Source organism: Streptomyces sp. NPDC029216 (assembly GCF_040648015.1).
GTDB lineage: Bacteria > Actinomycetota > Actinomycetes > Streptomycetales > Streptomycetaceae > Streptomyces.
The window spans coordinates 1-54,001 of sequence record NZ_JBEZWL010000043.1; the positions used below are offsets into that span (position 1 = coordinate 1).

Sequence of the window (54,001 nt, forward strand, 5' to 3'; positions counted from 1 at the left end):
GGCTCCACACCTACAATCACCACCGAGGACACACCGCGCTCGCAGGCAAACCACCCGCCAGCCGCGTCCCCAACCTCACTGGGCAATACACCTAGATCCAGGGTCCGACTGCCACCGGCAGGGCCGTGGCAAGGCGCCGCAGCGTCGTGCCGGTCGCGGCGTCGACTCCGCGGTGCGCGCGACTCCCCCGGAGTCCGAGAACGCCAGATCCAGCCGCCGGCAAACGTGGGGTTCGGAGCGGACGGCGACGCGGGGGTCGTCGCGTCCGCCCCGGGCTTGTGTCCCGCCGTCTACGCGGCGGGGGCGAGTTGGGTTTGGCCGAACAGCAGGGCCCAGTCGGTGGGGAGCCGGTGGAGGATGCGGGTGATCAGGTCGGGGCCGGCGTGGGCCGTGACGGCGGCGAGGACGGAGCCGGTGTCCCAGCGGGTGGTGGCCAGGGAGGCGCCGGAGCGGGCGGCGAGGTCCTTGACGAAGGCCCAGCCGGTCAGCGGCTGGGGGTCGGGGATCTGGGCGGTCATAACGCGGGCGGCTTCCAGGGGGAGGCAGGCGGCCAGGTCGACGCGTTCGTCCCCGGTCAGCTGACGCCCGAGCCCCGCGAGGACCAGGTGGACGGCTTCGTCGGCCCGCTCGCGGGTGGGGTAGACGCCCTCGTAGCGGACCTTCTCCAGCATCTGCTCGTACGCCGTCGAGTACGGCTGCCGGTGCCCAAGCGATACGCGGGGGTCGGAGATCAATGCGGTGGATGCCTTTCACGAGTCATGGGGTGCCGGGTACCGCACCCCCGTATGGGTCAGGTGGGCTGGTGGGGGCCGGCCGAAGAGGAGGTCGGGGCCGGCGGTGAGCTGGGGCAGGATCCGCCCCGGCTCCTCCTCGCCTACCGTGTCGGCGGTGGTGGGCGGCACGGTGCTGACGTACCGGGTCGCGGTCTTCCCGGTGCTGTGCCCTCTGTCCGCAGCCCTCCATCCGCACGGCGGCCGCGCGGACGAACCGCTCCGGGGGCAGTGGCTCGGCGTCTTGCGGCCGGGTCGAGCAGGATCAGGGCGAAGCCCTGCGGCAGGCGTGCCGCAGGGCCGGGTGCGGACCTCGCCGCCAGGTGGGCGCCGAGCAGCAGGGCGGGCATCACACGGGAGGCCGCGCGCCCGGTCTCGTCCCGCGGTGTCGTATCGGCCGTACTGCTTCACGTGGTCGAGGAACGCTTCGTGTCGCAAGGCCATCGGCCGCGCCCCTGTGCCTCGTCGGGCTGTCGGCGCGGGTGCGGAGGGCGGGGAGGGGGAGGGCAGGTGTCCGTCCTCCGCACCGGTCCGGGCCGGCGTCAGCCGGAGATCTCCTTGCGGCCGGAGCCGACGCCGATGGAGATCTTGCGCGGCTTGGCGCGCTCGGCGATCGGGATGCGCAGGGTGAGCACACCGGCGTCGTAGTCGGCCTGGATCCGCTCGGTGTCGAGGGTGTCGGCGAGCATGATCTGGCGGGAGAAGACGCCCAGCGGCCGCTCGGACAGCTCCACCTTCACGTCGTCGGACTTCGCCACCGGCCGCCGCTCGGCCTTGACGGTCAGCATGTTCCGTTCGACGTCGATGTCGATCGCGTCCGCGGTCACGCCGGGGATGTCGAAGGCCACCACGTACTCGCCGCCCTCGCGGTAGGCGTCCATCGGCATCACCGACGGCTTCGACCAGGTGCCCGGGCCCATCAGCTGCTGTGCCATCCGGTCCAGCTCACGGAAGGGGTCAGTGCGCATCAACATCGTGAAACACCTCCAGCGGATTCGAGCGGTTGCTGCCAATGCGCTGCACTGGCCCTGTTGTAACATGTCGTCCAATGGATGACAAACATGGTGTCGTCTACGCGATGACCGACTGAGGGAGGTAGTCGTGACCGCAGCCGATCAGCCGTCCATGACCAGTACCGACGCCCACAGCCCGGCGTCCTTCCTCGCCGCCGCGGCGGCTCTTGCCGCCATGGACGACGCCCTGCGCGACGCCCATCACGAGACCCCCGACGCCGCCGGGCCCGGTCCCGAGCAGGCGCTGGCCTCGCTGATGCCGCTGAGGCAGGTGCGCGAGCAGCTCGCCGGGTGGGAGACCGGCCTGATCGAAACCGCCCGGGACGCGGGCGCCAGCTGGGCCGACCTCGCCGGCCCCCTCGGCGTCGCCAGCCGCCAGGCCGCCGAACGCCGCTACCTGCGCGGCCGCCCCGGAGCCGTCGGCACCACCGGCGAGCAGCGCGTGACGGCCACCCGCCAGGCCAGGGCCGCCGAACGCGCCACGCCACCTGGGCCCGTGCCAACGCCGCCGACCTGCGCCGCCTCGCCGGACAGGTCACCGCGCTCGCCCACCTCGCGCCCGAAGCGCGCCCGGCCCAGGCCGCCCTGCACGCCGCCCTCGGCGCCGCCGACGCCGCCGAGCTCGTCGCCCCCCTGACCGGCATGCGTCCCTACCTCGATGCCCGCCACCCCGAGCCACCTCACGCGGGTGCGGTCCGGCTCGCCCCGGCCCGAGTCCACATCCAAGTCCAAGTCCAAGCCGTAGTCCGTTCATGACGTTCCCAGAGAAGGAGACCCGCATGGGCAGCAGTGTCGAGACGCTCGAATTCCAGGCCGAGACCCGCCAGTTGCTCCGACTGGTGATTCACTCGATCTACTCGAACAAGGACATCTTCCTGCGCGAGCTGGTCTCGAACGCCTCCGACGCCCTGGACAAGCTGCGGCTGGAATCGCTGACCGACTCAAACCTCGCCGGCATCGACGCCAGCGACCTGCACATCTGGCTTGAGGTCGACAAGGACGCCCGCACGCTGACCGTCCGTGACAACGGGATCGGCATGAGCCGGGACGATCTCGTGGAGCTGATCGGCACGATCGCCAAGTCCGGCACCGCCGGCCTGCTGGAGAAGATCAAGGAGTCCAAGGACGCAGCCACCGCCGAGAGCCTGATCGGGCAGTTCGGCGTCGGCTTCTACTCGGCGTTCATGGTTGCCGACAAGGTCACCCTGCGCACCCGGCGGGCCGGCACCGACTCCGGCACCCAGTGGGAGTCCGACGGCGAGGGCACCTACGAGCTCCAGGCCGTCGACGGCCTGCCCGTGGGCACCTCGGTCACGCTGCACCTCAAGCCCGCCGACAGCGAGGACGGGCTCGCCGACTACCTCTCCGAATCGAAGATCCGCCAGATCGTCAAGCGGTACTCGGACTTCATCCGCTGGCCGATCCGGATGGCCACCGAGCGCACCGGCGCCGAGGGCGAGACCACCAGCGACATCGACACCCTCAACTCGATGAAGGCGCTGTGGGCCCGGCCGCGCAGCGAGGTGACCGAGGAGGAGTACAACGACTTCTACCGGCAGATAAGCCACGACTGGCTGGCGCCCGCCGAGACGATCCACATGCGCGCCGAGGGCACCTTCGAGTACGAGGCGCTGCTGTTCATCCCCTCGCAGGCACCTTTCGACCTGTTCTCCCGCGAGACCAAGTCCGGCGTGCAGCTGTACGTCAAGCGGGTGTTCATCATGGACGACTGCGAAGCGCTCATGCCCGACTACCTGCGCTTCGTCAAGGGTGTCGTGGACGCCCACGACCTGTCGCTGAACGTCTCCCGCGAGATCCTCCAGCACGACCGGCAGATCCGCGGCGTACGCCGGCGCCTGGTCAAGAAGGTCCTCGGCGCCCTCAAGGACATGCAGTCCAAGGACGCCGAGCGCTACGCGAAGGTGTGGGCCCAGTTCGGCCGGGCGCTGAAGGAAGGCTTGGTCGAGGACACGGACAACACCGAGACCCTGCTGGAGCTGGTGTCGGCCGCCTCCACGCACGACCCGGAGAAGACCACCACGCTGCGCGAGTACGTCGAGCGCATGAAGGACGGCCAGGACACCATCTACTACCTGACTGGCGAGACCCGCGCGATGGTGGAGAACTCCCCGCACATGGAGGCCTTCACCGCCAAGGGGTACGAGGTCCTGATCCTCACCGACCCCATCGACGAGGTGTGGGTGGACCGGGTCCCGGCCTTCGACGGCCACCGTCTGCAGTCCATCGCCAAGGGGCAGGTCGATCTCGACGAGTCCGCCGACGGCGACCAGGAGGCCGACGCCGAGAAGGCCCAGCGCGAGCAGGACTTCGCCGCGCTGCTGCCGTGGCTGACCACCACCCTGTCCGAGCAGGTCAAGCAGGTCCGCCTGTCGTCGCGCCTGACGACCTCGGCGGCGTGCATCGTCGGCGACGCCCACGACGTGACGCCGACCCTGGAGAAGATGTACCGGGCGATGGGGCAGCAGATGCCCCCGGTCAAGCGGATCCTGGAACTCAACCCCGCGCACCCGCTCATCACGGCCCTGCGCACGGCACACGAGGCGGACGCCAACGACCCCGCCCTGGCGGAGACCGCCGAGCTGGTGTACGGCAGCGCGCTGCTCGCCGAAGGCGGCGACCTGCCCGACCCGGCCCGCTTCACCCGCCTGCTCACCGACCGCCTGACCCGCGCCCTGTAACCCCGGGCGCGGCCGGCCTGTCCCGGCACCCCCGTACGGGGTGCCGGGACGGTCTTCTCCGGCCCCGCTGCGACGATTTCGCGTCCGGCCCGGGAGGAACGATGTGAAGTGGCCCCATGCATGCGGCGGCCCCGCCCGCTCCAGATTTGATCCGGTGCGAGCGGGGCCAGTGACGTTCGGGGTTACTGGTTGGTGGTGGCGGTGAGGTCGGTCTGGCTGGTGAGAGTGCCCGGGATCTGGCGCCAGTAGGTCCAGGAGCCCGTCGTGGTGTCGAGAACGGTGTTCAGGACCTTGCCGTCCGCGCTGACTGCATAGACGTGGACGGCGTTCGCCGCAGGGGCGCTGGTGATGCGGGTCAGGCCAATACCGCCGATCTTGGTCCAGGCCGGCTTCCAGGCGCCGGCGAGGTAGTCGCCGCTCTGGGCGTGGAGGGCGCCGTCTGCGCCGATGACCTGGACGTGGACGGTGTGGTTGACGGTAGAGACGGCGAGGTCGCTGGCGCCGGTGTCCAGCTTGACGCTCTGGGTGAAGAGGGTGCTGTTGGACGCGGCGGCCAGAGTCACCTTCGAGGGGGCCACGGCCACCGCGGCGGCGACGTCAGAGGCTCCGGCAAGGCCGCCCGCAACCTCCGCGAAGGCGCTCCAGGCACCGTTCGTGGTGTTCATCGACGCGTTGCTGATCCTGCCGTTGGCGCCGACGGCGTAGAGCTCGACGGTGTTGCCGGAGGAAATGCTGCTGATGCGGGTCAGGCCAGTGCCGCCGGCTTTGGTCCACGCGTCGTTCCATGGCACTACTCGAGGCGCTTACGGGGTGCCACGTATCACCCGCGAGCTGCGGGAAACCGGTCCGGTGGTGAACCACAAGCGGGTCGCGCGGCTGATGCGCATGGCCGGGATCACCGGCCGTCATCTGCGGAAGGGGAAGCGGACGACGGTTCAGGACGCGCGGGCGCCGAAGGCTCCGGATCTACTGGAGCGGGACTTCACCGCACCCGGGACGGACGTGCGCTGGTGCGGCGACATCACCTATCTGCCTGTCGGGAAGGACTGGATGTATCTGGCGACCGTCATCGATATCCACTCGCGACGGGTCGTGGGCTGGTCGATGGCCGAGCACATGCGCACTGACCTGGTCGTCGACGCCCTGGAGGCGGCCGTGGCCACCCGTGGCAGATCCGTCGAAGGCGTCATTTTCCACTCGGATCGCGGGACGCAGTACACGTCTGCCGCGTTCGCCGCGGCCTGCCGCAACCACGGCATACGTCGATCCATGGGCCGTGTCGGATCGAGTTACGACAATGCGATGGCGGAATCGTTCTTCGCCAGCATCAAGCGGGAACTGCTGCACGGAGAACGATGGTTGACGCCTTGCTCACCGGACCCGGCTGGTCTGGTAGTTCCCTGCCGTCCCGACCGCGTCAGGGCTGCTTTCCGCCCTCCCAGGCGTTCCCCGGATCGGACTGCCCTCGGCTTCTACCTGGCCGCTGCGACGGCCTGGCGGTGGAGGTCTCTCACCTTCACTCGATTGCGTGACGCTTCGTGGCGCACCTTCTTGTCGTAGTGGGCCCGCGACGCCGGGTCGCCCAGGGTTGCGAACGCGGAGAGGACGAAGAGCCGTTTGAGCTGCTTGTTTCCCCTCCGACTCGCCGGAACACCAGCCCGCACGGCCGGTCTCCCGACATCCCAGAGCGCCCGGTGCCCTTTCGCCGGCACCATGCCCCTCCAGGCCACGGACCGCCGTACGCCCGCGCAGCAAGCGCCGTGACCAGGAGAGCAGCCCCCAGCCACCATCGGCGACCAGACGGCCGCGGCCCCAGTGGCCGCGGCCGGAGCGGGTCAGGCCAGGACGGTCTCGCCCAGCAGGCGGGCCGTGTCGGCGACGAGCTTGCTGTCGTTCGGCCCCTGCGGTGCCGACGGCCTGGTCGTCAGGACCGCCATCACCACCGGCACGCCGGCCGGGCTCCAGACCACGCCCACGTCGTTGGCGACGCCGTAGGCGTTGCCGCCGCCGGTCTTGTCGGCCAGGGTCCAGCCGGGCAGGCCCTCCTTGAACCGCTGGGTGTTGGTGGTGTTGGCGAGCAGCCAGCCGGTGAGCCGGTCCCTGTCCCCGCGGGGCAGCGCGTCGCCGAGCACCAGCCGGGCGTAGGTCTCGCCGATGGCGCGCGGGCTGGTGGTGTCCTCGGTGCGCCAAGGTTCGGCGGAGTTCAGGGCGGGTTCCCAGCGGTCGAGGCGGGTGACGCGGTCGCCGAGGGACCGGGCGAAGCGGGTGATCCCGGTCGGCCCGCCCAGCTCGCGCAGGAGCAGGTTGCCCGCGAGGTTGTCGCTCTGGCTCACCGCGGCCGCGCACAGGGCCTCGACCGTCATCCCGTCGGCCACGTGGTCCTTGGTGACCGGGGTCCATTCGGCAGCCCTGACCTCGTCCGCGGTGTAGTGGATCCGGCGGGCCAGGAACTCCCCGTCGCGGTCGAGGTCCCGCAGGACGGCCGCCGCGGCCAGCGGCTTGAACACCGAGCAGACCGGGAAGAGCTCCTGCGCCCGGTGGACCACCGTCCGGCCGGTGGCCAGGTTGCGGGCGTAGACGCCGACGCGGGCGCCGTGCTCGCGTTCCATGTCCCGCAGTCGGCGCAGGGTGCCCGGGTCCGCGCCCGGCCGGGTGTCTGCGTACGCCGGAGCGCCGGCGCCGAGGCCGAGGGCGGCCAGGCCCCCGGTGGCGAGGGTCAGGACCGTACGCCGGGACGGACGGCTTGCCACGCGCTTCACATCGTCTCCTCATCGTTGATCATCACTATGGGAGGAAACACGCGAACCACCTCAGGATGGTTGCGTCGACCCGTCCACCGGCCGGTCGCCCCAGCCGGCCGCGCCGATCAGGTCGTACCAGTCGGGCAGCGTGCCGGCCGGCAGGTGGCGGCGCAGCAGCTGGCCGGGGAAGCTCAGCGGGCCGGCCTTGGCGGGATCATCCAGCGCCTGCCGGACGATCACGTCCGTCATGGCGTAGGCGAGGTCGGCGCGGGGGAACGCGGTGTGCACGCGGTCGGCGAACCCCTCGGGCAGGAGCTCCTTTCCGCGCCCCAGCACGTCCACGGTGATGCCGGCATGGGCCAGTGCGATCTCCGGGCCCTTGCGGGAGGCGATGCCCTCCGACGTGTGCAGGGCGATGGCGTCCCACACCACCGTCACGGCCTCCTCGTCGGCGCCCTGTTCGCGAAGGAAGCGGGCCGCCAGGTCCGCGCCGTCCACCTCGAACCGCTGGTGGCCGTTGCCCTGTTCCGACAACCCCAGGTCGTGGAGGACACAGCCCAGGAACACCAGCTCGTCGTCGAAGTCCGCTCCGGCCTTCATGCCGTCGTGGTCCGCGAGCGCCCGGGCGAAGAGGTAGCTGCGCACGCTGTGGCGGAAGATGACCGCGGGCTCCGCTTCCTCGGCGTAGCGCAGGGCGCGGGTGGCCAACTCCGTCCGGGGCAGGTCGAACGCGTCATAAGCGGATGTCAGCGTGAGAGCCATCGCGGCAACTCCTCGTGTGTACGGAAGGGGAACCACTCGATCGTGCGGCCCCGCGCGCCGCCCGGCGAGTGGCCGCAATGCCGTCATGCGCTAAATTCTGGCCATGACTCTCGAAGTGGTGGCGGTGCTCGCGCTCGACGGTGTCCTCCCCTTCGAACTGGCCATCCCCGGCCAGGTCTTCGGCACGGCGAACGAGGCGGCCGACAGCGTGCACTACGAGATCCGGGTCTGTGCTCCCGGCCGCAGCGCGACGACCTCCCCCGAGCACGGTGCCTTCCGGATCGACACCCCGTACGGTCTCGAGGGCCTCGTGGGCGCCCATACCGTCGTCATCCCCGCCCATGCCGGCTTCCCGGCGCCGCCGCCCTCGGCCGTCACCGATGCGCTGGTGCGGGCGGCGGCGCAGGGAGCGCGTCTGGCCTCGGTGTGCGTCGGCGCCTTCACACTGGCCGCCACGGGCCTGCTGGACGGGTACCGCGCCACCACCCACTGGCAGTACGCCGACGAGTTCGCCCGCCGCTATCCGCGCGTCGACGTCGATCCCGCCGTCCTGTTCGTCGATCACGGCCATCTGGTCACGTCGGCCGGGGTGGCCGCAGGGCTCGACCTGTGCCTCCATCTGGTACGCCGTGACCTCGGCGCGGCGCTCGCCGCCGCCACCGCCCGCCGTATCGTCATGCCTCTCCAACGCGACGGGGGCCAGGCCCAATACATCGAACGGCCCGCGGCCCCGGCCGATCTCAGCGCCCTACAGCCCGTCATGCGCTGGATGGAAAGCCGCCTCGAGCGGCCGCTCACCCTCGCCGACATCGCCGACCACGCCAGGATCAGCGTCCGCACGCTCAACCGCCGGTTCCGTGCGCAGACCGGAACCACTCCGCTGCAGTGGCTCCTGCACGCCCGCATCCACCGGGCCCGGCAGCTGCTGGAGACCACCGACCTGCCCATCACGCTGCTCGCCGACCGGACGGGATTCGGCTCACCGGCGACCCTGCGCCACCACTTCACCCGCCACACCGGCACCTCTCCCTACGCCTACCGGGCCGCCTTCCGGCAGCAGGAGCCCGCCGACAGGCGCTGAGGGGTCCTTCCTCGGGTGGAGAGGCCTCCCCTGTCGTGGCGCCCCACCTGAACATGTCGGGGGCGGTCTCAGGGCGCGCGGCGGGGGCGGGCAGGGCCTGGCTGCCGTCGTGCTCTTGGTCCTCGGTCTGCCGGGCGAGGAACCGGGCGTAGCCGCGGTCTGCGCGGGCGAGCAGCGCCGGGGAGGGAACGCCGTACCGGGGCGCGGGACCGGTGGTGCCGGTCGTGCGTGCGCGCATGAGGTACCGCCTTGGCCGGCCATCGTGGCGGGCGTGCCGATCCGGGTGCGCAGGACCCGCTCCTCGATGAGGACGACGAAGCGGTGGTCGCCCTCGTAGAGGAAGCGGGAGCGGGCCAGCCGTGCGGCGACGGCCTCGGGGAGGTCGTCGGGGGTGCCCTGGAAGTCGGTGACGGAGCGCATCAGGGCTTCGGCGTAGTCGGCGGTCTGGAAGAAGCCAGGGATGAGGTTGGAGACGTACGCGCGGCAGGTGCGGGCGGCGGCATTGCGGGCGAGAACGTCTTCCTGGGCGCGGCGCATCCCGGCGCTGTGCTGGCGGCGCCACTCCATGTACATCGACTCCACCGCGCGAGCGGTGGCCACCAGGTCCGCCGCTTGCTCCTCGGCATTGCAGGCCGTGCACCAGGCGCGGATGTCGGCGTCGCAGGGCGCGGCCTTGGCGCCGAGGATCCGGGAGGTCTTGGCCTTGTCCCAGCCGCAGCGGCGGGAGAGCTCACGCCCGTTGATCCCGGCGTCCCGCATGAGGTGGCCCAGGCGCACCGCGAGGGCCTCGCGGGCAGCCTGGGCGCTGGACGACGGGGAGACCGGCATGGGGCGGGGGTGTCCTGTGGGCGTGGAGGGTCAGGGGGTGTACGTGGCGTGCGGGATGGCGTGCTCCCACACCTTCTCGAACGCGGTGCGGCACAGCGCGGCCGCGGCCGGGTCGGTGGTGCGCTCCCTGCCGTCCTTCGCCCAGTCGCCGGCACCGGTGAAGTGGTGGAACTGCACCACCGTGTCGTCCAGGAGCCAGAAGTCGTTCCCGGGCAGCGCGATGGTGCTCGCCTCGCGGCGGGGCAGCCAGCGGACCTGCTCGCCGGCCTCGAGGTTGAGCGGCGTGATGGCGTGCTCGTAGCGGATGTAGTCGGTGACCGGCTCGGAGACGATCCGGGCGCGGCGCATCACGACCCCGCGGCCCACCGCCTCCCGCACAAGGGGCATCCACTGCGGCCAGAACGAGCGGGCCGGGTCCAGGTTCGGGGTGCCGGTCCGCAGGAAGGCCGTGAAGTCGTCGGCTTCGTCGCCGACGGCGTAGCTGTCGCGCATCTCCAGATGGACGGCCGTGCGCTTGGTGGTGGCCAGGAGCTCAGCGAACGTCGCGCCGTGCAGCGCTAGCGCGTTCAGCGGCCGCACGCCTCCCTCAGGATCGGCATCATCCGGGCCGGGATGCGGATCACCCGCTCGTGCGCGGGGATGCCCGTTTTGTGGTCGGCCACCCACTCGGTGGAGCCGACCAGGGCGGTGAGGAACTCGTCGGCCTCCTCGCCCTGCAGGACGAGATCTGCGGACTCCTCTTCGACCCACACCGTCGGTGGGCCCTCACGTCCGGTATTCGGGTCCACCCCGACAATCCGTAACTCCATGGCGGACTCCCCTGTCGAGCTGATTGCGGATGGTTGCGCACAACGACCGTCCCGCGTGGCGGCATAGGCGGTCAAGAGCATGGCTCCGGTGTACGGGCTGGCGAGGCGACCTCGGCCGGCTCCGGACCGCCGCGTCCCAGACGGTGCGGCCACGACCTTGAAAGGCGTCCCGTCCTGCGGCCCGGACGCCGGGCAAGCCCTCCGAGCCGAGGGCTTGCCCAGCGGGGCCCGTGACCGCCCGAGATCGCCCATGCCGTCGCGGGCCTCGGCTCCTTCTCCGTCTACCCGAGTTCACCGCGACGGAGGGCGTCCCTTGTCTCGCTGAGTTTCGCGGTCGTTGCCGGGGTCCGCTCCTGTGCTTGTTCAGCGAGTCGGAGGGCGTCGTCGATCTCGCTGAGCTTCCTGGAGGACAGGACGGCCGCCCGCTCTATCAGGTCGTCCCGGGACACGGTGGTCAGCCACGTGCACGGGGTGAAGCCTGGACGCGGGAACGCGAGCCGCAGCACGCCTTCGAGCGGCAGCCCTTCACCGGCGCCGACCGTCACTTCGATGCCCAGACCGCTGATGTCGAGGCCCGCCGGAGCGACGACCTGCATCACCTGGAACCCGGACGCGTCGTCTCCTGACAGCAGTACGACCAACCTCCGCTCGTCGAACTGGACCCACCAGACTTCGCCACGTTGCACAAGCCCTCCGATACACAGGACGGCAGGCAGACGCTGCGCGACCTGACGCGGTGTGGAGACGGGTGCGGCCACCGTTGATCATCGGTGTGTGAAGACAAACGATCATGCGGTGGCCGCAGGTCACAGCGTAGACCCTGCCTGCCGGCAGGAGGCGTTCGAGGGCCTGATGAGCCGGATGGCGGGACGCTTCACACGGGTCGAATCCCGACGCCGGGCCCGGAAGTTGGTACTCGGCCTGTTGTCGGACCTGCCGCGCAAGAACTGCTGGACCATCGCCGAGTGGGCCGGGGACAGGACCCCGGACGGCATGCAGCACCTGCTCGGGAGGGCGGCTCGGTCGCTTCCAGCGGCCGGCCCTGGCCAGCCGGGTGTTCGGGGCCGATCCCGTCGACGGTGCCGTCCGGCGGATCTGCACGGTTCTGGCCGACTGGGGCTATCGCCGTGACGCCGACAAGCTGGCTGCAGGGATCTGCCAGACGCTGCTGCCGAACCGCAGTCCGCTGCTGGAGGACCTGTCCACCGAGGCCCTGGCCGCATTGCGCGTTCATCCGGCGATGAGCGGACAGTGGGGCAAGGATTTCTACGGCCTCCAGCGGGCGGTCGCGGCACTCGGCCACGCGGACCCGCCACCGTCACGGCACGAGGCTGGACCGGCCACGATGGAGGGCGTCCCGGCTGCCTGGGCGGCTTCGGTCGAGCACTGGTACGCGACATCGACGCTGACTCCGAAGATCCGCAGCGGCTATCGCAGCGTGCTCGCCGAGATCGGCCGCTGGCTGGCCGCCGAACACTCCGAGATCACCGAGCCCGGCCAGTGGACCCGACAGACGTGCGCGTCCTGGGTCGCAGCCGTGGACCGCATGACCGTCGGCGACTTCTCCCAGTGGACCCATGGCATGCGATCGCAGAACCGTCTGGGAAAACCGCTCACGCCGCAGACGAAGTCCGGCTATCTCAAAGTGCCGCGCGCCTTCTTCCGTGACCTGCACGAATGGGAACTGATCCTGCGCAGGTTCGACGCCGCCCATGCCCTGAGAACGCCACGAAGCGTCCGAGCCCTGATGGACCCGGACCCGCAGGTGATCGCCGATGGCATCTGGGCCAAGCTGCTCTGGGCGGGCCTGAACATCGAGTCCGGCGACCTGCCGACCGCGGACGGCCGCACCTGTCCCGTCGAGCTGATCCGGGCCATCACGCTGACCTGGCTCTTCGCCGGCCAACGCAGCGACGAGATCGCCCGCCTCCGGGTGGGCTGCATCCGCTGGCAGTACGACGGCCTGCCCATCCCGGAGACTCCGGAGAGGTTCTCGCTCGCGACGCCGTCTGCCTGCTGGACGTGCCGACGCACAAGACAGGTACCGCGTTCACCAAGCCCGTCGATCCCCTCCTGGGCCAGGCCATCGAAGCGTGGCAGGCCGTCAGACCCGCTCAGCCGCCGATGCTCGACCGCAAGACCAACGAGTGCGCCGACTTCTTGTTCGCCCACCGCGCTCGCCGGGTCGCCAAGCACTACATCAACACAGCGATCATCCCGATGCTCTGCCGCAAGGCCGGCGTCCCCGACGCCGATGTCCGCGGCAACATCACCAGCCACCGGGGCCGGTCCACGATCGCCAGCCAGCTCTACAACGCCAAGGAGCCCATGACCCTCTTCGAGCTGCAGGAATGGCTCGGCCACCGAACTCCTGAGGCGACCACGCACTACGCGAAGCTCACCCCGAACACCCTAGCCAGGGCCTACAACGACGTCGGCTACTTCGCCAGAAACGTACGCACCATCGAAGTCCTCGCCGACCGCGACGCGGTCACCTCCGGCGCCGCCGCCAGCGGCGAACCCTGGCAGTACTACGACCTCGGCCACGGCTGGTGCACCTACACCTTTTTCGAGCAGTGCCAGCACCGCACGGCCTGCGCACGCTGCGACTTCTACACCCCGAAGGAATCCAGCAAGGGCCAACTGCTGCTGCCGGTCATCGACCTCACCACCCGCACGCGATCTTGCCGACCCGGTGAGCCGTGCTGGGGACACCTCGAACACTATCCAGGTGTGGGCCAACACGAGAAGATGCCAGAGTCACCGTCGTGACCTTGATGAACGTGCTCGTCGACTTCGCCCGGACCGGCCGTATCGGCCCGCTTCACTGCGGCATGCCTCTGACCCCAGGCCGAGGATCTCCTCGGGCCAGGACGCCGGCACCCCGCCATCCGGATGAGACCGGACATTGACGGCTACCCCCACGCCTGGGTTGGAGGTGCTCGCGCCGGACTACCAGCGGCTGGGGGGCGTGCTGGAGGCGGAGGCGGGCGGGTCCGGGCTGCGGGCGCGGGAGTTGGCCGGGCGGCTGGGCCTCGAAGCGGTGCCGGCGAAGGTCGAGGGGGTGCGGTCGAAGGGGAAGCGGCTGGTGGAGCGGGGCTGGCTGGCCGAGGAGCGGCCCGGGGTGTTCACGCCGAGCCGGCTGCCGGGTGACGTTTCGGCTCCGGTGGTGGGCGAGGCGGCGTCCCATGAGCGTGGTCATCGACCACAGGACGGCCGCTTCGCTGCTTTCGGGCCGGGTCTCGTAGTCCCGGGCAAGGCGCAGCGAGCGCATCAGCCGGCTCAGCGTCCTCTCCCCCACCCACCTGCGTGGAAGCACCACGAACCCGCTCATGTCGTCGGTGCGATTGACGATCTGAAGGGTGAGCTGCCCTGGACGTCCCCTTGACCCGCACTTCCTTTCGTACGACCGTCTCCAATGGTGCGACGCCAGGGGAGAAGGCCGGATTCCGGGGTTATGTGGACGTCCGGGTCCGTCAGACGAGGTGGATCGTGAAGCGCCGCACGACCTTGGGGGTTGTGGCGATCGTGTCGGAGTGGACCCAGCCGCGAGCCTTCTTGTACTCCCCGGTGCCGCCAGTGATCGCGTTGTCGAAGGGACCCTGGTCGAGGTAGTTGAAGTAGATTCCCTGCACGGTGAGCTGGCCGCCCGGGAGGGTGTAGGTCACGACGCACTGCTCCGCTTCATCGGCGCCGCCCCGGGTGGTGGTGCAGGCGCCGTGGGTCTCGCCGACCTTGTTGTGCGCCTCGTCGAAGAGGTCCGAGCGGACGACGACTTGATCGCCCTGCGAGACGCTGCCGGGGGTGACGGGGAAGCGGGTCAGCTGCTGCACCTCGGCCAGGAGTGTGATGGTCCGGGCCTTGTCCCCGGCCTGGGCGGAACCGGTGTCCGTCGCGGCGGCCGCGACGGGGGTGCAGGCGAGGAGGGTGACCAGCGTGGCCGTGCCGAGGCAGGCCGCTCTGATGGGGCGCATCATGCGACTCCTGAGGTTGATGTTCGGGAATGACCGGATGGCGAACTTCCATCCGATTCCGTTCGATACCCTTCATAACCCCGACTCCGCCGCGCCGCGGAGCACCCCCGCACGAACCACCGGCACATCCAGCCGGTCGGACCAAAGTCAGGCGGCGGAGCTCGCACGAAGGCGAACGGCAGCTCCAGCACCATGGGTACGCACGGTCCCGGCAGGCTCACGCTGGCGCATTGGCTCTGTTCCCGGGTCGCCGGCGTCGAGACCGGCACTCAGGGTGCTCAAGTGCGGCGGAGGGGCTGCACATGACGCCCTGCGGCTCGGCTGGGCGGCCAATGCTGCGACGGACGGACAGGAATGGTGCACCCCGGGGCGTACGGCGAGCGCATCACCCTGCCCGGGTCAGCCGTCGGCGGTGCCGCCGGTCAGCAGCAGCTCCGCCAAGGGCGTTCGCGCGTGGTGCACCGAACGGCCTGTGCGCGTGGTTGTGAGGAGACCAGCGGCGCGTAGGGCCGAGGCGTGGGCTGAGGCCGTGGCGTTGCTGACGCCGATGCGGCGTGCCAGTCCCGTGGTCGTACGTGCTTCGTCCAGGGAGCGCAGGAGCGCGAGCCGGGTGCGCCCGAGGACTCCCGCGAGGGGCTCGCCCGCCTGGCCGCCCCTTTCCGGGACGAGCGGCAGCCCCCGGCCTGCCGGGTAGGTGAGTACCGTCGGGCGGTCCGGCAGGTGCTGAACGAGCGGGTCGCCACGCCAGTGGAATGTGGGGCGCAGGATCATTCCGCGTCCCCCGAGGTGTATCTCTCGCACACTCCCGGCGCCCGGCCTGGGCCATTCCCAGACTCCGTCGCGCAGCCGTGACCCCGGTGCCAGGCCGGTCAGGGTGGCGCCGAGGCCGTGTTCGGCGACGGCGAGGGCATGGCGGGTGAACTCCGTCCGGTGCAGGTCCTGGACCAGGGGCCAGACCGGCGCGATTACCGTCTCGTGGGCCGCCCGCTGTGCCCGGACGAGTGTCCGCCAGGCGTCGGCGGTCCCGCTGTGCAGGGCGTGGATCCACGGCGGGGCCGGCCGTCGCGCGTACACCTGCTCGATCCCGGCCCGCACGGACTCCGGGTGGGCGGCCCTGATCAGCGCGACGCCCTCGTCCAGCGTGTCGCCGAGGACGTCGAGGAAGGCGGGGGCGAGCCCCTCTGGCGCCAGGTCCGCGAGCGGTTCGACCGCGCTTGGCAGGCTCCGCAGCAGTCTGTTCCGCCAGCGCCCGAACAACAGTTCCTCGTGCGGGGCGCCCAGCATCATCAGGGCAGCGTGCAGCTCGGGTACCGGCGAGGGCCGCGGCGCGAACCGTACCCGGGCGAAATCGTCCGCCGTGAAATGGATCCGGAGCACGCACATCTCCCTGTTCCACGCAAGCCTTTCGGGCCCTGCCGCAAGCTTCGCCCCGGCACCGCGTCCTCTCCCAGGATGCCTTCCATGACCATTCCCTTCACGCCCGGCCGCCGTTTCTTCGCCAAGGGCGCTCTCGCCGGCGCCGCCGCCCTGTTCCTCGCAACGGCCGTCCCCGGCTCCGCCTCGGCTACCGGGCGTTCCGGCGCGCCCCTCCTGCGGCTGCCCGCACCCACCGGCCGTTACTCCGTCGGCGCCCGGGTCCTCCACCTCGTCGACCGCTCCCGCAACGACCCGTGGCAGCCCGAGATCGGCGTACGCGAGCTCATGGTCACCATCCTGCGGCCGGCTGTGCCCGGCCGTGGCTTCCCGCGCTTTCCGCAGCTCACGCCCGGCGCCGCAGGAGAGTTCGCCTTCCTCGCCCACCTGGTCCGTCCGCACCTGCCGGCGACGGGGGTCGACTGGGCGGCAACCCTCACCCATGCCCGGGCCGGGGCCCCGCCGTTGCCCGGCCGGCGCCCCGTGCTGCTCTACAGCCCCGGCGGCGGCGACGCCCGCACGATGGGCAGCTCCCTGGCGATCGACCTCGCCTCATGCGGCTGGACCGTCGTCACCGTTGACCACCCCGGAGACGCGAGCGAGGTGGAGTTCCCCGACGAGCGGCCGGGACGCGACCGGATCCGGACGACCGTGCTGCGCCCGGACATGGACGCGGCGACCTTCCGAACCGTGATCGACACGCGGGTCGCCGACCTCCGCTTCGTCCTCGACACCCTGGGGCTGGACCGGGTCGGGGTCTACGGGCACTCCGCGGGCGGCACCGCGGCCGCGCAGGCGCTCCACGAGGACCGGCGGATCGTCGCCGCCGTCAACCTGGAAGGGTACCTCGACCAGATGGACGGCGAACCGTTGCCGGTGGCCCGGCAAGGGACGGACCGGCCGCTGCTCCTGGCCGGCACCGACGGCTTCCGCGACGCCCGGCTGGACCGGTCCTGGGCAGCCCTCCTCGCACACGCGGGCCCCGTCACCCGGCGGCAACTCGACGACACCGCGCACTGGGTCTTCACCGACTACGCGGCCCTCGTCCCCCAGCTCCACAAGGCCGGCCTGATGACAGCTGCCGGACGCGCCGCCATGGTCGGCCGGGCAGACCCGCGCATCACCGTGCCCGCCGTTCGCGACCTCGTACGGTCGTTCTTCGCTCGTCACCTGCCCGTGTGAGCACGTCCCCTCCCGCTGAGGGTTGGCCGTTCGCCGTGGTGATGTACGCCGGACAGGGTCCGCCTCAGTCGGCACGGCCGTTTTTCCGCTGAACGAATGAGGACCGACATCCGAAGCAGATCGGCGAGGGGGTCACCGGGAAGGGGGCCTTGACCCCGGATTTTGAACACGGCTGTGCGGCTTGGTTCAGGGTAGTTGCTGCTGGTCGGAAGTCGTTCTCGTAGGCGATCGGGGACCGCTGATCAGCGCGCTCGCGGCTGCCGAGCCTGAGTACCGTGCCACCTTCGCGGCTCCAGCCTTGCAGCGGACAAGGCGTCTGGGCGCGGTCACCGTGGTGGGGTGGTCAGCCAGGACTTGATGACCTCGGCCGGCACGGTACGTAGGGGGTGAGGGCCTCGGCGATGGGGGCCGGGGCGGCTGGGTGGAGCTCGGTCCGTAGACGATCTCCCACAGGCCGTCGGAGTGCTCGAGGACGTCCGTCCGTACGTGCTGCGTGAGGGCGCGCAGCTGGCGGCGGAACTCCTCCACGCCGAGACCGGCCCGCTGGGCGAGTACGGGGATGTCTGTGTCCCACAGGTTGAGGCCGAGGATGTCGCCCTCCCCCCTGCTCTGCTCGGCCACGGCCAGGAACACACGCCGGGCCGTCTCGTCCGCGAGGTTCCTGCTGTGTACATACGCGATGGCGTGTTCACTCACGTCGGCGTTCCTTTCAGCGTTGGACGATGCGGCCGGAGGTGTCCCGGCGGCGCCCGTGGAGGGTGTCGAGGAGGTCTGCGAGCACCGACATGGTCTTGGGCTCAGCCCGGGCGATCTGGTCGGTGACGGCTAGTGTCTGAAGGGTCGGCGCCAGCTGGTTGAGCAGCTCCAACGCATCGGGGAGCGTCCGCGCGTAGAACTGCTGGGAGATCTCGCTCCCCTCCAGGTCGAACAGGTAGCAGGGCTCGTGGAGCCGCGCGAAGACGGTGAGGGTCAGCGGGACGTTGTACACCTCTCCGGCTCCGGTCCACGACTCGTAGCCAACAGCTTTGACCGCGTCGTTGAACGACCTTCCCTCTGCCTGCGTCAGCAGATCCTTGATGGTGCGACAGCTCCCTGCGCTGTAGACCCAGCTCTGACGCGGCCCCTCAATGCCGGGCGGCGTGCTGTCAGTCACGACCTTCCCCTTCCTGGTGCTTGTTGTGATCGGCTTTTGTTGTGGGCACGGACCGGGTGTGAGGCCCGGCAGGGTAGCTTCCGATGGGAGCGACCCTTCTTTGGCTCCGAGGTCAGCGGGGTGTCATCCGGGCGTGGAGGAGGGCGGCGCGTGTGAGCTCGCTGCCCTGCTTGTGCTCTTCGTTGAACAGGGTGGTAAGGCCCTTGGGGGCTTTCCAGCGCTCGCGCAGGTTCACCGTGACGCCGAGGTCGCCCAGGAGCGCGTCGACGGCGGCGGCCTCGCTGGGCCGGTCGCCCCACCCGTCGCCCCACCACAGGTGCTCGGTCGGCGTGCACGGCGCAGGATGGACGTGGCCGTCGCTGGTGAGCACCCACAGGGCCGGCCCGCGCGGGGTGTCGCGGTATCCGAGCCGGCGGCCCGGAGCTGGGTCCTTGGGCGCGGGGCGCAGCAGGACGGCGCCGCGGTGGGCGAACTCCGCAGTCTTGGCCGCCCAGGAGTAGACCGCGGTGGCGTCCCATACTTCCTCGGGCTCCGGCCTGCTGAGGTTGAACGAGTCGTACGGCCTGTCATCCGGCTTGGGGAACTTGTCGTACTTTCGCGCCAGCCGGCCGATGCCGTGCCCGGTTCCCCACCCGCATTGGCCGAGAAACCGCTGTTGACGTGCCGACGGTCAACCTCGCTGTGACGGGCCGCCAGCGATTTCCCCCGTCATCGGGCCGCTTGTCGGTACGGTTGGCCCGACCGCCGTACGCGCGAGGGCGGGTGCGGCTGCGAGGACAGGGCAGAGGAGGCCGACGTGACAGAGGTTGTGGCACGCGAGCTGGACGACCGGGTACTGGGACGCCGCTGGACAGTGCGTGTGGACGCCGCCGGCCGCGGCAGTGCCGCGGTGCGCGTCTCGTGCAGCCGCCCGGCCTGTGCCGATCAGCGTCAGCCGTCCGCAGCCGCCGGCCGCGCCGCCGCGGCAGCTCACCTCACGTCCCACCTACAGGCCACGGCCGGCCCTCGGGCCGACGCGTACTGCGCGTGCCGGGCCGACAACTGCCGCACACACCTGCGCCCCACCGGCCGGCATGAACGCGCCCAGCCCTGGCGCTGCGGCGGCGTGGTTGTCCTGGCGGTGGTCACCGATCGGGAACGGCGGGTGTGGCAGGCCATGGAGTGCTGTTCACGCTGCGCGGCCGCCACGCCCGGCGCGAAGGTCATCCTCACAGCCCCGGCTGCCACCGGCCCGGAAACTGCCGAACGCCCTGCATCCTCTCCCACGAGCACCCCGCGGATTTGCGACCCCTCCTCGCCAGTGTCCGGTCTGCGGGAGGTGCCGGCGCCCCGCTCGGCACCTGCGCGACACCGCCTGCCGCAGGCGAAGATCGCGCAACGGGTCATCCCGGACGACCTGCGGCCCGCCGCCTTGCGGGACGAACTCATCGAACTCGGCGACCTCTTCCGCGCCTACCAGCAGCGCGACCAGCCCGACTTGGCGCTGCTCGCCGACCTCCAGGAACGCAAGGCCCGCGCCTTCACCGCCTGGGCCGATGCCACCTGCGAGGGGGTCCTGCGGTGGGAAGCCCGGCGTGCCGAGCAGGCCGCTGTCGCCGCCCGCCTGCAGCACCAGCAGCGCACCGGAGGCATCACCGGCTGCGACGGGCCGACCGTGGCCCGACTGCTGACCGTCCCGACGCAGTGGGACCACGCACGTTCTGTCCTCGCCTACGTAGCCGACCACGCCCCGCTGCCCGGACCGGAAGCACGGCTGCTCGTGCTCATGCTGACCCTGCGCACCGCGCACACCGGCACCGGCAACCTCGTCGGCCAGGACCTCACCGCACTGGGCCTGACCGATCCCGAGGACCTGGTCGAGAAGCTGACCGGCTGCGGCTGGCTGGTGCTTCCGGGCACGGTCGGCGACCTGCTCGCCTCCCGGCCGGAGAACGCCACCCCGATCACCGTTCCCTCCCTGGTACCCGGCGCGGACGGGACGGGGCCGTTCACGTTCGGCAAGAAGATGCGGCCCAAGCTCTCCGGCTGGGCCCAGAGGGTCATCTCGGACAAGAAGCTCCGCAAGGCCAAGGCCACTGCCGGCACCCGGCTCCTCGCCCTGCGCCTGGCTACTCAGACCGAAGCCTCGGGATCCCTCGGCCCTGGTGGACATGGCATCGCCCTGAACGCCCTCGCCGCCTGGGTCCCGGCCGATGGTGGCGAACTGAAGGACCTGGTCGACCAGCTGACCGCAGCGGACTGGCTCACCGACGCCGCCCTCACCGACACCCACCTCACCGGGCAGCTCACCGAACGCGTCCTCCCCCTCACCTGTCCCCTGCCCCCGCCGGCCCAGGCACTCGGCACCCGGTAGGCCGACGGCCACGAGCAGGCAGGCCGGCGGGGCACGGCCAGGCGTGCCGTGGAGGCACCAGGCTGTCTCCACGGGACACGCCGCCACGGTCTCCCGGCCCGCTCGTCAGCCCCGTCGCCACGGAAGACAGGGACCCCTCGTGACGGCGCAGACTCGGCCGCTGTCCGGGGAGTGTTCCTGCGGTCTGCTCCGCCCCGGGATCCGGCCCGCCCCCGGTGTCCGCGGATCCGGAGGAGGCCGGCTCGTCCACAGCCCTCGACGGCCGGCCGTGCGCCCCGCAGCCCGGATGGATTTTCCGCCATTCGGGTGGGCTAGTGGCCGCAGGAACCCACCATCCCGGCAGCAAGCCGGACGTGATCCCGATGAGCAGAAGCTGCACCGTCCGACGGGAATCGGCAGGACACGACCGGCCGCCGTTCCCTACTGTCACATCGGAAAGGATGTGGACATGGCACTGGTCAAAAGGGGATCGCGGCTCATCAACGTGGACGGCACCACCTACCGGTGGCGACTCCGCGAACGGCCGACCTACGACCAGGGACTGGTCCGGTCACCCCTCACCTACGCGGTCGAACACGCCCACGCTGCCGGCACCACGCTGGTGGTTACCACCAACCAGCCGCACCCGAGCAACTGGTTCGGAACACAAGGCAGCCCGATCCTGCCTGCCCAGGTGGCTGACAGCATCCGCGCCGCTCTCGCCGACGGCTGGACGCCCGAGAGCCGCGGCTCACCCTTCCACCTCGACCAGTCAGCGGGCTTCGTCTCGTCCCACTGAGGTCGACTTCTTGCTTCTCGCCTTCGCGGTGTCGGTTTTGCGGGGTGTGTGGACGTCGTGGTGTGGGGTGGGCCGGGTGTTCTTTCGGCCGGGAGGGCGTCCCGGGCCGGGGCGGGTGGGTTTCGGTGCCTGGGCCGGGCAGACGGCCGCCGGGCGGATGTGCCGGAAGTCGCGGCGGACACGTGCGGGCGTGAGGCTGTCGGAGGAGGCGGGCCTCTCCCATGGGCGGCGCCGGTCAGCTGCCAGTGGCCGGGCCAGTCGCAGTTGGGTGTAGGCGGCGAGGATCAGCCAGGTCCAGCGGTCCGCCGCCTCGGGCGTGCGGATCTTCGGGCAGGTCCAGCCGAGGGTCTGCTTGAACAGGCGGAAGGTGTGCTCGATGTCGAAGCGACGCAGGTATGCCTGCCAGAGCCGGTCGGCGTCGGCTGTGGTGGCGTCGGTGCCGGACCACCACAGCCAGACCGGCTTCGGGGTGGCTGTGGTGGGCAGATGATCGATGTCCAGGCGGATGACGGTCCCCTCGACGACCGGACGGGTGCCGTCGGCCGCGGCCCAGGATGAACGGTGGGTGAGCCTGGGATGCAGCCGGTCCCACGAGCGTGCTCGGGCGGTGCCGTAGAGGCGGGTGTCGGTGACGGTTTCGGTGTCCGGGGTGCCCCAGGTGTCGGGCTGTCCGAAGACGAACTCGCCGCCGTGCCGGGCCGGCCGGCCCCGGGTGTGAGGCTGCCGCGGCGGGGCCGGCCTGCGCAGGACACGGTCCGACCGCATCCGGGCCAGGACCTGCACCGGCAAATCCTTCAGCAGGAAGGCGAGGCGGGGTGCGTCGTATCCGGCGTCCGCGATGACCAGGATGTCCGGGTCACCGGCCTGCCGTAGGTGTGACACAAGATCCGCTGTGGTGAGGTGTGGGCGTCCGGCCGCAGCCAGCACGTGATATCAACGGCCAGGACCAGCCGCCCGTCGGCCGCCCGCGGCAGCGGCACCGAGGCCAGCGCTCGTCGCATCCGGTCCGCATCGACCAGGCCCTTCGAGACGGCGGCGTAGAGACCTCCGTGACCGCGGCGGTGTTCGCCCACCAGCGACAACTCTGCCAGCGACCTCACCGGCCCGTCCCCGCACAACACCGCATCCGCAAGCTCGAACAGAGCATCCGAACGAGCGGTGAGACAGGTATAGAACTCACCCCGGAAGCGTGACAGTTCCGCCAACGCTTCCCGGCGAGCATCATGATGCAGCAGACTCATCCTCACGGCCTTCGCGCTGGACATGTGTGTTCCTTGGTCGGAGCACATGTTCAGACGAAGGCCGCTTCCACGTACGGCGGATACCGAACCGAGTGATCAAGTACGACGCACCGTTCGACGGCGTACGTTAAAGATCAAGCTAGGGCCCCCGCCCCGCCACGAGCCTCCCGCCGTGTGAGAACACCGCCCGCGCACACGTTGCGCGGGCGCCGACCGGCAAGACGCCCCGAGCCCGCCCCCATCCGGAGAACACCATGTCAACCGTGCCCCCCTCGCGGCCCGTGCCCGGCAGCGAGAGCACACCGCAGATCCCCGAGGTCACCCTCGACGAGTTGCTGCTGCCCCTGCCGCCCGGAGCCGGTGACCGCCCGGCGCTGATCGACGGCGCCACCGGCGAGCGCTGGAGCCACCAGGAGGTCCGGGAACGCGCCCTGGCCTGTGCGCAGGAAGCGCGGCACACCGGCGTGGAGCCCGGGCAGCGGGTGCTGCTCGCCCTGCCCAACGGCCTCGGCTTCGCGGCCGCGCTGCTCGGTCTGCTGGCCACGGGTGCGGTGGTCAGCCCGCTCGACCACCGCACCCCGGCTCCGGAACTCGCCCGCCGAGCCGAGGCGATCGGCGCCCGGACGCTGCTCGGCAGCCCCGCAGGCCGACTCGTCCGCCTCTCCGCAGGCCCCGGCCGGGCCCGCTCCGGCACCACGGGGACACCGGCCGGCCTCGCCCTGCTGCCTTGGTCCTCCGGCACCACCGCCAGCCCCAAACCGGTCGCCGTCACCCACCGCAACGCGGTGGCCGGCCTGGTCCAACTGGCGGCCGCCCAACCGTTGGCACCTGACGACGTACTGCTCGGCGTACTACCGTTCTTCCACCTGTTCGGGATGCAGTACGTCCTCAACCACGCACTGCTGTCCGGCGCGAGTGTGGTGCTGCTCCCGCGGTGGAACGCGCAGGCGGCCCTGGACGCGGCAGCCGAACACGGCATCACCCTGCTCCACGCCGTGCCGCCGATGGTGCACGACCTCGCCGCCGCGGCCGAGCACCCCTCGCTAAGCCGCCCGCACACCCGGCGACCCCACCGCCTCCAGCAGGTGCTCAGCGGTGGTGCCCCCCTGGACCCGGAGACGGCCGCGCGCTGCGAGCGCGCCCTGGGCGTACCCGTGGACGGCGCGTACGGACTCACCGAGGTCAATACCTGTCACTTCACCCGGCGCGGCGCCATCCGCCGCCCCGGATCGAGCGGACATCCCGTACCCGGCACCGAATACCGGCTGGTGGCACCGGACGGCTCCGTCCCAGGCGACTGGCCGGCCGGAACCGGCGAACTCCACCTGCGTGGCCCGCAGGTCGCCGCCGGATACCTCGCCCCGGACGGCCGGCTCGTCACGGTCACCGACGCCGACGGCTGGCTGGCCACCGGCGACCTGGCCCGGGTCGACGCCGACGGCTGCCTGTACGTGGTCGACCGGCTCAAAGACGTCATCAAGTACAACGGGCACCAGATCTCCCCGACCGAGGTCGAAGAGGTGCTGCGCACCCACCCGGCGGTCACCGACGCGGCCCTCGTCCCGGTCCCCGACCAGCGGGCCGGACAACTCCCCCTGGCCTGTATCGTGCCCGCCACCGGCAGCCGCCTCACCCCGGAACTCGGCGCCGAGATCAAGGAGTTCGTCGCGGCTCGGCTCGCCCCCCACAAGAAGCCGCGTCTCCTGCGGGAAGTCCCGCACATCGAACGGACCGCCTCCGGCAAACCGCTGCGCCGGCTGCTCACCCCCACCGCCCCCCGCCCGGGCGCCGCCCGCCCGCTCGACCCCGACCTCACCGGCCGGACCGTGCTCGTCACCGGCGGCTCCCGCGGCCTGGGCCGGGCTCTGGCCGAAGCCTTCCTCGACCACGGCGCCCGGGTCGCCGTCACCGGACGTGACCGGGCCGCTCTGGAGCGGGTGCACGCCGAGCTGACCCCGCACGGCGACCTGCACACCGCGGCAGTGGACAGCACCGACCACGGCGCACTGTGCGACCTCGCCGATCGGCTACTGGCCCGATGGGGCGGGGTGGACGTGCTGGTCGCCAACGCCGGAGCGCCCGGGCCCTGCGGCCCCGCCTGGGAGAACGACCCCGACCACTGGTGGTCCGCTCAGCAGGCCAACGTCCGCGGCACCTTCCTGACCTGCCACGCCTTCGTCCCGCAGCTGATCGAACGCGGGGGCAGGATCATCACCGTGGCCAGCAACGCCGGACTGCACCGGTGGCCGCACATGTCGGCCTACTCGGTCGCCAAGGCCGCAGTGATCAAATTCACCGAGAACCTGGCCGCCGAACTGCGCCCGCATGGCGTGCGCGCCTTCGCCTACCACCCCGGGCTGCTCACCATCGGCATGGCCACCCGCCAACTGGACGGCCGTCCCGAACCCGGATCCTGGGACGAACGGATCCAGGACTGGTACCTGCGCGAACACGCCGCCGGCCGGACCACCCCCACCGCGCTCAGTACGCGCGGCGCCCTGCTGCTCGCCGCAGGCGCGGCCGACCACCTCTCCGGGCAGTACCTCACCCCCGAACACCCCGCCCTCGCACCTGCGGGGTCGGCAGCCAAGTGATCCCACCCCGGCCGACCGCCGACCGCCGAGCGTCCGGGCCGTACGACCATTGACGGTCTCGGGCCAGGACGCCGGCGGTGGGGGCATCAGCTGTGCGAGAAGGAGGGGCGGCCCATCCACCAGTTGCCGGCGGCGTCAGGGTCCGAGCTGGTCCAGAACTCGATCACCGCGTTGGTGAACTCCTCGGGCGACAGCATGCCGTTGCCGTCAGTGTCGAGGCGGGCGAACGCCTCCTCGGCCTCCTCCGCGGTGAACTGCGGGAAATGGCCACGCTGGAACGCGAGGAACTCGGCCGGGCTGATCTGGCCGTCCTGGTTGATGTCGGCGATCGCCAGGTAAGTGCTGGCGAGCCCGCCGAGGACGGTCCGGGCGGTCTCGGGGTTCTCGGCCAGGGCACGGGTCGAGGCGACGAACCGGTCCTTGGGAATCCCCTGGCTGCCGGGCGGGAGGAACGGCAGGTGCACCTCCCGCCAGATGCCGGTGTAGGCGGCGGTGATCCGCTGCGCTTCCGGGGAGCCCTCGGCGTGGCCGAGGGAGAGTGCCACCCGGCGGCCCATCTCCACGTGGTCGTCCTCGGTGAGCGTGCCATTGCCGTCCACGTCGAGGTGGTCGAAACCCCGCTCGATCTTCGCTGTCAGAAAGTCCCGCTCGGTCATCGCTGCTCCTCGTAAGCGTGCGAACACAAAGACAAGGCGCCGGAACGCACCCTGCCACAAGGCCAACGACGGGCCGCCCACAAGGAAACGTCCGCGGACCGGCCGCTGTGGACAGCCACGTCATTCGGCTCTGTCGGGGATGCTGTGATGTCGGAGGGGCACGGGGCGAGGAGTACGTGTTGGCGTAGGAGGTCGAGGTTTGGCTTCTGGGAGCACGTCCCGGAGGGCCGGACTGGCGCGACTTCGGTCGTAAGCGGTCTGTCTCGCTGTCACAAGGGCGGCGACGAGTCCGAACCGCTCACCGAGAAGGACGGCAGCGCGCTGGCCGACGGCTGCTGTCCGCCATGGCCAAGACCGCGGCTGTCCGGGCAGTCACCTCCTGGTCCTTGAGGGCCGCCGGGCCGGTGCGCCCCGCTGTCGGCCAGACAGATGTTCCGCCGCCCTGCCTCCAGCGGTCACACCGGCCGGAGGCGGCGCCCCGCTGGCCGCAAGCGTCCAGGCAACGGTCAGCCGGCCGCCGGTGCACCGCTCTCACCGGCCGCCGCCGGCCGCGGCAGCCGGGGTGCGGGCCAGGCCGGGTTCCACCGCCAGGACGCCCACGCGGCGGCGTCGGCGAACGGGCCGGAGCGCTCGGTGATCATCGCGAGCACTTGGTCGCGAGCGGCGTCGACGGCCTGGTGCTCGGAGTCGGTGACGATGCCGAGCCGCCGCACGTGCGCGTACTCGTCTTCGTCCTTCCACTCCCAGCGACTGAGGCCGGGGTCGACGACCAGGTCTACGGTCAGGTCAAAGGTGTCGAAGCCGTCCGCGGTACGGCGGGTGGGGTGCTCGAAGTTCACGTACCAGTTCCGCAGCCGGCGCCCGTCCCCGTCCGGGACGTAGAAGGCGTTGACGCTGAACCACGCCGTCGGCTGCTTCCACAGCAGCAGCTCGGTCTCCTGCCACACCGCGTCCGTCAGCCCCCACACGCCGGTCGCCATCGCGTCGAACGCCTCCGTGCGCACCGACCGGTCGCCCTCGGCAAGTGCCCTGGCGTACAGGGCCGGCCAGCGGGCCTCAGCCCCTGGCGAGCAGGCAGCCACCAGGGCCTCGCTCGTGTCGGCGACGACACGCAGAGCGTGCTCGCTCCACACCCGGCCCGTACGGTGCACGTCGCGCCGTACGACCGTCTGGCCCTCCTCGAAGCTCTCCACCAGCTCCTCCTTCACCGCGGCCGGGTCTCAGCACGCGGTCCCCAGCCCAGCACCGAGTAGGCGGCCTGGGCAAGCCCCCGTGGGGAGGAGGCTTGCCCGGCTCAGGTCGGCTGAAGGGGGGGCGACGGCATCCACCGGCCCTGACGCCTCCACCAACATCGGCCGGAAGAGCCGCAAGGAAAGCGGTGCCAGTCCGAGCCCCTGTTGATCCCCTACGGCGCCCCGCCTACACCCTCGATGACAGCGATCGGCGTCGCCGACACCGAATCGTCGGAGCCGGCGGCGCGGGTGCCGGCGAGGACCAGGAGGACGGCACCGACGCCGCCGCGGGGTCGGCGCTGCTGCACTTCTCCTCTCCTCGGGACGCGGCCACGATCGCCGCGTTCCTGCGCGCCCGGGTCTACCGACCGGAGTCCCTGGTGTGGCTGGAGGGCTACCAGGCCCTCATCCAGTGGCGGCCGAGAACCAGATCACCGTCCTCTACGCCGTCCCGTACGACACCGAGACGGAGGTCGGCGTCACGAAGGACTTCTCCCTCGGGCGACGGGTGCACCAGCAACGCCCACACGCCACCTCGCGTGGTGAGGGAGCGCCGGCCACAGACCGGAGCGGTGGCGGTCGGCCGGCCTGGTTCGCGGCCCGGAATCGCGAGATTGCCGGCCGGATCATTCCGTTACGGGAAGGCACTCGGCGAGCAGGTCGACGACGTCGTGCCAGGCTCGCTGCGCGTGCCGTGGGTGGTAGCCAACGCCGGGGACCACGGGGTGGTCGACCGGCGGGTGGTGGAAGGCGTGCAAGGCGCCGCCGTAGACCGTGAGGCGCCAGTCGACGCCTGCGGCCTGCATCTCGGCGGTGAACGCGTCCCGTTGCGCGGGCGGCATGATCGGGTCATCCGATCCGACCCCGGCCCACACCGGGCAGCGGATGCGCGCCGCCTCACCCGGCAGGCCCGTGGTGGTTGCGTTGACTGTCCCGATCGCCCGCAGGCTGACGCCGTCGCGCCCGAGTTCCAGCGCGATGGCGCCCCCGGTGCCGTAGCCGATGGCGGCGATCCGGTCGGGGTCGGTCCGCGGTTCGGCGCGCAGCACGTCGAGCGCCGCGTGTCCGATGCCCCGCATCCGGCCGGGGTCGGCGAGCAGCGGCAGGCAACGGGCCAGCATCTCCTCGGGGTCACCCAAATAGCGCCCGCCGTGAAGGTCGAAGGCCAGTGCTACATATCCCAGCTCGGCAAGAGCATCGGCCCGACGGCGCTCGACGTCACTGAGCCCCATGCCCTCTGGCCCGAGCAGCACCGCGGGCCGGCGGTCGACACCGGCCGGGACGGCGAGGTGCCCGATCATCGTCCGGCCGTCGGCCTGGTACTCGACCGTGCGCGTCGTAATCGTCATGAGACTGGACCGTAATGATTGCCGAGCTCGGTCGGGCCGGTGTTCACCGCTGGCAGAACAGCGCGGGTATGCCTCTGAAATGCGGCGACGGCTCACAAGCTCCGTCACAGACCCCGTTCCCGACAACCCGGTTCCCGGCCGCTGAGAGACCGGGACCGGGTTGTTGCGGGCGCGTGCGCTCACCCGGGCGGGTCGGGTGAGCTTCGGCGTGGCGGTTGAGCTGGGCCATGAGCTCGTGGTTGGCAGCGCGGGTGACGGCGAGGTCGTCGTCGCGTTCCTGGAGTTTCAGTTCCAGGTCGATCGCCTGCTGTTCGAGGGTGGTGATCCGTCCCTTGAACTGCTCGGTGTCATCGGGGCCGCCGATGCCCGCCTCGCGCCAGACCTGCTCGCCGAGTGCTTGGCTGAGGCGCTGTTCGAGGCGGCGGACCTGGGTGGCGAGGCGGGGTGGTGTGGGCGTCAGCGGCCGCGAGATCGGCCTTGAGCGATGCGCGGCTGACGGTGGGGCCGTTGCCGCCGGGGGTGGTGGCCGGTTCGGCGGCCTGGGCGTGAATGTGGGCGAGGAGGTCGCGGTGGCGGTAGGGGGTTGGGCGTCGAGCACGCTGGTGACCGCGCCCCAGATGCGCTTCCCGTGGCGGTCGAACTGCATCTGGGTGACGCGCTCGACCGCCTCCCGCAGGCGTACTTCCTTGACGCGGTAGTACGTCCTGGTGGCTGGTCATTGTCGTGGTCCATGAGCTCGGCGAAGACGTCGACGGCAACGCCTGCGTCCGCGTGTGGACGACGGCGTAATTCGGCTCTGTCGGGGATCTTGTGATGCCGCAGGACGTGGAGTGTGGGATCACCCACCCCTGAACTGGCCGGTGGGTCCTTTCATGCCGTGGCGACCTTTTACCTTGGTTCCATGAGCGATACGGACGCGAGAGGTCGGGTCGAGTTGCCGCATGAGGGTGTCCGCGCCGGTGAGCACGGTGCTCGCGCGCGGTGCCTGCCCGAGCCGTGGATGTGCGATGTCTTCTATCTCGACGGCAGCCTGAGGGACATTCGGGTCCTCGACACGACCCGCGGCGAGTGGATCGCTGTCCTCGATCGCCTGCGTGCCGTGGCTGACGAGACTGAGGTGGAGCACCCCTACCCCCAGCTCGATCCCGTGCGTCCCGCCTTCACCGACCTCTTCCGCGTCTGGGCAGACGACCCCGAGGGAGAGGCAACGACTTTCTCTTTCCGGGCCCGCTTCGGCGCCGTGTGGTTCTTCGCCCTGCCCTGCTGCGAGGAGGAGATCGAGTTCTCCTTCTGGCCCGAAGACGTCCTCGACGGGACGGGGGTGGCTGCCGTGCTGCGGTTCCTGGTCGAGGTCGCGACGGCCAGCCAACGACGGGCTCTGCTGACCGGCGAGATCGTCCGGTACGACCCGGAGATGCCGACGCTGATCTCCCACGACCCCGTCACCGGCTTCACTTCCCACCTCTGAAGGAGTGACGTGGACGTGCGCGCGGTGGGGCTCTGTCGGTGATCTTGCGCTGTCGCACGGTCATGGGGCAGGGCGTTCCTCTGTCGTGGGAGTCGTAGTCGACGCACAGCTCGTAGACGCAGCCGAGCCAGGCGGCATGTTTGCCCGGCGGTGTGGACGCTGGAGGATGTCGCCACGCCTGTCAGGTGATACTGGTCGCCGTTCCGAGGGACAGTGACCTCGATGCTCACCTCGTACGCATTGCCGCTGTTGGCGCTGATGCCGCTTTCGTACGTCACCACGGCACTCTCTGTCGCCGCAGCCGATGGGCTGACCCCGTCCAATTCGGGCGGTCGACGAAGCAGGTCTCAAGAGCTCCGGTGGTGAATTTCGAGATTCGGGGTTGCTTCGGATTCACCAGCCACATCCTCGGCGACACGCTCACCACGCTCGCGGACTGGCACGTCGTCATTCGGAAATCAACATCTATTACGCGACGGCCGGCGAAGTGATTGCCCGGCAATCACCGTAGGGAGAGTGGGCGGCCCGCCGGGCGGGGGCCGGGTCGGACGCTGTGCACCCGGCGCAGGCAGGCCCCTTGCCCGGCCCGCTCCCCCGGGTCACGGCCGCCCCTTCGCGTTGCCGCGCGGCCGACGGCGTTGTGGTCAGGATTCCTTGCCGGCCAGCACCCGGTCGGCGAGGTAGTGCGGACAGCTCCTGTCGTGCCAGGTGACCGTCAGGCACCCTCCCCACACCGCGAGCGTCCGCACCGCACCATCAACAGGAACCGCCTCGCAGAAGGAACACACCACCGTCCGCGGCCGCAGAACATCCACCCGGCCCGCTCCCTTCCCCTCTCGCGCACCCGGTCGAGACCACCTCTACCAGATGCCCCCAGGCCACACACCCATACCCGCAAGTACGGCACCCACCGCAGAGGGTGGCCTGGTGCGGTGCTGCGTCGACCACGCCGCGTGTCGAACTCCGCAGCAGGTCGGGGGCGATGCCCGTCGGGCTGAGGGCGCCGCCGGTCCAGGTGAGGGTCGCCCAGCCGGTCGCTGCCAGCGCCCGCCCAGTTGCGCGGCTGCCCTCCCGCGGCGAGCTGTCGCTCAAAGGTCCTGGCGTAGGGATGCCGGGCAGGTACCGCGGCGTCGAAGCTGACGAGCAGCGTCTGCCGACCCCGGCCGCCGGCCGTGCGACCGTGGTCGCTCAAATGGCTGTGCCGGGCACCTTCACAGCAACCCCTGGGCGAGGTTGTCGGCGATGCGCTGGAGCACGGAGACCGCAGTCGCGTACTCCTCCTCCGTGATGTCGCCGATGAGCTCCGCGCGCACCCGGTCCATGTGTTCCTTCGCCGTGGCCAGGCCCTCGTGACCCTGCTCCGTGAGGGTCAGCCGGCCGTCCGTGCCGATGCCGAGCCAGCCCCGGTGTAGGAGGGCGTCGGAGGCGTGGACCATCACCTGGGTGCCCATGCCGTAGGGCACGGCCAAGGCGCGGATATCCTCCCTGGTGAGGCCGTGCTCGGCCCGAACGATGTTGTTGAGGGCCCACCACTGGGGCTGGGTCATGTCGATGCGTGCCAGGGCGGCCTGCGAGTGCCGCAGGATCGCCTCGGTGGCGCCCCAGGCGACCAGGGCGATGGGCCGCCGGCCGAGCGTGGTGGTGCCGTTCTGCGGGGTGCTTGCGGTCGTCATGATCGCCAAGCTAGGACCTCAAGTGCGATTGAGGTCAAGGCTGGTTCAGATCATCATGGCTGCGATGGTGCGGTTGCAGTTCGCCGGGAAGCCGGGGGCGAACCGTGACCGATGCCGCCCTGGCGGCGAGCCCCGGCCGGGGTGGGCAAGCCCGGTGGGGGTGGCTTGCCCAGGTGCCCCTTGGGCTTGCCCCACGCCGGTCAGCGGCCGACCGCTTCGGGGTAGCGAGCGTTACCCCGCCCTCGTAGCTCTCCACGATCTGCCGGGCCCGCTCCACCACGGCCAGCGCTGCTCGGGTGCCGGGGCCGGTTCGCCCCACGCCTTGTGCAGCGCCGCGTGCAGCTCGTCGTTCCCCGCCTGGTCGACCACGGACCGGTACTCACCGGGACCTCGCGTGTGTCCTGAACGGCGGCCATGGTGCCGTTGCGGGGTGCCGATCCACCCGATGGTGGTGACCTTCCAGTCGAGCTGTACGACGGCACCGGGTGTGCTCCTTCAGCACTGGGTGGGTAGGTGTGGCAGCAGCGTCATCAGGTCCTGGCGGACGCATTCGGCCAGGAGCGGGGTCGTTGGCCGTCCACTGGTGGGCTACGCCGATCGCGTCGGCGGCCTTGGTACGGGAGGAGTTCTTGTGGGGGAAGGCGCCGCCGGTCACCCGGGCGGTAAAGGACGCCGGTCCCGGCGGGCGCGGCAGGCACAGCAGCGGGTGGTGCGGGGTGAAGTCGAAGTGCCCGAGGTGGGCGGCGGGCTCTTGGTCGAGGAACCGACGCTGACCACCAGCCAGGTGCGGGGGGCGGTCCGGAGCGTTGCACAGCCACAGGTCGAACGTGCCGGCCTGCGCCGCTCAGCGCGGTGTCTCGGGGCAGACGTACCAGCCGGTGGTCTCCACGACGATCGTGCGCCCCGACCCCCGCCAGGGGCAGGTCCTCCAGGACGGCGAGCGCAGCCCGCACCCGCGGATCCGCCGCCTCACTGACGGCTATCACCAGAGCTTGTCGATCTCCCCCGGATACAGCTCGATGCGGGAATGACGGAACGACGCCTGGGCCTGCCGGCCCTCAGGCGAGAAGAAGTCCGCCATAGTGACCTTGCCGAAACCGTTTTGGTCACTGGGGAACGGAGCCTGCGGTGTTCCTCCGATGAGTACAGCTCCCGGAAGCACACGCCAGCCCGCCCCCTCATAGAACGCCTGCAGCGGGCGATCACACGTGAACAGGCCCAGGTCCAGGCTCTGCGCGATCATCTTCTCCCGCGCAGCTGTCACCAGATGCCGGCCATACCCGCGGCCACGTGCTTCCTTGCTCGTCACCACCGTGCTCAGCCCACCAGCCGAAAAGCGCCGGCCGGCATGGACGATCTCCTTGGACAGGATGTCCAGCGCGGCCAGCACGGTTCCCTCGTCCACGAGCAGCATCGACAACGGCCGCAGCGCAGGATCATGGCAGGGGCCGTCAACAGGAACGTCCGAACCGGACTCGGACGGCCACGCCTGCTCTTGGATCGCTCTCACCTGCACACGCAAGTCGGTGGGAGTGGCTGCTTCTGGGAACGACAAGATCTGCACGCGCCGATTGTGCTCACGCACCATGCAAACGCAAGCGATTTAAGCGATTTACGCGATGCCAGCGGATCACGCTCGTCCGCTAGATCAGCACCGGACCGAGGCCGGATCCCGGAAGGGGCCTCGGGGAGCCTGCGTCTGCCCGGGCCGGGCCGGGCCGGGCCGGGCCGCCCAGGTCAGACGCCTACGGCCGCCGTCGGGCCCGGCGCAGCGCGGCTACGCGCGGCGGTCGAACTGCGGGTGCACGTCGGTGCCGGCTACCAGGTCGGGGAAGGTGCGCACGGCCCGCCAGTCGGCCCGGGGGCGGATCACCTCCAGGAGCGCGACGTCCCGGGCCTCCCAGAGGGGGACCGTGGTCACCCCGCCGTGGTGCTTGTAGTCGACGTCCACCGAGCCGACCGGAGACGGCCACCCGAGCCTGACCGCCTGATCGAAGAGCGGGACGGCCTGCTTAGACGTCATCTCTGTCGTGTCTTGATCAGCCGGGTTTTCCCGCTCAGTTCTGCCTCTCGAATCCCGCCAGCAGTGCGCGGGGGTCGAAGGTCACCCGGATTCGGGTGACCTTCCCGTCGTCCACGTGCATCCAGTTCACCGTCGGGGTAGGCGGCGCAACGTTCGTGCACAGGTCGAACCAGGTGATCACTTCATCACCTTCTGCGACCCGCACCTTCACGTCGATGTTCTCCAGCACCTGACCGAGCCCCTTCAGCCCGGCAAGCGCCTCCTCTACCCCCGACGCCGTTCCCAGCGCTCCGACGAAGTCGACATCCTCGGCCAGCAGCCCCCTCAAGGTGTCGAAGTCGCCCGCCTCCCAGGCGGTGAAGTAGGTCTCGGCAAGCTCTCGCGCACTCTTCGTCGTCGTCATGCCCCCATCCTCCTGTCATCTGAGCAATCCGTCCAACAGATGGATCAGATGACAGCTATCATTACTGGATATGGAGATGCATCAGCTGCGCTACTTCGCTGCGATCATGGAGGAGGGCACCTTCACCGCTGCCGCCCATCGTCTGCACATCAGCCAGTCCGGCATCAGCACGCAAGTGGCCAAGCTGGAATCGGAACTGGGCCAGCAACTGATCGACCGCTCCGGCCGTCACATCCGCCTCACCCCGGTCGGTGAAGCCGTTCTCCCCCTCGCGAAGAACGCCCTTGCCACATTTGAAGCCATCAAGCACACCGCCGCCGAGTTCGCCGATGCCGTTCGCGGCCGGGTCCGTCTCGGCATGATCATGGGCTGCTCGATCCCGGCCTTCCTCGACACCGTCGCGGACCTCGGCCGCACCCACCCCGGCATCGAGGTCAGCCTCCACGAGGGCCACTCCGACGACCTCCAGGCCCAGGTCCTTGCCGGCTCTCTCGACCTCGCCCTGATCGGCTACGCGGGCAGCGTCACTCCCGGGTTGGAGGCGAGCATCGTCATCGACGAACCGATCACCGCAGCCATCCCTGCCGGACACCCCCTCGACCGGCCGGACCTGCACCTCGGCGACCTACAGGGCGAGAAGATTCTCTGCCTCTCCCCTGGCACCGGTATCCGCGCCGCCTACGAGGACTCCTGCCACAGAATCGGCCTCCATCCACGCGTGGACATCGACGCCAGTTCTCCCGTCGCCCTGCTCCGCCTCGCTGAGCGCGGTGCCGGCATCGCCGTCCTCAGCGCCTCCTCCACACAAGGCACCGGCCTACAGACCGTCCCGCTCGTCAACGCGGCCACGCAAGCCCGGCTCGGGCTCATCACCCGCCGAGGTCAGCAGTCCCCAGCCGCACAGCTCCTGCGAAACAGCCTCCTCGCCGCTCTGCAAGCCGGCTAACTTCCTCCAGGGTCCGCAGCACCGTATGGGATCCCTCACCACCGGCGAAGATGGCGGCAGCGTTGCTGCCTGGGTTCGACCGGGCCTCCCCCGCCGGGATGACGGTGATCGATCCGCTCCACGGCTGAATCCACGGCGGACGCGGCCGAGACGGCGGGCGTGGCGTCGGGCGTGGCGTCGGGATTTGTGCGGGTTGTCGGGTGAGGATGGCGTAGTGCGACTTGATCACGTGTCCTATGCGGTGGCCCGCGACAGCTTCGCCTCGACCGTCCAGTGGATCGGATCGGCCCTCGGCGCCGGGTTCGTCGACGGGGGCGTGCACCCGCGATTCGGCACCCGCAACTTCATTCTCCCGCTGAGCGGCGGCACCTACGTCGAGGTCGTCACCACACTCGACCACCCCGCCGCCGACCGCGCACCCTTCGGCCAGGCGGTCGCGCGCCGCGCCGCCGAGGGCGGCGGCTGGCTCGGCTGGGTGGTCTCCGTCGACGACATCGCCCCGGTCGAGGCCCGCCTCGGCCGCACCTCGGCCGAGGGCCACCGTGTCCGCCCCGACGGGTTCGACCTGAGGTGGAAGCAGATCGGCCTGCTGGAACTGCTGGATGACCCGCAACTGCCGTACTTCCTCCAGTGGTTGGTCCCCATCGAGGAGCGCCCGAGCGCCGACCCGCGTACCTCCACCACCATCCACGGGGTCTCCATCGCCGGCGACGCCGCCTCCATCGCCGAATTCCTCGGCGAACCGGCCGACCACCCCCTCGAACAGATCGACGTCACCTGGGTCGAGGACGAGGAACCGGGCCTGGTCTCGGTCGAGTTCGCCACCGCCCACGGCCCGGTCACGATCTGACCCCAGCCGACTGCCCTGCGGCTCCGTGAAATCCGTTGTCCGCCGGGGTCAGGAGGCCGCCGGGCCGGAAACGCCCCGGCTACCGCCCGAAGCAGCCGCGCCCGTCGGCGCCCGCCTGACAGCCGGCCAGAGCGGCGGACGGGGCGACGGTCACTCAGGGGCGCCGAGCGGAGGGTGATCGAGCACGCGGGGCCTGTACTCGACCAGCTGGATGCGGCCGTCGAAGGTGCGGTGGTCGATCATCTCGAGGGCAACGTCGGGATAGCCGTCGTAGATGCGTTCTTCGCCCGTGGCCCCGGTGATCACCGGGAACATCACGACCCGGAAGCGGTCGACGAGTCCGGCTCGTAGAAGGGACCGGCACAGGCTGAGGCTGCCGATCGTGCTGAGGAGCCCCGAGCCACTCGACTTCATGGCGCGGACTGCCTCGACGGCGTCGTCGCGGACGAGCGTGGAGTTGGCCCACGTCAGTGGCTCCTCGAGCGAGGAGGAGAACACCACCTTGGGCGCTCGCGTGAGCTCGTTGACGGACGCCTCTTCTTCGGGCCTGAACTCGTCTTGGCCACTCGGGACCTCGCCTGCGGCGAAGCCCGACATCAGGCGGTAGGTGTTCGCTCCCATCAGGTAGGTGGCCTCGGGCTGCTCGCCGAGCCACGCGAGGTACTCCGGGCCCTCAAGGCCCCAGAAACCGGGCCATCCCTCTCCTGATGCATAGCCGTCGAGGGAGGTGATGAAGTCGACGAGAAGCTCCGACATGGCGGTGTCCTTTCCTGGGGTGTCACGAGCTTGGACCGAACGGAAGCCACAAACTCATCGGCCGCGCTGGGGAGAATCGAAGAAACGGCCAGGGCCGACCGTCACGCTCAGCCTGGCCAAGTACGACGCCCAGGGCAGGGCCACCTACGATGCTCAACGGTGCGCGCTGGGGGCTGGTGGGCGTCCGGGGCTGCCCAGTGCGTCATCCGGACGTAGAACGCGTCCCGCGGCCGACGTTCGTCCCAGCAGTCGGGGCGCTGTTGCCGGTCAGCAGAGGCGGCGTCGGGGGACGCCGGGGAGGTAGGTCGACCACTCGCCGTCCGTCAGGTCGCGTCCGGCGCGTCGGCAGACGCGTTCGGCCAGCCGGGCCGGGGACAGGTCCACGGACCGGGCGCGGGTGCCGGCGACGGCCCACAGGTCGTCGCCGTCGAAGGCCAGCGCTTCGACGCCCCGGCCGGGCAGCAGGAGGGGGTCTCCCAGGGCGTAGTGCCGGTCGGTGTCCCAGAGTTGGATGCTGTCGCCGTTGACCACTGCGGCCAGGAGCCGGCCGTCCTGGGAGAAGGTGAACTCGTCGAGGTCCTGGCCGCCCCTCCCGCCGCCGCGCGAGACGCTGCTCGACATCGTGGTGATCCGCTGCGTGACCTGCCCGTTCCACAGTTCGACCAGCCCGGTCTCCCTGAAGGCGGCCACGAGGCGTCCGTCCGGGGAGAAGGCCACGCTCCGGACGCCGCCGCTGAACGTGGCTTGCTTTCTCTCGGTGCCGGTCTTGAGGTCCAGTAGCGTGCCGTCGGTGCTCAGGAAGCGTCGGCCGTCCGGGCTGAAGGCGCCGTTGGCCTGAGTCCCGGAGACGGAGTGGACTTCCTTGCGCGTGCGGACGTCGAGGATCTTCAGAGTGTCGCCCGCTCCGGTGGGAACGCCCCCTTCCTTTTGGAGGGCGGCGATGTGGGCCCCATCAGGAGCCAGGTCCAGCCACGCCGGTCCGGTGCCCTCTGCGGACGCCCAGTGCAGCACGTCCCGTCCGGTGCCGACCTCCCGCAGGGTGATGCCGTATCGGTCGTCCGGCCCGCCCTGGGTGAAGGCGATCAGCCGGCCGTCGTCGCTGATGTCACCGAGTGCGGTGCTGGGCAGGTCCTGGGCGACCCACAGGTTCTGGCGGAACGCGGGCACCGCGTCCTTGCCCGTGCGCGTGTCGATCACCCTGCCCTGGAAGCGGTCGGAGCGGCCGCTGAGATCCGGGGAGAACCGCTCGGTGACCAGAGCCGTGCGCCCCTGTCCCGAGACCGCCCGGGCCGCCACGTAGGTCCGCACGGGGGTTCCCCCGGTCAGTGCCCCGGACACGTCGAGATGGTGGACGGTGTCGCCGGTCCACTGCAGGAGGCTCTCGGTCTCCTCGTCCAGGGCCAGGTCCCACACGGGGATGCGCGCGCTGGAGAGGTTGTTGAGGCCGGCCGCGGGAACCCGTACGACGGGCAGGCTTCCCCCGTCCGCGCTCCAGACCTCGATCCCGTTGGTGGTGTTCGTGGACACGAGGTAGTTCCCCCGGGAGCTGAACCTCGGTTCGGAGCCGAGCCCGGCGGCCTCCCCTACGACGCGCCCGGCCGCCAGGTCGTACACGACGACGTCGCAGGAGTTTCCGGAGCCGGTCGCGCTGATCGCGCCGACCCGGCCGCCGTCCGGACTGAACAGGAACTTCCTGTAACAGGTCGGCTCCTGTGAGCCGGAGGGCCGGGGGATCAGGACGCCCGGCCCTCCGGCCACGGGCCGGACGGTGACCCCGGCCGTCGAGCAGGAGACGATGTGGCGACCGTCGGGCGCGACGGACGCCCCCTCCGGGACGCTGGTGATCGTGCCGCCCGTCGGCGCGACGAGCTCCGTGCCGCCTGCGGGCAGGCCGAGGACCAGCTCGCCCTTGTTGGTCACTCCGGCAACATGGCGTCCGTTGAGCGTCAGCGGCGGGGCCAGCGGGTTGCCGTCGCCGGCCGAGACGACCTGTACCGTCCTCTCGTCCTGAGCCGGGACCACGACGACGGAGCCGTCCTCGCTCAAGTGTGACGACACCAGTAGGCCCACCTTGGTGCCGGGGGGCAGGAGGGTACGCGCACGGGCCCGGTCCGCGCCGGTCAGGCGGACCGCGCTCAGGCCCGCGTGAGACAGGAGGAACGCGTGCCGTCCCGTGCCCGACAGCATGCGCTCGGTGCTCTCGCCGTAGGTGAACGCGGGTGTGGGCGTGGCCTGGATCTCGCGCTGGGAGGCGGCGGCGATGAGGGCCGCCCGGGATTCGGGTACCTCCGCCACCCGCCAGGACGCCAGTCCCAGCAGCATCGCCGCGACCGGATCGGTACCGCGGAGCGTCTCGGCGGACTGGGCGGTCGTCCGTGCCGTGGCCTCGGCCTGTCTGCGGTCGATCTCGCGGGACTGAAGCCATGCCGCCCCGCCGGCCAGCAGCGCCAGCACGGTGACGACGGACAGCCCCGCCCTGACCCGCCGACGGCGGCGCACGGCACGTCGGGCCGCGGCCGATGCCGCGCCCGCGCAGGCGGATTCCAAGGGGTTCGGACGCAGGTGGAGCGGCGCCGTCGGCAACCACGCCGCGCACCTGGCCCATTCGCTGCCGTGCGGCAGGTCCTCGCTCCGGCGGCCGTTCCTCTCCCAGGCCAGTGCCGTGGTGGTGAGCCAGAGGCGGACGGCCGTACCGGCGCGGTCCGTCTCGATCCAGCCGCGCAGGCGGGGCCACGCCGGGATGAGCGCGGGCGCCGGGCGGACCCCGCCGTCGGGCAGCACGAGCAGTACCCCGCCCTCGGTGAGGGAGGCGACGGCCCCGGCCATGGCGTGCTGCTCCGTGTCGGGCCGGCCCGCGAGGAGTTCGGCGCGGGACGCCGAGCGCACCGTGTCCTCGGACCCGTCCGTTGACGGGCCGGGCACGACCAGGCGGAGCATGAGTTCGTGGGCGAGGGGCCGGGCCCGTTCGGGCAGGGCCGCCCAGGCCTCCTCGGCCCGCTCACCCAGGGTGGGGACCCGGTCTCCGGCGTCCGGTGCCGCGGGGCCGGCGCGTCGGGCGCCGACCTGCATCAGGGCGATCCGGGGGTCGGCGGCGGGGCTTTCGGCCGTCCCCGCCCCCGGCCGGGAGCCGGGCGCGGGCGCGTCGGCCGGGTCGCCCAGCAGGGACAGCAGGATCTCGGTGGCGGCCGGGCGGTGGTCGGGATCCTGCGACAGGGCGCGGCTCACCATGGCGCGCAAGGAGGGCGGCACGGTGGAGAGGTCGGGGCGATGACGGACGGTCCGGTAGGCGGTCTCGACCACGTTCTCGCCGCGGAACGGCTCCTCGCCCGAAGCCGCGTAGAGGACGGTGGCACCCCAGGCGAAGACGTCGGCAGCGGGTCCGGCCCGTTTCCCCGACAGCACCTCGGGGGCCATGTAGCCGAGCGTTCCCATGATCACGCCACTGGCGGTCTGCGACATGTCGAGGGACCGGGCGATGCCGAAGTCGATGATGCGGGGGCCGTCCGGGCCGAGCAGCACGTTCCCGGGCTTGAGGTCCCGGTGCACCACCCCTGCCCGATGGATCGCTGCCAGGCCGGTGGCGATGCCGATCGCCAGCCGGACCACCTCGTCCGCCGCCAATCGCCCGCCGTCGCGGACGCGGACGCCCAGCGAGGGGCCCGGCACGTATTCCCCGACGAGGTACGGCTCGTCGATACCGGACGACACCTCCAGCACCCGCGCGGTGCAGAAGCCTGCCACGCGCTGCGCGGCCTCCGCCTCCCGGTGGAACAGCCGGCGGACGGACTCGTCGGCGGAACGACGCAGTACCTTCACCGCCACCCGGTTCCCCGCCCGGTCGTACGCCTCGTACACGACCCCCTGGGCCCCCTCGCCGAGCCGTGAAGCCGGCCAGTACGCGCCGATCCTCTCCGGGTCCTCCGGTAACAAGGGACTTCCCACCGCTCCACCCCCCTTGGTCCGCCCCACGGGGGGCGGTGCGTCGCGCCATGCTCGGTGACCGGAGCCGGAAGGTCAACGGGGCCGCATGCGGGCCGGCTCCAGGACACCGAGCCGCATTGCCACCGCCTGGCGCCCGGGCGGGCGGCAATCCGTACGCACGGTCAGTCGGCCGCCGTCGGCGGCGGGGTCCAGCCGGCGGTGACGGTCAGGTGGGCCTGGTTGTTGCCGTTGACGATGCCCAGTTGGAGGTCCTGGGTGAGCTGGATGCCGAAGGTGACGGTGATCTCGGTGGGCGGCACCGGTACAGAGGTCATCGAGGAGTGGACCTCGCGGACGAGGGCGCCGAGGGGCTTCAGGGTGGAGCGCAGCGCGTCGGTGGCGAAGGCGGCGACCGCGTCGGCCCGTCTGCCCGTCTGCCCACGGGGACGACGGGGCCGAGGCCCTCACCCCCGGGGGCGCCTGAGAGCAGGAAGCGGACCGGTCCCTGTGCGCCGCCGCGCGACTACACCCCTGCCGCACGGCGGTCCCGTGAGCCGGGTCGTGGACGGTGAGGGTCTTGGCGTGCCAGGTCAGGAGGGTGCCGTCCGGACCGAAGCCGACCGGGTCCGTCAGGACCGGCACCGTGACCGGGTTCGGCAGTTGTTTTCCGGCGTCGACGTCCCAGACGGGGACCTGCCCGTCGCCCTGCTTCACGGCCGGCCGGATCCCGTCGGCGCTGAAGACCAGCGGGTCGCCGTGCCAGTGCTGCTGCAGGCTCGGGAGCTGACTTCCAGGCCGTGCAGGGGGGCGGCGAAGCGCTTCTGGGTGCGCAGGTCCCACAGGCCGATCTCGCCGTTCGTGGCGTCCGCCCGGCTCACGACGACCGCCTGGCCGGGGTGTCCGGGTCTGGGCACGATCCGGCCTTCGCCGAACGCGTCGCGCTCGCGCTCGACGTCATCGGGGTCCTCCTGGGCGGAGAAGGCGGGGGTGAGGACCGCTCCGGTCGCCGCGTCCAGACGGGCCACCGTGCCGTCCGACCCGAGGAGCGCGATCTCCGATCCCTGAAGGCCGACGAGGCTGTCGATGAGGACGTCCTTCTTGAGGAGTCGTGGCAGATCCACGCTCCGGCCGAGGTCTGCCTTTCTCTCAGGCTTGGGGGCCGGGCGACCCCGAGCCGTGGAGGCGATCACCGGTTGATGCCAGCTTGGCTACCTGCAACGTCTCTATCGGCCGTTAAAGGCGTCCCGAAGTCGCTTGAACAGAGTGAGGGGTGGTGGCGCGTCTGCATCGTCGGCGACAGTGCCATTGTCCGGGGTGTGCTGTGCGTCCCCGTTGGCGGTGGGTAACGGGCGGGGCTGTACATGCAGGAGGCGCTCTGCGACGGCTGCGATGTCCGCGAGGACGGGGGCGGAGAGCCAGGGGCTGTCCGTCGGCTGCGCGGTGTGGATCTGGGCGAGGACGGCGTCCAGTGGCGGTCTGGCATAGGGGTTCTTGGCCAGCAATGTGCCGAGCAGGTGGGTCCTGCCGGGGTCGAGACTTTGTAGGTCGGGCTGCTCGTGGACGGCGCGGTACTGAACACTCTGGACGGATCCGGCTCCGAACGGGTGTCGGCCGGTGGCGGCATAGGCGAGCACAGCTCCGTAGGCAAAGAGGTCAGCACGTTCGTCGGCTCGGCCGCCGGTGAGGTACTCGGGGGCCATGTAGCCGGGTGTGCCGATCGCCTGACCGGTGCCCGTCAGCACGCTGTCGTCGTGTGCGCGGGCGATGCCGAAGTCGATCAGCCGCGGGCCTGTCCGCGCGAGCAGTACGTTCGCGGGTTTGAGGTCTCTGTGAACCATTGCCGCTGAGTGGACGGCCTGGAGTGCGCGGCCGAGGCCGCGGGCGAGCTCGTCCCAGGTGGTCATACCCAGCGGGCCGTGCTTCTGGATTACTTCGCCCAGGGTGGGGGCAGCAACGAACTCGGTGGCGAGCCAGGGCTGTTCCGCCTCGGTGTCCGCGGCCTCGATCGCCACCAGGCCCGGCCCCGACAGCCGCTGTGCGGAGCGTACCTCGCGGGTGAAACGGCGCCGGAAGTCAGGATCACGTGCGTACTCGGGGCGGATCACCTTGACGGCGACCGTGTGTCCATCCGTCGCGCGTGCCACGTACACCGAGCCCATGCCGCCGCTCCCGAGCCGCTGCAGCAGCCGGAAACCGCCGATCTCGTAAGGGTCGTCTGGACCCAAGTCCTCCACCATGCCCCCTGCCGTCGGTTTTGATCGAAGGATGCCACTCGGACGGCCTCTGGCGGGAGGGCACATCCGGCATGGTCGGGGTCATGGTTGACGGCAAGGTACCTGCTTAAGATCCCCGGCAGCGTTGGGCACTCTCGTACTGCAGGGCGCTGTCGCCGGCGCTCTGGGCGGAGACGGGCGTGCCGATGGCCGCGTTCGTGGTGCAGTCGGTCTGCTGCACCGAAGGCCGACCGGGTGCGAGGACGTCGAGGCCGTGTTCGCCGTGCAGGGTGAACGTGAGCGGGACGGAGCGTCCGGCGTTGATCCGGTTGGCGGCGGGCGGGTTGTCGACGGGGGCTCGGAAGCCGTCGAAGGCGTAGAGGTAGCGGTAGTGGGCGGCCGCGCTGGTGCCGGCCGGGGTGGTGACGGTGACGTCGACGGTGCCGGCGGCGCCGGCGGGCGGGGCGGTGGCGGTGACGGTGGAGTCGTCGACGACGGTGACACCGGATGCCTGGGCGCCGTCGAAGGTGACGGCGGTGGTGCTGGTCAGGTGGCTGCCCGTCAGGGTGACCGGGGTGGTGCCGGTGGTCGGGCCGTGGTCGGACGAGAGCGAGGTGACGGAGGGCCGGGCGGGCGCGAATGCCATGGCGGAGGCGTAGATCGTCCCCCTGGCGGTGTGCGGACGACGGAGTTGGTGCGGGTGTCGACGACGGCCATCTCGCCCCCGCCGGTGCTGATGTAGAGGTGGGTGCCGTCGGGGTCGGCCAGCATCCGGTTCGGGAGATGGATTCCGCCTCTCGAAGGCTCTGACCGGGTGCGTTTCCGGTCGAACGCATGCTATTCACGGGTTGCCTGACGGTTGATCACATGATCAACCTTGGCAGAATGTGGCCGCATTGGATCGGATTCCGGTGGTGGCGCGGGTGTGCGGCTCGGGAGGCGCCCCGGGCCGCCCTTCGCCGGAGGGCCGGGGTGGTGTCAGTTCTCCACGCCGAAGTCGGGTGGGTGGCACGGGTCCAGGGTCGGCTACATGAGCGTGCCGACCTGCGGCGCTCCCGGTCTGCTGCGTCGTAGTGGCTGGAGCTACCTGTCCTCGCCGACGCGATGGACGCCACCGTCGCAGCCGGCCGTGGCTCCCTGCGGGTTTCGCCAGGGGTGCGCGGATCGTCGAGGGGATCGGCCGGTACCGGTGCGGGCGGGGATGCGAGCGGCGTAGCGTGGTGCGGTATGAGTGAGGTCGTGGACGCCAGGGGTCCGAAGGTTCCGCCGAGTTTTCCTCCGAAGTCTCCGCCGCCGCAGAAGAAGCCCGTGGAACCTCCCCGGCCGCAGCCCGTCACGAAGCCGACGTCGGCGACGGGGGTGCCGCCGCGGATGGTGGTGACCGGTCGGCGGGCGAGGGTGCTGACGTTCCGGGCGGATCAGTGGGCGCCCCGCAAGGCCGCCGGGCAGGCGGCGCTCGCGGTCGGCGAGTGGCAGTACCCGCTGCTGGATGAACACGACTTCCTCAAGGCCGTTCACGGCCTGGTCCAGGCCGCGGTCGCGGTCGGCGGGAAACGTGTCAGCGTCCACCTCGCCGACCAGAACGCCAAGATTCTCGTCATGGCCCTGAGCCACCAGGCCGGCGGCGAGAACGCGGCCCGGGTGCCACACGAGGTGGCGCTGCTGCGCACCGTTGACGCCTGTGGCACCCACGCCGACCATGACGGGCACGCCTGGTGGGCCCTGCTCGACGCCGAACCCCGGCCAAAAGCGCGTCTGGTGCAGTAGCGTGCCCGGGGGCGCCGAATCTGAGGCACGCGGGAGACCGTCGTCCTCGGTGTCCGGGTGGTGCCGGGTCGGCGGTGAGGGGCGGATCACCAGACCAGTGCCGGCACCGTAGCGGCGTCGGCGTTCGTCCGGCTCAGCTGTCGGCTCCACCCGCGGCGCCGGTCATGTCGAAACGGTCAACAAGCGCGGCGGCCTGTGGCCGAGCCGAAGCCCAGCCACGTGTGGCGGTTGTTCCACCAGCACCAGCCCACCTTGGGGGCGTCGCGCCGCTCGCGGCCGTCCCGCCCGGTGCCGTTGCTGATCCAGATCGCCGGGGTGCGGGCGTCCAGGGTGCCGTTGGGCTTGAGCAGCCGGGACCCGATGGTCATGAAGCAGTGGTTGCGCTCCAGCGCCTCGGGCTGTTGCAGCAGCCAATGGATCCCCTCGGTCAGCACGAGCGGGGTGCGGCCCTCCTCACCGAGGGCGGCCAGGGCCTCCTCCGGGCTCCAGTCGGCCATGTGGTCGCCGCGGTCGAGACCGGAGACGAGGTAGACGGGCGCGTCGGGCAACTCGGTGTGGTGGGGTTCGAAGCGGTCGACATCGGTCATGTCGGTGACGACGAAGCCCGGCTTGCCCGCGTGGCGCAGCAGCGGTGCGAGTGCGGAGGCGGGCGCCCGGTCCGGGTGGACGGCGAGCAGCGCGCTGCCGTCCCCGGGATCGGCGCCCTCGGTGAAGGCGCGCAGCTCGGCGTCGGAGATCCCGGCGAGCTGCGGCACCCCGAGTTCGACCAGGCGCTCTGCCTGGGCGGCGAGCGGCGGAAGCGGAAGCGGGGGCGCGGCAGCGGAAGCGGAAGCAGAAGCAGAAGCGGTTTCGGGCACGGGCAAGGTACTCCCTCGTTTCGTGATCGAAGCAGCGGCCCCGGGGCAACGAAACGGCCCGCCGGATTGTTCCCGAACCCGTTCGCGGGGCACCGGACAGGCATCCGGTAGCGTCCGTTCCGTGAATGCCCTCGACGCGCTCGTCCGTCTCTGTCCGCCGCCGGTCGACCCGCCCCCCGCGGTGGACTGGGCGAAGGCCGAGCAGGCTCTCGGTACGGCCCTGCCCGCCGACTACAAGCGGCTCGTCGGGACGTACGGTGCCGGAGTCTTCGACGAGACGATTCAGCTCCTCGTCCCCCACGCTGCCCGCGACGACTTCGACCTGCTCGCGCTGACGACGGAGCGGGACGAGATCCTGGCCGAGCTCTGGGAGTACGAGGACCAGCCGGACGGCCTGCAGGAGGCGGGGGCGAGGGTCCTTCCGTGGGCATCCGAGGAGGGCACGGGGGCGTACCTCTACTGGCTGGCACGGCCCGGCCTGCACCCCGATGAGTGGACGGTGCTCTACAACGAGGGGCGCGGCCCCCTCTGGGAGCACCACGGCACGGGGTGCCTGGCCTTCCTGCTGGCGGTGCTCACCGGAACGGCGGAGACCGACTACTTCGGCCACCTCCGCGACGTACTGAAGCCGACGCGGCACAGCTTCGCCACCGCCGCCGGGGCCTAGGAAGGCGGCGGTCTTGTCGTAACGAGTGGCCAGGCCGCGCCATTGCTTGAGCTTGTGGATGCACCGCTCGACCGTGTTGCGCGCTGCCTGTGGGCCTCGCGGTCGAAGGCCGGCGGACGGCCGCCGCGGCTGCCCCGCCGCAGGCGGTTGGCAGCCTGGCCCGCGGGCTGCGGGATGACCTCGCGGATCCCGCGCCGCCGCAGATGACGGCGGACCGCCCGGGATGAATACGCCTTGTCGGCGAGGACAGCGGCCGCTGTAGTCCAGGCTCTGAACGCGAGCGGCCGGCAGCGGCCGTCGGTCCACGATCCGGTCTGCTCGGGGGCCAGTCGGCATGGGGCCGGCCCGGAGTCGCCCCAGCTGCCTGATTGTCAGCGCATGGGTCGAGGATGGAGTCATGACAGGGGAAGCGAGCGAGATCGCTCTGAGTAAGCAAGATCTTCGTGAGGTCACCGCGTTCGCTGCAGCGTGCGCGGAAGTGGTGCTCAAGGTATTCGAGGGCGATCAGCCGGACGACTTGCGGCCTCGAGACGCTATCGGCGCCGCGTGGGAATTCGCTCGCGGTGGTGAGCGAGGGAAGGCTCTGCGCGACAGGGCGTGGGCGGCGCTCAAGGCAGCCAAGAGCACGGACACTGAAGCTGCGCGCGAGGCGGCTCGGGCAGCGATGTCTGCGGCAGGCGCCGCCTACCTGCATCCGCTGGCCAAGGCCACCCAGGTCAAGCACATTCTCGGGGCCGGCGCTCATGCGGCCAGAGCGGCCGAACTCGTCGCCGACGACGATCGGAGCGTGGGTGTCAAACACCTTGAGCAAACGCTGCATCGTGCGACACCGGTCGTCGTTGACGTGCTGAAACGGTTCCCGCCGGCGCCGAGTGGCGGCGGACGGGTTGGTGAGTTGATCCGCATGCTGGACACTGATCTTCGTTCGCTCACCCTCGCTGAGTGACTTCGAACGTTCAGACGGTGCGGCCCCACCTCAGTCAGCGGTTGACTTCAAGGTCCGTCAGGACGAGCAAGGCGCGCAGGAGCTGGGTGGCGCGGGCGGGGTCTGTGCGGAGTTTGGTCTCCACCCAGCCCGTTACGTACATGCAGTGGAGGCAGCCAGTCCGCCGGCCCTTGTCCGCTTTCGCCCTGTTGGAGCGGGCGGTGACCGCGATCAGCGAGGTGGGCCCTGCGCTCGTGGTGGCGGTTGCGGCCTCACGTGTCAACGTGCGTCGCCGCCTCCTGCCTTGACGAGGACGTCCAGGCGCGGCTCGCCGGCCCTCTCGTTGCTGCCCTCGTCCTTCGGGCGCGACACGTCCTCGATGCCCGGGTGGCGGCGGGCCGATATGACGAGGCAGGTGATGGCGCCCAGGAATACCAGGACGGAGGTCCAGTTGTTCAGGCGCAGGCCGAGGAACGTGTGGGACTCGTCGATGCGCAGGTACTCGGTCCAGAACCGGCCGACCGTGTAGGCGGCGGCGTACAGGGCGAAGGCCCTGCCGTGACCGAGCGTGAACCGGCGCGCCGCCCAGAGGACCAGTGCGGCGACGCCGATGTTCCAAAGGGACTCGTAGAGGAAGGTGGGGTGGTACGTCGCGATGTCGAGCATGTCGGACGGCCGGTGCGCGCGGTCGATCTCCAGGCCCCAGGGGAGCGTGGCGGGGCGGCCGTAGAGTTCCTGGTTGAACCAGTTGCCCCAGCGGCCGATCGCCTGGGCCAGGGCTACGCCGGGGGCGACGGCGTCCGCGAAGGCGGGGAAGGGGATGCGGTGGCGACGGCAGCCGATCCACGCGCCGACCGCACCCAGGGCGATGGCGCCCCATATGCCGAGCCCGCCCTCCCACATGTACAGGGCTCGGATCGGCTCGCCGTGTTCGCCGAAGTATGCGTCGGGGCTGGTGATCACGTGGTGGATACGTCCGCCGGCGAGGCCGAATGGCACTGCCCAGAGGGTGACGTCCGCGATGACGCCCTGCTCCCCGCCCCGCGCGACCCAGCGCCGGTTGCCGAGCCAGACGGCCACGAACACGCCCGAGATGATGCAGAAGGCGTACGCCCTCAACGGAATCGGGCCGAGGTGCAGGACCCCGGTCGAAGGACTGGGAAGGTAGGCGATGTCCATCGTCACTCCGTAGGAGTCGCAGTCGAGCGGACTGGTAGGCATCTGATCGGTGAGGCGTGCACCGAACGGCTTCCTGGCTCCTTGATCAGGGACCGGCTGGTCATGTGACGCCTTCCCCGGTCTTGTTCCGGATGGCCTGGGCGAACGCCTCGCAGCCGGTGTTCCATGCGGCGTCCAGGTCTGCGCCGGGCGGGAAACGGCCGTCGAGTTCGAGTACGACCATGCCGTGAGCGAATGCCCAGAACGAGCGCGCGATGTCGATGTCTCCGTGCACCGCGTGGGCCAGCGGCGTCGCCGCGCGGTCTTCGAGTCCCCTCGGGGAGTGAGGTGCGGGCGAGCGGCCGGCCTTGAGTGATGCGGTAGAGGTGCGGGCTGGCGAGAGCATGCCGTCGGTAGGCACGGGCCAGCACGAGCAGGGGCGGTTCGACGCCGATCTCGGCTTCGGCGGCCTCCAGTTCCTCCGCCAGCTCCGTCATCCCCCTGCACCTGGAGCCCGGCCTCGACAGCGGCCTTGTCGGGAAAGTGCTTGTACAGCGAAGGGGCCCGGATGCCGACGCGCTCGGCGATGCGCCGCATCGACAACGCATCCGGCCCTTCGGCGTCGAGCAGTTCCCGGGCGGCGGCCATGATCTGCTGCGCACGGTCAGCCACGGCGAGCCGTCCGCGCGAGCGCGATGCCGGTGGGCCGTCCCGATCCGGAAGCCGGCACCCGAACGGTGGGGACCGGGGATGCTGCCGGCGGGGCGCGGCTGGCTGTATCGGTGCTCAAGGTGGCCCTCTCACATGGCGATCAAGCGCAACGGCTAACAGCGTTAGCCGCGCCTCGCAGTATGGCTACCACTGTTAGCCGTCAAGGGTGGAGCCTGTCGCGCTCCGTCTGGCCCGGGCCTCAACACGAGGTTCTGATCGGCGAGTTCCACCTGACCGCGGCGCCATCCGCAGTCAGTGCCCAACGGCTCCACGCCGACCCGCGACTTTGCGCTGAGGGCCAGAGACAGGAGACGGGCCCGATGCGGGCCACGTCGGCGAGGACGGCATCGATGTGCAGCACGCAGCGTGTGGGCGCCTGGATCCGCACCTAGGGCGTGTATCGAAAGTATTTTCTAGGAGATCGTCAGGCTGCCCGGCTACGGTGCGGGCATGGTGAATTTCGTGCTGGTTGCAGGTGCACGGCTCGGGGCGTGGGCGTGGGGCGAGGTGGTGCCGTATCTGCGCGCGGCTGGCCACGGCGTCTATCCGTTGACGCTGTCCGGTCTTGCCGACAAGCAGGGTGTACCGGCGGGGCAAGCGACTCACGTCCAGGACATCGTTGCCGAGGTAGAACGCCAGGGTCTGCGTGACGTAGTCCTGGTGGGTCACAGCTACTCGGGCATCCCGGTAGGTCAGGCCGCGGAGCGGATCGGTGACCGACTGGCCCGCGTGGTATTCGTCGACTCAAGTGTTCCAACTGACGGCGAGTCGTTTGTCTCCGCCTGGCCGGACGGCGGGGCGGCAGTGGAGGCATCGATCGCCGAGAGCGGAGGGTTTTGGCCGCTCGCGCCAGCTGCTCATTACGACGGCGAGGGTCTCACCGATGAGCAGATCGCACGCCTCGTGCGTGGCTCGACGCCTCACCCAGGTGCCACACTGACCGAGCCCGCTGTGCTGGCGGGGCCGCTCGGTGAACTTCGGCGACATACATCCTGTGCGTGATGCCGGGGGCCGAGCCTGACGACGCCGAGCCCGACGAAGATGTGGCTGAGCTGCTGAACAGCAAGCGCTGGCGGCTGGTCAAGATGGACACCGGCCATTGGCCGATGTTCTCCCAGCCGCGCGAGCTGGCGCAGATTCTCCTCAATGCTGCCGTGGAGTGAGAGCACCTCCATGCCTGCGGGCTGGTTTTGGACGCGCTTGATGTGTGCTGGTCACAGCCATTCGCCGATGGCCGCTATGAGGACGGTCGCCTCATAGCGGACCGCTGGCTTGTCGTATCGCGTGGCGACGGCGCGGTACCTCTTGAGGCGGTTGATCCCACACTCGACCGCGTGGCGCTCACGGTAGTCGACTGGGTCGAACTTCGGCGGCCGGCCGCCGCGAGAGCCGCGCTGGTTGCGGTGGCGCGCCTGGTCGACCTTGTCCGGGATGGTGCAGCGGATCCCTCGGCGACGCAGGTGAGCGCGGTTCTTGCGGGAGGCGTACGCCTTATCAGCACGCACCCGATCGGGGCGGACGCGCGGCCGGCCCGGCCCGATGCGGGGCACGCGGACCTTCCTCAGCACGGGTTCGAACTGCGGCGAGTCGCCGCGCTGCCCGGCCGTTACCACGATCGACATGGGCTTCTGGCCCTGCTCGACGGCCAGGTGCACCTTGGTGTTGAACCCGCCACGAGAGCGTCCCAGTCCATGATCACGGGGCTCGGTGAAGACACCCCCCGGCGGTTCCTTCTGAAGGTCACCCTGCTTCCGGGCTCCAGCCGCGTGCTGATGGGCGCGGCACACCGTGGAATCGACGTTCAGGTCCCACACGATCGCACCCTTCGCATCAGCCAGGGACTGGAGCCGGCTGAAGACCCGGTGCCAGGTGCCGTTTCGCTGCCATCGGCGGAACAAGTCGTAGATCCTGCCCCACGGGCCGTACTCGACGGGCACGTCCCGCCACGGAACGCCCGTTCGGACCCGGAACCGTATGCCGTCGATCAACTGCCGCCGGGGCCAGACAGGCGGCCGCCCCGCCTTTGTCCCCATCGGCAACAACGGCTCCAACACCGCCCACTGTTCATCAGCGAGATCACCCCGCCCCATGAATGAAGATCATTCATGGGGCAAGATCCACTTTCGATACAGGCCCTGGGTCGTCTCTTCCGGATCTTGCCTGACCCGCGCCGCCCGGCAAGATCCGAAAGAGACGGCCTAACCGAGTGCCGGAGGGTGCTCGGCTGGGCGGCGTCCCCAGGCCGAGATCAGCGGTGCGAGTGTCAGGTCGAGTTGGCCCGCGTGGATGGCGGCCAGGTGCGCGTCGATCTCGGCGTCGTCGGTCAGGCCGGCCGCGAGCAGCTCGCCGCGCACGTGCCGGATGGTCGCCGCCTCCAGCCGGTCGCAGGCGAGCCCGCCGACCGGGAAAGAGCCCGCCGCGGCGACATCCACCAAGCCGGCCTCGCGCAATGCCCGCGGCAGTGTCCGCCCGTAGCGCAGGTCAGCGCCGCGGCGCGTCAGCAGCTCCCGGACCGCGTCGCGAAGCCGGTTGGCCCGCCGCTGCGCAGGGCCGCTGTCGTCCAGGCATGCCAGTGGCTGCAGAGCGGTATCGGCGTCCTCGACCAGCAGCCAGCCGCCGGGCCGTAGCGCTGCTGCCATCGTGGCCAACGCGCGAGCCCGGTCGGGTACGTGGACCAGCACGAGCCGGGCGTGCACCAGATCGAACGTCCCCGGCTCCGGGGGCGGATCAGCGGCGACGTCGTGCCGGCGCACCTCGTACCCGTTGCCTGCCTTCAGCCACGACGGGTCGATGTCCGTGGCCAGCACGTGCCCGGTCGGACCGACGGCCGCCGCGAGCGCCTCCGGGATACCGGGGCCACCGGCCCCCACTTCCCAGCACCGCCAGCCAGCCCTGACCCCCAGTCGATCGAAGTGCCCGCGCGTCACACCGTCGAACAGCTCGGCCAGCCAAACGAATCGCTCGCCCGCCTCGGCGCGCGCGTTGTCCAGCAGGTACCCGCGGGCGGGAGCGGACTCTCCACCGAGCGCGGAAGTCCCGCCTATCGGATCCGGTCGGCCACCGACGTGCGGAGGGCGGGGCGAGGAGGTCATGACTACATGGTCACCTTCCCGGGCCACCAGCGCCACGACGACGGGAGAGGTATGGCTCACACAGCCGGCGAACCCCGCACGTCCCGTTCGTGACGGGTGGTGGTACCTCTTCTCCAGTCCGGGATCCGGGGCTGAGACCACACACCGACACCGTCTTACTCCCAGGGCTTCCCACCCGACAGACCGTCACGAACGGACACCATCGCGACCCCTCTTCTGGGCGGAAGCCGACCGCCTGAACGCCTTGCAGCAGTCTCGGCGGGAGTTGTCAGTGGCAGGCGAGAAGATGCCGGTATGACACTGCTGCCGATCACCGCGCCCGCGTCCCTGCTGGACGTCCACCGTCTCGACCCCGAAGCCGAAGGATGGGGATTCAGAGTCGATCACGCGGTGGCAACGACGGCCGGCGACACCTACGTGCTGACCGGCCTGCGCCGCTACCGCGGGCACGCGGTCGGTTCGGCCGACCCCGGCGAGCAGGATTTCGGCTACCAGCTGATCACCCGCCACGGATCCGACGGAAAGCCCACCGCCACTGCCGTGTTCGGGCAGGCGGTGCCGGGCGGTGGCCCGTCGGCGATACCGGAGGGCGACGCGGCGACGCTGGCCGTCCTCCCGGACGGCGCGGTCGCCGTCACCTCCAAGCCCGGCAGCACCCACCTCCTGTCCCCGGACCTGGACGAGGTCCTCGCCTCCTGGCCGATGTCCTGGGGCTGGGAAAAGCAGCAGGGCCCCGGGGAGGATCCGTTCGCCGCGTCGATCGCCGTCACCCCCGCGGGGCGGCTGCTGTGCATGACCTCCGAGTACGGGCTCAGCAACTGGGCCGGCGCCCACCCCAACATCGTCGCCGTCTCCGAACCCGGCAGCGCCCTCGGCCCGGGCCAGAAGCCCGTGCTGCGCGCCATCGCGACCCTGGACGCGCGCACCGACCGCCAGAGCGACGCCGACTCGTACACGCACGTGCGGTACGGCGACGAGCCGGTGGGGCGCGGCAACCGGCCCTCGCCCTCGTTGACCGAGGCCTTGTCGGAGCTCACCGGGACCAGCGGCAGCCTCTACGGCTACCTCGACTCCACGATGACCCGCCCGGCAGCGCTCGGCGACGACCTGTTCGTCGTCCCGGTCTTCGGGAAGACCTACCGTTCGAGCAACCGGGGGCAGGAGTTCAGCTTCGCCCTCGTCGACGACCGCGGGGTGTTGCGGGGCCGGCTGGGAGGCTTGCACCTGCGCGAGGACAGCCCGTTCACCGGCTTCGACTTCACCGTGGTCGCCGACCCGCACCGCGCCCGTGCCTTCCATCTCAACCGCTACGGCTTGTACGCCTGGAGCGCCGACGGCGTGCTCCGCGCCCGGATGTCCACTGCGGAGAAGCCGTTCAAGCCCCTCGTCCACTTCGCCCTGCTGGAGTGCACGCCCGCAGGGGAGCTGCTCCTGGCACACCGCAAGCAGCACCTGCTGCTGCGGGTGCCGGTGCCGCGGGACCTGGACGGCCTGGGGGTGGCGGTGGAGGCCGCGCTGAAGGGCTACGGGCGGGAGCGCACCGCGCTGAAGAAGCAGTACGCGCCCGTGAACTGGCTCTGGTCGGATAGCGCGGCCACCGTGAACCATCTCTGATGACCTGTCATCGTGATCGCTTTGCCGGGTGTGGTGTGGCTGTAGTACCGGGCTGGATCCCACCGCCGGGATGCCACTCCATCACCGGGCCCGCCGCGTCCCCGTGTTCTTCGCACGAGGCCCCGGGATCCACTCCGCCGCAGTCGAACCGGCGACAGAGGCAGGCCTCGCCCGGGGCCGTGGGCAGTAGAGTCGGCAAGGGCCTGTGAAGGACACCCTCAGTGTGCGTCGCTGAACTCCGGCGGGGCTCTCTCAAAGATCGCGATCGAGCCGGAACCGGAGTCGGAACTGGGCTAGAAAGATCAGTATGGAACTCACCCAGATACGCC

The 54,001-nt window shown here is 70.7% G+C and carries 47 protein-coding genes and 11 pseudogenes; 20 read left to right on the plus strand and 38 right to left on the minus strand.

Annotated elements, in window-relative coordinates:
* Positions 1-290: 290 nt before the first annotated feature.
* From AB0F18_RS17680 to AB0F18_RS17690, 3 genes and pseudogenes are all read right to left on the minus strand, one after another.
* Positions 291-734 carry a DUF2267 domain-containing protein gene (locus AB0F18_RS17680; RefSeq protein ID WP_362061161.1) on the minus strand — a complete coding sequence of 148 codons (444 nt, stop codon included), beginning with the start codon at positions 732-734 and terminating at the stop codon, positions 291-293.
* A gap of 15 nt (positions 735-749) precedes the next feature.
* Positions 750-1,214: pseudogene (locus tag AB0F18_RS17685) on the minus strand (DUF2267 domain-containing protein).
* Between the two features lie 98 nt (positions 1,215-1,312).
* Positions 1,313-1,744 (minus strand): Hsp20/alpha crystallin family protein, encoded by a 432-nt coding sequence (locus AB0F18_RS17690; protein WP_362061164.1) that lies wholly within the window; start codon positions 1,742-1,744, stop codon positions 1,313-1,315.
* Between the two features lie 127 nt (positions 1,745-1,871).
* Here AB0F18_RS17690 and AB0F18_RS17695 point away from each other — a divergent pair.
* Together AB0F18_RS17695 and htpG are read left to right on the plus strand one after the other, a co-directional pair.
* A pseudogene (locus AB0F18_RS17695) lies at positions 1,872-2,539 on the plus strand (type III effector protein).
* A 23-nt stretch (positions 2,540-2,562) separates the two neighbouring features.
* Positions 2,563-4,482: a molecular chaperone HtpG gene (gene htpG, locus AB0F18_RS17700; protein WP_362061167.1), complete on the plus strand. Its 1,920-nt coding sequence runs from the start codon at positions 2,563-2,565 to the stop codon at positions 4,480-4,482.
* Between the two features lie 182 nt (positions 4,483-4,664).
* On the opposite strand, the gene AB0F18_RS17705 is transcribed toward htpG, so the two are convergent.
* Positions 4,665-5,273 carry a hypothetical protein gene (locus tag AB0F18_RS17705; RefSeq protein ID WP_362061296.1) on the minus strand — a complete coding sequence of 203 codons (609 nt, stop codon included), beginning with the start codon at positions 5,271-5,273 and terminating at the stop codon, positions 4,665-4,667.
* Positions 5,274-5,277: 4 nt separating this feature from the next.
* On the opposite strand from AB0F18_RS17705, the pseudogene AB0F18_RS17710 reads away from it, so the two are divergent.
* Positions 5,278-5,832: pseudogene (locus tag AB0F18_RS17710) on the plus strand (IS3 family transposase); the annotation flags it as partial.
* A gap of 485 nt (positions 5,833-6,317) precedes the next feature.
* Here AB0F18_RS17710 and bla read toward each other — a convergent pair.
* Positions 6,318-7,241, minus strand: coding sequence for a class A beta-lactamase (gene bla / locus AB0F18_RS17715; RefSeq protein WP_362061170.1), 924 nt, complete (start codon positions 7,239-7,241; stop codon positions 6,318-6,320).
* A 51-nt stretch (positions 7,242-7,292) separates the two neighbouring features.
* Positions 7,293-7,985: an HD domain-containing protein gene (locus AB0F18_RS17720; protein ID WP_362061173.1), complete on the minus strand. Its 693-nt coding sequence runs from the start codon at positions 7,983-7,985 to the stop codon at positions 7,293-7,295.
* 103 nt (positions 7,986-8,088) lie between these two features.
* Between AB0F18_RS17720 and AB0F18_RS17725 the strand changes: the two genes are divergently transcribed.
* Entirely contained in the window at positions 8,089-9,066 is a 978-nt protein-coding gene (locus AB0F18_RS17725) for a helix-turn-helix domain-containing protein (protein ID WP_362061176.1), read from the plus strand.
* On the opposite strand, the gene AB0F18_RS17730 is transcribed toward AB0F18_RS17725, so the two are convergent.
* The 4 genes and pseudogenes from AB0F18_RS17730 to AB0F18_RS17745 all read right to left on the minus strand — a co-directional run bounded on the left by AB0F18_RS17730 (position 8,965) and on the right by AB0F18_RS17745 (position 11,389).
* The gene (locus AB0F18_RS17730) at positions 8,965-9,894 is read right to left on the minus strand and encodes a Scr1 family TA system antitoxin-like transcriptional regulator (protein ID WP_362061178.1); all 930 of its coding nucleotides are present in this window, start codon (positions 9,892-9,894) and stop codon (positions 8,965-8,967) included. The two genes, AB0F18_RS17725 and AB0F18_RS17730, sit on opposite strands and share 102 nt — an antisense overlap.
* A 30-nt stretch (positions 9,895-9,924) precedes the next feature.
* Positions 9,925-10,449 carry a DUF6879 family protein gene (locus tag AB0F18_RS17735; protein ID WP_362061281.1) on the minus strand — a complete coding sequence of 175 codons (525 nt, stop codon included), beginning with the start codon at positions 10,447-10,449 and terminating at the stop codon, positions 9,925-9,927.
* A pseudogene (locus AB0F18_RS17740) lies at positions 10,427-10,703 on the minus strand (hypothetical protein). Before AB0F18_RS17740 ends, AB0F18_RS17735 begins: the two are co-directional and overlap by 23 nt.
* A gap of 281 nt (positions 10,704-10,984) precedes the next feature.
* Positions 10,985-11,389 (minus strand): type II toxin-antitoxin system PemK/MazF family toxin, encoded by a 405-nt coding sequence (locus AB0F18_RS17745; protein ID WP_362061284.1) that lies wholly within the window; start codon positions 11,387-11,389, stop codon positions 10,985-10,987.
* 109 nt (positions 11,390-11,498) lie between these two features.
* On the opposite strand from AB0F18_RS17745, the pseudogene AB0F18_RS17750 reads away from it, so the two are divergent.
* Both AB0F18_RS17750 and AB0F18_RS17755 read left to right on the plus strand, forming a co-directional pair.
* Positions 11,499-11,720, plus strand: a pseudogene (locus AB0F18_RS17750) (IS701 family transposase); the annotation flags it as partial.
* A 660-nt stretch (positions 11,721-12,380) separates the two neighbouring features.
* On the plus strand, positions 12,381-13,475 hold the full coding sequence (locus AB0F18_RS17755; RefSeq protein ID WP_362061181.1) for a tyrosine-type recombinase/integrase: 1,095 nt from the start codon (positions 12,381-12,383) through the stop codon (positions 13,473-13,475).
* 403 nt (positions 13,476-13,878) lie between these two features.
* Here AB0F18_RS17755 and AB0F18_RS17760 read toward each other — a convergent pair.
* The 3 genes and pseudogenes from AB0F18_RS17760 to AB0F18_RS17770 all read right to left on the minus strand — a co-directional run.
* Positions 13,879-14,031, minus strand: a pseudogene (locus tag AB0F18_RS17760) (IS5/IS1182 family transposase); the annotation flags it as partial.
* A gap of 148 nt (positions 14,032-14,179) precedes the next feature.
* Positions 14,180-14,677, minus strand: a complete 498-nt coding sequence (locus AB0F18_RS17765; protein WP_362061184.1) for a hypothetical protein — start codon at positions 14,675-14,677, stop codon at positions 14,180-14,182.
* A gap of 399 nt (positions 14,678-15,076) precedes the next feature.
* Positions 15,077-16,054 carry a winged helix-turn-helix domain-containing protein gene (locus tag AB0F18_RS17770; RefSeq protein WP_362061187.1) on the minus strand — a complete coding sequence of 326 codons (978 nt, stop codon included), beginning with the start codon at positions 16,052-16,054 and terminating at the stop codon, positions 15,077-15,079.
* Positions 16,055-16,138: 84 nt separating this feature from the next.
* On the opposite strand from AB0F18_RS17770, the gene AB0F18_RS17775 reads away from it, so the two are divergent.
* A complete protein-coding gene (locus tag AB0F18_RS17775; RefSeq protein ID WP_362061190.1) occupies positions 16,139-17,272 on the plus strand; it encodes an alpha/beta fold hydrolase in 1,134 nt (377 codons plus the stop codon).
* A gap of 186 nt (positions 17,273-17,458) precedes the next feature.
* On the opposite strand, the gene AB0F18_RS17780 is transcribed toward AB0F18_RS17775, so the two are convergent.
* The 3 genes from AB0F18_RS17780 to AB0F18_RS17790 all read right to left on the minus strand — a co-directional run bounded on the left by AB0F18_RS17780 (position 17,459) and on the right by AB0F18_RS17790 (position 18,795).
* Positions 17,459-17,968, minus strand: a complete 510-nt coding sequence (locus tag AB0F18_RS17780) for a hypothetical protein (RefSeq protein ID WP_362061193.1) — start codon at positions 17,966-17,968, stop codon at positions 17,459-17,461.
* Positions 17,969-17,981: 13 nt separating this feature from the next.
* Complete coding sequence (locus AB0F18_RS17785) at positions 17,982-18,425, minus strand: hypothetical protein (RefSeq protein WP_362061196.1); 444 nt, start codon at positions 18,423-18,425, stop codon at positions 17,982-17,984.
* A gap of 112 nt (positions 18,426-18,537) precedes the next feature.
* On the minus strand, positions 18,538-18,795 hold the full coding sequence (locus AB0F18_RS17790) for a hypothetical protein (RefSeq protein WP_362061199.1): 258 nt from the start codon (positions 18,793-18,795) through the stop codon (positions 18,538-18,540).
* Positions 18,796-19,743: 948 nt separating this feature from the next.
* Between AB0F18_RS17790 and AB0F18_RS17795 the strand changes: the two genes are divergently transcribed.
* Both AB0F18_RS17795 and AB0F18_RS17800 read left to right on the plus strand, forming a co-directional pair.
* Positions 19,744-20,778 (plus strand): hypothetical protein, encoded by a 1,035-nt coding sequence (locus AB0F18_RS17795; protein ID WP_362061202.1) that lies wholly within the window; start codon positions 19,744-19,746, stop codon positions 20,776-20,778.
* A gap of 448 nt (positions 20,779-21,226) precedes the next feature.
* Positions 21,227-21,556, plus strand: a complete 330-nt coding sequence (locus tag AB0F18_RS17800; protein WP_362061204.1) for a hypothetical protein — start codon at positions 21,227-21,229, stop codon at positions 21,554-21,556.
* Here the strand turns inward: AB0F18_RS17800 and AB0F18_RS17805 are convergent.
* Positions 21,530-22,797 (minus strand): annotated as a pseudogene (locus tag AB0F18_RS17805) (transposase). The gene AB0F18_RS17800 and the pseudogene AB0F18_RS17805 sit on opposite strands and share 27 nt — an antisense overlap.
* A gap of 254 nt (positions 22,798-23,051) precedes the next feature.
* On the opposite strand from AB0F18_RS17805, the gene AB0F18_RS17810 reads away from it, so the two are divergent.
* Positions 23,052-25,391 carry an SDR family NAD(P)-dependent oxidoreductase gene (locus AB0F18_RS17810; RefSeq protein WP_362061207.1) on the plus strand — a complete coding sequence of 780 codons (2,340 nt, stop codon included), beginning with the start codon at positions 23,052-23,054 and terminating at the stop codon, positions 25,389-25,391.
* 86 nt (positions 25,392-25,477) lie between these two features.
* Here AB0F18_RS17810 and AB0F18_RS17815 read toward each other — a convergent pair whose 3' ends face one another.
* Both AB0F18_RS17815 and AB0F18_RS17820 read right to left on the minus strand, forming a co-directional pair.
* The gene (locus tag AB0F18_RS17815) at positions 25,478-26,047 is read right to left on the minus strand and encodes an EF-hand domain-containing protein (RefSeq protein ID WP_362061210.1); all 570 of its coding nucleotides are present in this window, start codon (positions 26,045-26,047) and stop codon (positions 25,478-25,480) included.
* Positions 26,048-26,553: 506 nt separating this feature from the next.
* Positions 26,554-27,240 carry a DUF402 domain-containing protein gene (locus AB0F18_RS17820; RefSeq protein WP_362061213.1) on the minus strand — a complete coding sequence of 229 codons (687 nt, stop codon included), beginning with the start codon at positions 27,238-27,240 and terminating at the stop codon, positions 26,554-26,556.
* Between the two features lie 263 nt (positions 27,241-27,503).
* Here AB0F18_RS17820 and AB0F18_RS17825 point away from each other — a divergent pair.
* Positions 27,504-27,802: pseudogene (locus AB0F18_RS17825) on the plus strand (helicase associated domain-containing protein); the annotation flags it as partial.
* Positions 27,803-27,905: 103 nt separating this feature from the next.
* Here the strand turns inward: AB0F18_RS17825 and AB0F18_RS17830 are convergent.
* Positions 27,906-28,628, minus strand: coding sequence for a dienelactone hydrolase family protein (locus tag AB0F18_RS17830; protein ID WP_362061216.1), 723 nt, complete (start codon positions 28,626-28,628; stop codon positions 27,906-27,908).
* A 196-nt stretch (positions 28,629-28,824) separates the two neighbouring features.
* Between AB0F18_RS17830 and AB0F18_RS17835 the strand changes: the two genes are divergently transcribed.
* Both AB0F18_RS17835 and AB0F18_RS17840 read left to right on the plus strand, forming a co-directional pair.
* On the plus strand, positions 28,825-29,109 hold the full coding sequence (locus AB0F18_RS17835; RefSeq protein ID WP_362061219.1) for a hypothetical protein: 285 nt from the start codon (positions 28,825-28,827) through the stop codon (positions 29,107-29,109).
* A gap of 420 nt (positions 29,110-29,529) precedes the next feature.
* Positions 29,530-30,096, plus strand: a complete 567-nt coding sequence (locus AB0F18_RS17840; protein ID WP_362061222.1) for a hypothetical protein — start codon at positions 29,530-29,532, stop codon at positions 30,094-30,096.
* 644 nt (positions 30,097-30,740) lie between these two features.
* On the opposite strand, the gene AB0F18_RS17845 is transcribed toward AB0F18_RS17840, so the two are convergent.
* The 5 genes from AB0F18_RS17845 to AB0F18_RS17865 all read right to left on the minus strand — a co-directional run bounded on the left by AB0F18_RS17845 (position 30,741) and on the right by AB0F18_RS17865 (position 34,195).
* Positions 30,741-30,911, minus strand: coding sequence for a hypothetical protein (locus AB0F18_RS17845; protein WP_362061225.1), 171 nt, complete (start codon positions 30,909-30,911; stop codon positions 30,741-30,743).
* A 396-nt stretch (positions 30,912-31,307) separates the two neighbouring features.
* Positions 31,308-31,769: a MarR family transcriptional regulator gene (locus AB0F18_RS17850; protein ID WP_362061228.1), complete on the minus strand. Its 462-nt coding sequence runs from the start codon at positions 31,767-31,769 to the stop codon at positions 31,308-31,310.
* 982 nt (positions 31,770-32,751) lie between these two features.
* Positions 32,752-33,333: a GNAT family N-acetyltransferase gene (locus AB0F18_RS17855; RefSeq protein ID WP_362061230.1), complete on the minus strand. Its 582-nt coding sequence runs from the start codon at positions 33,331-33,333 to the stop codon at positions 32,752-32,754.
* Between the two features lie 213 nt (positions 33,334-33,546).
* On the minus strand, positions 33,547-33,792 hold the full coding sequence (locus AB0F18_RS17860) for a hypothetical protein (protein WP_362061233.1): 246 nt from the start codon (positions 33,790-33,792) through the stop codon (positions 33,547-33,549).
* Between the two features lie 34 nt (positions 33,793-33,826).
* Positions 33,827-34,195, minus strand: a complete 369-nt coding sequence (locus tag AB0F18_RS17865; RefSeq protein WP_362061236.1) for a nuclear transport factor 2 family protein — start codon at positions 34,193-34,195, stop codon at positions 33,827-33,829.
* A 76-nt stretch (positions 34,196-34,271) separates the two neighbouring features.
* Between AB0F18_RS17865 and AB0F18_RS17870 the strand changes: the two genes are divergently transcribed.
* Both AB0F18_RS17870 and AB0F18_RS17875 read left to right on the plus strand, forming a co-directional pair.
* Positions 34,272-35,141 (plus strand): LysR family transcriptional regulator, encoded by an 870-nt coding sequence (locus tag AB0F18_RS17870; RefSeq protein WP_362061239.1) that lies wholly within the window; start codon positions 34,272-34,274, stop codon positions 35,139-35,141.
* 214 nt (positions 35,142-35,355) lie between these two features.
* Positions 35,356-35,991, plus strand: a complete 636-nt coding sequence (locus AB0F18_RS17875; protein ID WP_362061242.1) for a VOC family protein — start codon at positions 35,356-35,358, stop codon at positions 35,989-35,991.
* 150 nt (positions 35,992-36,141) lie between these two features.
* On the opposite strand, the gene AB0F18_RS17880 is transcribed toward AB0F18_RS17875, so the two are convergent.
* From AB0F18_RS17880 to AB0F18_RS17905, 6 genes are all read right to left on the minus strand, one after another.
* The gene (locus tag AB0F18_RS17880) at positions 36,142-36,747 is read right to left on the minus strand and encodes a dihydrofolate reductase family protein (protein WP_362061245.1); all 606 of its coding nucleotides are present in this window, start codon (positions 36,745-36,747) and stop codon (positions 36,142-36,144) included.
* 267 nt (positions 36,748-37,014) lie between these two features.
* The gene (locus AB0F18_RS17885; protein WP_362061248.1) at positions 37,015-40,689 is read right to left on the minus strand and encodes a protein kinase; all 3,675 of its coding nucleotides are present in this window, start codon (positions 40,687-40,689) and stop codon (positions 37,015-37,017) included.
* Positions 40,690-40,850: 161 nt separating this feature from the next.
* The gene (locus tag AB0F18_RS17890) at positions 40,851-41,057 is read right to left on the minus strand and encodes a CU044_2847 family protein (protein WP_362061287.1); all 207 of its coding nucleotides are present in this window, start codon (positions 41,055-41,057) and stop codon (positions 40,851-40,853) included.
* Between the two features lie 321 nt (positions 41,058-41,378).
* The gene (locus AB0F18_RS17895) at positions 41,379-41,789 is read right to left on the minus strand and encodes a hypothetical protein (RefSeq protein WP_362061251.1); all 411 of its coding nucleotides are present in this window, start codon (positions 41,787-41,789) and stop codon (positions 41,379-41,381) included.
* 102 nt (positions 41,790-41,891) lie between these two features.
* Positions 41,892-42,905 carry a serine/threonine-protein kinase gene (locus tag AB0F18_RS17900; RefSeq protein ID WP_362061254.1) on the minus strand — a complete coding sequence of 338 codons (1,014 nt, stop codon included), beginning with the start codon at positions 42,903-42,905 and terminating at the stop codon, positions 41,892-41,894.
* 103 nt (positions 42,906-43,008) lie between these two features.
* Positions 43,009-43,527, minus strand: coding sequence for a PxKF domain-containing protein (locus AB0F18_RS17905; RefSeq protein WP_362061257.1), 519 nt, complete (start codon positions 43,525-43,527; stop codon positions 43,009-43,011).
* Positions 43,528-44,108: 581 nt separating this feature from the next.
* Between AB0F18_RS17905 and AB0F18_RS17910 the strand changes: the two genes are divergently transcribed.
* Complete coding sequence (locus tag AB0F18_RS17910) at positions 44,109-44,648, plus strand: hypothetical protein (protein ID WP_362061260.1); 540 nt, start codon at positions 44,109-44,111, stop codon at positions 44,646-44,648.
* 176 nt (positions 44,649-44,824) lie between these two features.
* Here the strand turns inward: AB0F18_RS17910 and AB0F18_RS17915 are convergent, their stop codons facing one another.
* Positions 44,825-45,505 (minus strand): DUF5701 family protein, encoded by a 681-nt coding sequence (locus AB0F18_RS17915; protein WP_362061263.1) that lies wholly within the window; start codon positions 45,503-45,505, stop codon positions 44,825-44,827.
* Between the two features lie 121 nt (positions 45,506-45,626).
* Here AB0F18_RS17915 and AB0F18_RS17920 point away from each other — a divergent pair, with 121 nt between their 5' ends.
* Positions 45,627-46,172: a hypothetical protein gene (locus AB0F18_RS17920; RefSeq protein ID WP_362061266.1), complete on the plus strand. Its 546-nt coding sequence runs from the start codon at positions 45,627-45,629 to the stop codon at positions 46,170-46,172.
* Between the two features lie 6 nt (positions 46,173-46,178).
* Here AB0F18_RS17920 and AB0F18_RS17925 read toward each other — a convergent pair.
* Positions 46,179-46,423: pseudogene (locus AB0F18_RS17925) on the minus strand (transposase); the annotation flags it as partial.
* A gap of 146 nt (positions 46,424-46,569) precedes the next feature.
* Here AB0F18_RS17925 and AB0F18_RS17930 point away from each other — a divergent pair.
* Positions 46,570-47,118 carry a putative immunity protein gene (locus AB0F18_RS17930; protein WP_362061269.1) on the plus strand — a complete coding sequence of 183 codons (549 nt, stop codon included), beginning with the start codon at positions 46,570-46,572 and terminating at the stop codon, positions 47,116-47,118.
* A 258-nt stretch (positions 47,119-47,376) separates the two neighbouring features.
* On the opposite strand, the gene lgt is transcribed toward AB0F18_RS17930, so the two are convergent.
* The 3 genes and pseudogenes from lgt to AB0F18_RS17945 all read right to left on the minus strand — a co-directional run.
* Positions 47,377-48,276, minus strand: coding sequence for a prolipoprotein diacylglyceryl transferase (gene lgt, locus AB0F18_RS17935; protein ID WP_362061290.1), 900 nt, complete (start codon positions 48,274-48,276; stop codon positions 47,377-47,379).
* Between the two features lie 100 nt (positions 48,277-48,376).
* A complete protein-coding gene (locus tag AB0F18_RS17940; RefSeq protein ID WP_362061293.1) occupies positions 48,377-48,499 on the minus strand; it encodes a hypothetical protein in 123 nt (40 codons plus the stop codon).
* A gap of 341 nt (positions 48,500-48,840) precedes the next feature.
* Positions 48,841-48,903: pseudogene (locus AB0F18_RS17945) on the minus strand (TetR family transcriptional regulator); the annotation flags it as partial.
* A gap of 513 nt (positions 48,904-49,416) precedes the next feature.
* Here AB0F18_RS17945 and AB0F18_RS17950 point away from each other — a divergent pair.
* Positions 49,417-50,129: pseudogene (locus AB0F18_RS17950) on the plus strand (alpha/beta hydrolase).
* A 51-nt stretch (positions 50,130-50,180) separates the two neighbouring features.
* On the opposite strand, the gene AB0F18_RS17955 reads toward AB0F18_RS17950, so the two are convergent.
* Positions 50,181-51,056: an IS5 family transposase gene (locus AB0F18_RS17955; protein WP_362061272.1), complete on the minus strand. Its 876-nt coding sequence runs from the start codon at positions 51,054-51,056 to the stop codon at positions 50,181-50,183.
* A 108-nt stretch (positions 51,057-51,164) separates the two neighbouring features.
* Entirely contained in the window at positions 51,165-52,058 is an 894-nt protein-coding gene (locus AB0F18_RS17960) for a methyltransferase domain-containing protein (protein ID WP_362061275.1), read from the minus strand.
* A 294-nt stretch (positions 52,059-52,352) separates the two neighbouring features.
* Between AB0F18_RS17960 and AB0F18_RS17965 the strand changes: the two genes are divergently transcribed.
* Positions 52,353-53,672, plus strand: coding sequence for a hypothetical protein (locus AB0F18_RS17965; RefSeq protein ID WP_362061278.1), 1,320 nt, complete (start codon positions 52,353-52,355; stop codon positions 53,670-53,672).
* Positions 53,673-54,001: the final 329 nt, after the last annotated feature.

Excerpts from the sequence above, each read along its gene's own strand:
- AB0F18_RS17690 (WP_362061164.1), bottom strand. The coding sequence starts at position 1,744 with ATGTTGATGCGCACTGACCCCTTCCGTGAGCTGGACCGGATGGCACAG.
- htpG (WP_362061167.1), top strand. The coding sequence starts at position 2,563 with ATGGGCAGCAGTGTCGAGACGCTCGAATTCCAGGCCGAGACCCGCCAG.
- AB0F18_RS17720 (WP_362061173.1), bottom strand. The coding sequence starts at position 7,985 with ATGGCTCTCACGCTGACATCCGCTTATGACGCGTTCGACCTGCCCCGG.
- AB0F18_RS17725 (WP_362061176.1), top strand. The coding sequence starts at position 8,089 with ATGACTCTCGAAGTGGTGGCGGTGCTCGCGCTCGACGGTGTCCTCCCC.
- AB0F18_RS17730 (WP_362061178.1), bottom strand. The coding sequence starts at position 9,894 with ATGCCGGTCTCCCCGTCGTCCAGCGCCCAGGCTGCCCGCGAGGCCCTC.
- AB0F18_RS17755 (WP_362061181.1), top strand. The coding sequence starts at position 12,381 with ATGGGAACTGATCCTGCGCAGGTTCGACGCCGCCCATGCCCTGAGAAC.
- AB0F18_RS17765 (WP_362061184.1), bottom strand. The coding sequence starts at position 14,677 with ATGCGCCCCATCAGAGCGGCCTGCCTCGGCACGGCCACGCTGGTCACC.
- AB0F18_RS17775 (WP_362061190.1), top strand. The coding sequence starts at position 16,139 with ATGACCATTCCCTTCACGCCCGGCCGCCGTTTCTTCGCCAAGGGCGCT.
- AB0F18_RS17800 (WP_362061204.1), top strand. The coding sequence starts at position 21,227 with ATGGCACTGGTCAAAAGGGGATCGCGGCTCATCAACGTGGACGGCACC.
- AB0F18_RS17810 (WP_362061207.1), top strand. The coding sequence starts at position 23,052 with ATGTCAACCGTGCCCCCCTCGCGGCCCGTGCCCGGCAGCGAGAGCACA.
- AB0F18_RS17815 (WP_362061210.1), bottom strand. The coding sequence starts at position 26,047 with ATGACCGAGCGGGACTTTCTGACAGCGAAGATCGAGCGGGGTTTCGAC.
- AB0F18_RS17830 (WP_362061216.1), bottom strand. The coding sequence starts at position 28,628 with ATGACGATTACGACGCGCACGGTCGAGTACCAGGCCGACGGCCGGACG.
- AB0F18_RS17840 (WP_362061222.1), top strand. The coding sequence starts at position 29,530 with ATGAGCGATACGGACGCGAGAGGTCGGGTCGAGTTGCCGCATGAGGGT.
- AB0F18_RS17850 (WP_362061228.1), bottom strand. The coding sequence starts at position 31,769 with ATGACGACCGCAAGCACCCCGCAGAACGGCACCACCACGCTCGGCCGG.
- AB0F18_RS17860 (WP_362061233.1), bottom strand. The coding sequence starts at position 33,792 with ATGACGTCTAAGCAGGCCGTCCCGCTCTTCGATCAGGCGGTCAGGCTC.
- AB0F18_RS17865 (WP_362061236.1), bottom strand. The coding sequence starts at position 34,195 with ATGACGACGACGAAGAGTGCGCGAGAGCTTGCCGAGACCTACTTCACC.
- AB0F18_RS17870 (WP_362061239.1), top strand. The coding sequence starts at position 34,272 with ATGCATCAGCTGCGCTACTTCGCTGCGATCATGGAGGAGGGCACCTTC.
- AB0F18_RS17880 (WP_362061245.1), bottom strand. The coding sequence starts at position 36,747 with ATGTCGGAGCTTCTCGTCGACTTCATCACCTCCCTCGACGGCTATGCA.
- AB0F18_RS17900 (WP_362061254.1), bottom strand. The coding sequence starts at position 42,905 with ATGGTGGAGGACTTGGGTCCAGACGACCCTTACGAGATCGGCGGTTTC.
- AB0F18_RS17905 (WP_362061257.1), bottom strand. The coding sequence starts at position 43,527 with ATGGCATTCGCGCCCGCCCGGCCCTCCGTCACCTCGCTCTCGTCCGAC.
- AB0F18_RS17910 (WP_362061260.1), top strand. The coding sequence starts at position 44,109 with ATGAGTGAGGTCGTGGACGCCAGGGGTCCGAAGGTTCCGCCGAGTTTT.
- AB0F18_RS17930 (WP_362061269.1), top strand. The coding sequence starts at position 46,570 with ATGACAGGGGAAGCGAGCGAGATCGCTCTGAGTAAGCAAGATCTTCGT.
- lgt (WP_362061290.1), bottom strand. The coding sequence starts at position 48,276 with ATGGACATCGCCTACCTTCCCAGTCCTTCGACCGGGGTCCTGCACCTC.
- AB0F18_RS17940 (WP_362061293.1), bottom strand. The coding sequence starts at position 48,499 with ATGGTCGTACTCGAACTCGACGGCCGTTTCCCGCCCGGCGCAGACCTG.
- AB0F18_RS17955 (WP_362061272.1), bottom strand. The coding sequence starts at position 51,056 with ATGGGGCGGGGTGATCTCGCTGATGAACAGTGGGCGGTGTTGGAGCCG.
- AB0F18_RS17960 (WP_362061275.1), bottom strand. The coding sequence starts at position 52,058 with ATGACCTCCTCGCCCCGCCCTCCGCACGTCGGTGGCCGACCGGATCCG.
- AB0F18_RS17965 (WP_362061278.1), top strand. The coding sequence starts at position 52,353 with ATGACACTGCTGCCGATCACCGCGCCCGCGTCCCTGCTGGACGTCCAC.